47 protein-coding genes, 1 pseudogene and 1 riboswitch are annotated in these 54,085 nt (G+C 38.7%); of the genes and pseudogenes, 27 read left to right on the plus strand and 21 right to left on the minus strand.

Annotated elements, in window-relative coordinates; genetic code table 11:
* From I2484_RS12510 to zwf, 3 genes are all read right to left on the minus strand, one after another.
* Positions 1 to 135: NAD(P)-binding domain-containing protein (locus tag I2484_RS12510; RefSeq protein ID WP_207151415.1), on the minus strand; the 135-nt coding region annotated here is incomplete at its 3' end.
* A gap of 26 nt (positions 136 to 161) precedes the next feature.
* Positions 162 to 1,505 carry a glucose-6-phosphate isomerase gene (locus I2484_RS12515; RefSeq protein WP_207151372.1) on the minus strand — a complete coding sequence of 448 codons (1,344 nt, stop codon included), beginning with the start codon at positions 1,503 to 1,505 and terminating at the stop codon, positions 162 to 164.
* Positions 1,506 to 1,537: 32 nt separating this feature from the next.
* On the minus strand, positions 1,538 to 2,989 hold the full coding sequence (gene zwf / locus I2484_RS12520; protein WP_207151416.1) for a glucose-6-phosphate dehydrogenase: 1,452 nt from the start codon (positions 2,987 to 2,989) through the stop codon (positions 1,538 to 1,540).
* A 525-nt stretch (positions 2,990 to 3,514) separates the two neighbouring features.
* On the opposite strand from zwf, the gene hxlA reads away from it, so the two are divergent.
* The 6 genes from hxlA to I2484_RS12550 all read left to right on the plus strand — a co-directional run bounded on the left by hxlA (position 3,515) and on the right by I2484_RS12550 (position 8,588).
* Entirely contained in the window at positions 3,515 to 4,156 is a 642-nt protein-coding gene (gene hxlA, locus I2484_RS12525) for a 3-hexulose-6-phosphate synthase (RefSeq protein WP_207151375.1), read from the plus strand.
* A 1-nt stretch (position 4,157) separates the two neighbouring features.
* Positions 4,158 to 4,712 (plus strand): 6-phospho-3-hexuloisomerase, encoded by a 555-nt coding sequence (hxlB, locus tag I2484_RS12530; protein WP_207151376.1) that lies wholly within the window; start codon positions 4,158 to 4,160, stop codon positions 4,710 to 4,712.
* A 339-nt stretch (positions 4,713 to 5,051) separates the two neighbouring features.
* On the plus strand, positions 5,052 to 5,351 hold the full coding sequence (locus tag I2484_RS12535) for a hypothetical protein (protein WP_207151377.1): 300 nt from the start codon (positions 5,052 to 5,054) through the stop codon (positions 5,349 to 5,351).
* Positions 5,352 to 5,407: 56 nt separating this feature from the next.
* Positions 5,408 to 6,232 carry a Cof-type HAD-IIB family hydrolase gene (locus I2484_RS12540; RefSeq protein ID WP_255551397.1) on the plus strand — a complete coding sequence of 275 codons (825 nt, stop codon included), beginning with the start codon at positions 5,408 to 5,410 and terminating at the stop codon, positions 6,230 to 6,232.
* A gap of 99 nt (positions 6,233 to 6,331) precedes the next feature.
* Complete coding sequence (locus tag I2484_RS12545; RefSeq protein WP_207151379.1) at positions 6,332 to 6,685, plus strand: winged helix-turn-helix transcriptional regulator; 354 nt, start codon at positions 6,332 to 6,334, stop codon at positions 6,683 to 6,685.
* 118 nt (positions 6,686 to 6,803) lie between these two features.
* Positions 6,804 to 8,588 carry a sulfatase family protein gene (locus I2484_RS12550; protein WP_207151380.1) on the plus strand — a complete coding sequence of 595 codons (1,785 nt, stop codon included), beginning with the start codon at positions 6,804 to 6,806 and terminating at the stop codon, positions 8,586 to 8,588.
* Between the two features lie 552 nt (positions 8,589 to 9,140).
* Here the strand turns inward: I2484_RS12550 and I2484_RS12555 are convergent.
* Positions 9,141 to 9,758: a YesL family protein gene (locus tag I2484_RS12555; protein WP_207151381.1), complete on the minus strand. Its 618-nt coding sequence runs from the start codon at positions 9,756 to 9,758 to the stop codon at positions 9,141 to 9,143.
* Between the two features lie 430 nt (positions 9,759 to 10,188).
* Between I2484_RS12555 and I2484_RS12560 the strand changes: the two genes are divergently transcribed.
* The 3 genes from I2484_RS12560 (at position 10,189) to I2484_RS12570 (ending at position 13,336) form a co-directional block, all read left to right on the plus strand.
* Positions 10,189 to 11,487 carry a sugar ABC transporter substrate-binding protein gene (locus I2484_RS12560; RefSeq protein ID WP_207151382.1) on the plus strand — a complete coding sequence of 433 codons (1,299 nt, stop codon included), beginning with the start codon at positions 10,189 to 10,191 and terminating at the stop codon, positions 11,485 to 11,487.
* A gap of 79 nt (positions 11,488 to 11,566) precedes the next feature.
* The gene (locus I2484_RS12565; RefSeq protein WP_207151417.1) at positions 11,567 to 12,496 is read left to right on the plus strand and encodes a carbohydrate ABC transporter permease; all 930 of its coding nucleotides are present in this window, start codon (positions 11,567 to 11,569) and stop codon (positions 12,494 to 12,496) included.
* Positions 12,497 to 12,529: 33 nt separating this feature from the next.
* Complete coding sequence (locus I2484_RS12570; protein ID WP_207151383.1) at positions 12,530 to 13,336, plus strand: carbohydrate ABC transporter permease; 807 nt, start codon at positions 12,530 to 12,532, stop codon at positions 13,334 to 13,336.
* Positions 13,337 to 13,548: 212 nt separating this feature from the next.
* On the opposite strand, the gene I2484_RS12575 is transcribed toward I2484_RS12570, so the two are convergent.
* A complete protein-coding gene (locus tag I2484_RS12575; protein ID WP_207151384.1) occupies positions 13,549 to 14,907 on the minus strand; it encodes a GGDEF domain-containing protein in 1,359 nt (452 codons plus the stop codon).
* Positions 14,908 to 15,169: 262 nt separating this feature from the next.
* On the opposite strand from I2484_RS12575, the gene I2484_RS12580 reads away from it, so the two are divergent.
* The 11 genes from I2484_RS12580 to I2484_RS12630 all read left to right on the plus strand — a co-directional run bounded on the left by I2484_RS12580 (position 15,170) and on the right by I2484_RS12630 (position 28,252).
* Entirely contained in the window at positions 15,170 to 16,186 is a 1,017-nt protein-coding gene (locus I2484_RS12580) for an NAD-dependent epimerase/dehydratase family protein (RefSeq protein WP_207151385.1), read from the plus strand.
* The gene (locus I2484_RS12585; protein ID WP_207151386.1) at positions 16,187 to 17,242 is read left to right on the plus strand and encodes a dihydrodipicolinate synthase family protein; all 1,056 of its coding nucleotides are present in this window, start codon (positions 16,187 to 16,189) and stop codon (positions 17,240 to 17,242) included.
* A 12-nt stretch (positions 17,243 to 17,254) separates the two neighbouring features.
* Entirely contained in the window at positions 17,255 to 18,253 is a 999-nt protein-coding gene (locus I2484_RS12590; protein WP_207151387.1) for a zinc-binding dehydrogenase, read from the plus strand.
* A 67-nt stretch (positions 18,254 to 18,320) separates the two neighbouring features.
* Positions 18,321 to 19,373 carry a Gfo/Idh/MocA family protein gene (locus I2484_RS12595; RefSeq protein ID WP_207151388.1) on the plus strand — a complete coding sequence of 351 codons (1,053 nt, stop codon included), beginning with the start codon at positions 18,321 to 18,323 and terminating at the stop codon, positions 19,371 to 19,373.
* On the plus strand, positions 19,374 to 20,936 hold the full coding sequence (locus tag I2484_RS12600) for an FAD-dependent oxidoreductase (protein WP_207151389.1): 1,563 nt from the start codon (positions 19,374 to 19,376) through the stop codon (positions 20,934 to 20,936).
* Positions 20,937 to 20,974: 38 nt separating this feature from the next.
* Entirely contained in the window at positions 20,975 to 21,808 is an 834-nt protein-coding gene (locus tag I2484_RS12605; RefSeq protein WP_207151390.1) for a sugar phosphate isomerase/epimerase family protein, read from the plus strand.
* A gap of 10 nt (positions 21,809 to 21,818) precedes the next feature.
* On the plus strand, positions 21,819 to 22,544 hold the full coding sequence (locus I2484_RS12610; RefSeq protein WP_207151391.1) for a hypothetical protein: 726 nt from the start codon (positions 21,819 to 21,821) through the stop codon (positions 22,542 to 22,544).
* Entirely contained in the window at positions 22,541 to 23,515 is a 975-nt protein-coding gene (locus I2484_RS12615; protein ID WP_207151392.1) for a Gfo/Idh/MocA family protein, read from the plus strand. Before I2484_RS12610 ends, I2484_RS12615 begins: the two co-directional genes overlap by 4 nt.
* A 431-nt stretch (positions 23,516 to 23,946) precedes the next feature.
* Positions 23,947 to 25,650 (plus strand): alpha-glucuronidase family glycosyl hydrolase, encoded by a 1,704-nt coding sequence (locus I2484_RS12620; RefSeq protein WP_207151393.1) that lies wholly within the window; start codon positions 23,947 to 23,949, stop codon positions 25,648 to 25,650.
* A 30-nt stretch (positions 25,651 to 25,680) separates the two neighbouring features.
* A complete protein-coding gene (locus I2484_RS12625; protein WP_207151394.1) occupies positions 25,681 to 27,273 on the plus strand; it encodes an FAD-dependent oxidoreductase in 1,593 nt (530 codons plus the stop codon).
* 28 nt (positions 27,274 to 27,301) lie between these two features.
* Entirely contained in the window at positions 27,302 to 28,252 is a 951-nt protein-coding gene (locus tag I2484_RS12630) for a GNAT family N-acetyltransferase (RefSeq protein WP_207151395.1), read from the plus strand.
* Positions 28,253 to 28,484: 232 nt separating this feature from the next.
* Here I2484_RS12630 and I2484_RS12635 read toward each other — a convergent pair.
* A pseudogene (locus tag I2484_RS12635) lies at positions 28,485 to 28,789 on the minus strand (transposase); the annotation flags it as partial.
* Between the two features lie 385 nt (positions 28,790 to 29,174).
* On the opposite strand from I2484_RS12635, the gene I2484_RS12640 reads away from it, so the two are divergent.
* Positions 29,175 to 30,548: an MATE family efflux transporter gene (locus I2484_RS12640; RefSeq protein WP_481886408.1), complete on the plus strand. Its 1,374-nt coding sequence runs from the start codon at positions 29,175 to 29,177 to the stop codon at positions 30,546 to 30,548.
* A gap of 90 nt (positions 30,549 to 30,638) precedes the next feature.
* Here the strand turns inward: I2484_RS12640 and I2484_RS12645 are convergent, their stop codons facing one another.
* Genes I2484_RS12645 through I2484_RS12665 form a run of 5 tightly spaced genes read right to left on the minus strand, consistent with a single transcriptional unit; the run spans position 30,639 to position 35,554 of the window.
* Positions 30,639 to 31,361, minus strand: a complete 723-nt coding sequence (locus I2484_RS12645; RefSeq protein ID WP_207151397.1) for an ATP-binding cassette domain-containing protein — start codon at positions 31,359 to 31,361, stop codon at positions 30,639 to 30,641.
* Entirely contained in the window at positions 31,354 to 32,013 is a 660-nt protein-coding gene (locus I2484_RS12650) for an amino acid ABC transporter permease (protein ID WP_207151398.1), read from the minus strand. Before I2484_RS12650 ends, I2484_RS12645 begins: the two co-directional genes overlap by 8 nt.
* Positions 32,014 to 32,040: 27 nt before the next feature.
* Entirely contained in the window at positions 32,041 to 32,835 is a 795-nt protein-coding gene (locus I2484_RS12655; protein WP_207151399.1) for a transporter substrate-binding domain-containing protein, read from the minus strand.
* 17 nt (positions 32,836 to 32,852) lie between these two features.
* Positions 32,853 to 34,178 carry an aspartate aminotransferase family protein gene (locus I2484_RS12660; protein ID WP_346014190.1) on the minus strand — a complete coding sequence of 442 codons (1,326 nt, stop codon included), beginning with the start codon at positions 34,176 to 34,178 and terminating at the stop codon, positions 32,853 to 32,855.
* A gap of 11 nt (positions 34,179 to 34,189) precedes the next feature.
* Positions 34,190 to 35,554, minus strand: a complete 1,365-nt coding sequence (locus tag I2484_RS12665; RefSeq protein WP_207151400.1) for a sigma 54-interacting transcriptional regulator — start codon at positions 35,552 to 35,554, stop codon at positions 34,190 to 34,192.
* 298 nt (positions 35,555 to 35,852) lie between these two features.
* Between I2484_RS12665 and I2484_RS12670 the strand changes: the two genes are divergently transcribed.
* Entirely contained in the window at positions 35,853 to 37,028 is a 1,176-nt protein-coding gene (locus I2484_RS12670; RefSeq protein WP_255551393.1) for a M20 metallopeptidase family protein, read from the plus strand.
* A gap of 88 nt (positions 37,029 to 37,116) precedes the next feature.
* Here I2484_RS12670 and I2484_RS12675 read toward each other — a convergent pair whose 3' ends face one another.
* The 7 genes from I2484_RS12675 to queC form a co-directional block, all read right to left on the minus strand.
* Positions 37,117 to 38,376, minus strand: a complete 1,260-nt coding sequence (locus tag I2484_RS12675) for an MFS transporter (RefSeq protein WP_207151401.1) — start codon at positions 38,374 to 38,376, stop codon at positions 37,117 to 37,119.
* A gap of 342 nt (positions 38,377 to 38,718) precedes the next feature.
* Complete coding sequence (locus tag I2484_RS12680) at positions 38,719 to 39,270, minus strand: GDYXXLXY domain-containing protein (protein ID WP_207151402.1); 552 nt, start codon at positions 39,268 to 39,270, stop codon at positions 38,719 to 38,721.
* A complete protein-coding gene (locus I2484_RS12685) occupies positions 39,251 to 40,342 on the minus strand; it encodes a DUF2157 domain-containing protein (RefSeq protein WP_207151403.1) in 1,092 nt (363 codons plus the stop codon). Before I2484_RS12685 ends, I2484_RS12680 begins: the two co-directional genes overlap by 20 nt.
* 204 nt (positions 40,343 to 40,546) lie before the next feature.
* Positions 40,547 to 41,185, minus strand: coding sequence for a 2OG-Fe(II) oxygenase (locus tag I2484_RS12690; RefSeq protein WP_207151404.1), 639 nt, complete (start codon positions 41,183 to 41,185; stop codon positions 40,547 to 40,549).
* 681 nt (positions 41,186 to 41,866) lie between these two features.
* Positions 41,867 to 42,574, minus strand: coding sequence for a 7-carboxy-7-deazaguanine synthase QueE (queE, locus tag I2484_RS12695; RefSeq protein WP_207151405.1), 708 nt, complete (start codon positions 42,572 to 42,574; stop codon positions 41,867 to 41,869).
* On the minus strand, positions 42,571 to 42,996 hold the full coding sequence (gene queD, locus I2484_RS12700; RefSeq protein WP_207151406.1) for a 6-carboxytetrahydropterin synthase QueD: 426 nt from the start codon (positions 42,994 to 42,996) through the stop codon (positions 42,571 to 42,573). Before queD ends, queE begins: the two co-directional genes overlap by 4 nt.
* Positions 42,993 to 43,658 (minus strand): 7-cyano-7-deazaguanine synthase QueC, encoded by a 666-nt coding sequence (gene queC / locus I2484_RS12705; protein WP_207151407.1) that lies wholly within the window; start codon positions 43,656 to 43,658, stop codon positions 42,993 to 42,995. The genes queD and queC overlap by 4 nt, the downstream gene beginning before the upstream one ends.
* 7 nt (positions 43,659 to 43,665) lie before the next feature.
* Positions 43,666 to 43,709: riboswitch (PreQ1 riboswitch) on the minus strand.
* A 376-nt stretch (positions 43,710 to 44,085) separates the two neighbouring features.
* Between queC and I2484_RS12710 the strand changes: the two genes are divergently transcribed.
* Positions 44,086 to 44,472 carry a DUF378 domain-containing protein gene (locus tag I2484_RS12710; RefSeq protein WP_207151408.1) on the plus strand — a complete coding sequence of 129 codons (387 nt, stop codon included), beginning with the start codon at positions 44,086 to 44,088 and terminating at the stop codon, positions 44,470 to 44,472.
* Between the two features lie 663 nt (positions 44,473 to 45,135).
* On the opposite strand, the gene I2484_RS12715 is transcribed toward I2484_RS12710, so the two are convergent.
* The gene (locus tag I2484_RS12715; protein WP_218628013.1) at positions 45,136 to 45,963 is read right to left on the minus strand and encodes a C40 family peptidase; all 828 of its coding nucleotides are present in this window, start codon (positions 45,961 to 45,963) and stop codon (positions 45,136 to 45,138) included.
* A gap of 468 nt (positions 45,964 to 46,431) precedes the next feature.
* Between I2484_RS12715 and I2484_RS12720 the strand changes: the two genes are divergently transcribed.
* Positions 46,432 to 47,070 (plus strand): TetR/AcrR family transcriptional regulator, encoded by a 639-nt coding sequence (locus I2484_RS12720; RefSeq protein ID WP_207151409.1) that lies wholly within the window; start codon positions 46,432 to 46,434, stop codon positions 47,068 to 47,070.
* Positions 47,071 to 47,114: 44 nt separating this feature from the next.
* On the opposite strand, the gene I2484_RS12725 is transcribed toward I2484_RS12720, so the two are convergent.
* Positions 47,115 to 47,570, minus strand: a complete 456-nt coding sequence (locus I2484_RS12725) for an SRPBCC family protein (protein WP_207151410.1) — start codon at positions 47,568 to 47,570, stop codon at positions 47,115 to 47,117.
* 71 nt (positions 47,571 to 47,641) lie between these two features.
* Positions 47,642 to 49,288 carry an FAD-binding protein gene (locus I2484_RS12730; RefSeq protein ID WP_207151411.1) on the minus strand — a complete coding sequence of 549 codons (1,647 nt, stop codon included), beginning with the start codon at positions 49,286 to 49,288 and terminating at the stop codon, positions 47,642 to 47,644.
* A gap of 486 nt (positions 49,289 to 49,774) precedes the next feature.
* Between I2484_RS12730 and I2484_RS12735 the strand changes: the two genes are divergently transcribed.
* From I2484_RS12735 to I2484_RS12745, 3 genes are all read left to right on the plus strand, one after another.
* Positions 49,775 to 50,056: a transposase gene (locus I2484_RS12735; protein ID WP_207151412.1), complete on the plus strand. Its 282-nt coding sequence runs from the start codon at positions 49,775 to 49,777 to the stop codon at positions 50,054 to 50,056.
* Positions 50,057 to 51,210: 1,154 nt separating this feature from the next.
* Positions 51,211 to 52,299, plus strand: coding sequence for a metallophosphoesterase (locus I2484_RS12740; protein ID WP_207151413.1), 1,089 nt, complete (start codon positions 51,211 to 51,213; stop codon positions 52,297 to 52,299).
* A 433-nt stretch (positions 52,300 to 52,732) separates the two neighbouring features.
* The gene (locus I2484_RS12745; RefSeq protein WP_207151414.1) at positions 52,733 to 53,920 is read left to right on the plus strand and encodes a branched-chain amino acid ABC transporter substrate-binding protein; all 1,188 of its coding nucleotides are present in this window, start codon (positions 52,733 to 52,735) and stop codon (positions 53,918 to 53,920) included.
* Positions 53,921 to 54,085 lie beyond the last annotated feature (165 nt).

Consider the following 54,085-nt stretch of genomic DNA (forward strand, 5'->3'; position numbering starts at 1 on the left):
ATTGTTCGAGAATGCATCTGTTCGATCTGTCCAATAATCATAGACAGCTACCGAATAGCCCTTGCTTTCGATGTTTAGCGCTAGGTTCATCCCCATCACACCTAAACCAATAACGCCCATTTGCTGTTTGATCATATTCTAAACTCATTCCTTCGTATAAGTTATTTGATGTTATCTATACGACTTTCCAAATCTTGTTTTTCTGCTTCAAAACCAGACTTGCCAAGTAACGCAAACATATTCTGTTTATAAGCTTCTACCCCTGGTTGATCAAATGGATTTACTCCGAGTAAAGTTCCACTTATAGCGCAAGCCTTTTCGAAGAAATATACCATTTCCCCAAAGGTAAATTCATTAAGTTCGTCTAACTCGATGAGCAAATTTGGAACACCTCCATCAATGTGAGCAAGGGCAGTTCCCTGGGCGGCTTTCTTATTCACCTCATCCATTGTTTTTCCCGTTAGGAAATTCAATCCGTCAATATTGTCGATATCATCTTGAATCGTTCGTTCGATTTGGGGCTTTTTTATCTGTAGGACTGTTTCAATGAAAAGACGACGCCCTTCTTGTATATACTGACCCATCGAATGTAAATCCGTTGTAAAATTAACTGATGCAGGGAAGAGTCCTTTTTCATCTTTACCTTCACTTTCTCCAAAGAGCTGCTTCCACCATTCGGCTACATAATGCAGGCCAGGTTCATAGTTCACAAGTAATTCAATTGATTTCCCTTTAGTATAGAAAATATTTCTTACAGCTGCATACTGGTAACTTTCATTCGTTGCCAGATCGGGATCATTGTATTTGAAATACGCGACTTTTGCTCCTTCTATCATTTTGTCAATATCGAGACCGGCTACTGCGATAGGAAGTAAGCCAACAGGCGTCAGAACAGAGTACCGCCCACCTATGTTATCCGGAATAACAAATGTTTCGTAACCTTCTTCGTACGCAAGGTTCCGAAGGGCGCCTTTAGTATGATTAGTGGTCACATAAATACGATTCCTTGCTTCTTCTTTGCCATACTTATTTTCCATGTACGCACGGAGAATACGGAATGCTAAAGCAGGTTCTGTTGTTGTACCTGATTTGGAAATAACATTAATAGAAACGTCTTTCCCTTCTAATACTTCAAGTAAATGTTCGATGTAAGTAGAGCTGATATTTTGTCCAGCAAAGTATACTTCGGTATTACCTTTGACCTGGTTATGAAACGTATGTGATAAAGCCTCAATTGCTGCTTTAGACCCCAGATAAGATCCACCAATACCAATAACAACGAGCACGTCTGACTGTTGTTGAATTCGCTTAGCCGCTATTTTCACTCTTTTAAACTCTTCTTTATCATAGGTAACTGGCCAATCGACCCATCCTAAGAAATCAGAACCCGGACCAGTTTGTTGATGGATTTGGTTATGAGCCTGTTTTACAAATGCGTTTAAATTTTCAAGTTCACTATTTTTCATGAACGATAAAACATTGCTGTAATCAAATGAAACTGTCATTTTTTATAGCTCCTTTGGATTTTAACTTTTAGTTACCACCAAGTAAATTGATTGGACAGTAATAACTGATTTGCCGCTTCTGGACCTGTAGAGCCAGCAGGGTAAGGATGTAAAGGCAACATATCCTCCTGAAATGCCTCCAAAATTGGTTGGATCCACTTCCATGATAATTCGACTTCTTTCCAATGTGCAAAGAATGCTGTATTACCGAGCATTGCATCAAATAGAAGTAGTTCATATGCTTCTGGATGGTCATCAGAGTTGTTCGAGAAGTTAATGTAAACAGGATCAAAACGGTTACTAGAAGGATCTTTCATATTCAGTTTTAATGAAACACTTTCGTTCGGACTAATTTCGAGCATCAATAAATTCGGGCCAATCCCTTCAGTCGGAAGTGCATTTGATTTTTTTACATTATCCTTAAACTCCAAGACAATCCGTGAAGACTTCTTTTCCATCCGTTTCCCCGTACGTATATAAAACGGAACGCCACTCCAAGACGTATTATCAATATATAAACGCGCAGCGAAAAAAGTATCATTCATTGAGGTGGTATTAACCCCAGGCTCCTCTGTATAGCCAGCAACAGGTGTATTAAGAACCACTCCAGATTCATACTGACCACGAACAACATTCACATAGACCTCTTCTTTTAGAATTGGTCGAAGAGATTCTATGATATCTATTTTCTTAACTCCAATATCTTTGGTCGTAACTTCCCCTGGAAGATGCAGTGCCGTCATCATCACTAACTGAAGAAGGTGGTTCTGAACCATATCACGAATCGCTCCAGCCTGATCATAATAATCAGCTCGTGTTTCTACCCCAACCGTTTCACTTGCTGTGATTTGAACATTAGCAATTTGTTTATGATCTAATAAAGAATTCAAAACCGGGTTGGCAAGGACTAAGGATTCAAGATTTTGGACCATAGGTTTTCCAAGATAGTGATCGATTCTATAGATTTCTTTTTCGCAGAATGCTTTGCTCAAAGTATCATTCAATTGCTGTGCCGATTGCAGATCACTTCCAAACGGTTTTTCAACAATAATTCGGTTCCAACCTTGAGTTTGACTTATACCACTTGCATAAAGATTTGACGTAATAACATCAACCAACTTCGGTGCGACAGACAAATAGAAAAGTCGGTTTTCTGGTATACCTAACTCGTTTTCTCTGTTTTTGATGAGTTCGAACAAATTTAGATAGGATCCACGGTCTGTTGCATTAAATGAAAAGTAGCGAAACTTAGTTAGGAAATCTTGCAAACCTGAAGTTTGAACAGCTCTTCTGGAATATAGCCGGAGTGCTTTTTCCACTTTAGATTGAAAAAAATCGTTTGAACAATAGTATCTACCTAAACCAACTATTGAGATAGAATCTGGCATTTTTCCATCGAGAAATAAATTATATAAAGCAGGAAATAACTTTCGTTGAGCTAAATCTCCCGTTGCTCCAAATAAAATAAAAGTCATGTCTTGCATGATCCATTCCTCTTGGGACTCCGTTAAACAATGTTTAACATCAGATCCTTCCGAGGTTTTTTGTGTATCCATAGTCGATTCCCCCTGCTTTTACAATCAATTTTCCGTTTAAGCTATGAATGATAATCGCAACAGTTCCTACTATACTAATCGGGGTGGGTTAATGTAAGTACGCACTTTATTATCATATAGTGACTAAAAGTATACTGTCGTTCGTTATTCTGGATGGAAATGATAATGAGTGCTCAAATGAAACCGTTGCATTATATAGAAGATAGTAATTTCAAAAGATTATCATCTAGTTTTTATTAAGAAAACTTAACTTTTTTGTAACCAAGCTATTGACTAAGGAGTAGTAATGAAATGATGAAATAAATTTAATTTCTTGTAACCCCCATCGCTTTATAGGATATTCACGGTATACTATTTGTCTGTATGTGTTTTTAAAGTGCGTACTTCACAAAAATGATTTTAAGATATACACTAGGTTTGTACTTAAAAAACGAATAAAAGGAGAATGAAAAAATGAAATTACAATTAGCATTAGATCTTGTTAACATTCCAGGGGCCATCGAAATTATTAAAGAAGTAGGGGAGCATATCGATATTGTTGAAATCGGAACCCCCGTTATCAACAAAGAAGGACTTAAAGCTGTTACAGAAATTAAAGCAGCATTCCCTAACCTAGTAGTTCTTGCAGATGTTAAAATCATGGATGCAGCAGGTTATGAGGTATCTCAAGCTTCTGCAGCAGGTGCTGACATAATTACTATTCTTGCGCAAGCTGAAGATTCATCTATCAAAGGTGCTGTTGAAGAAGCGAAAAAACAGGGTAAACAAATATTGATAGATATGATTGCTGTAAAAGACATCAAAAAACGTGCAGCAGAGCTTGATAAGCTTGGTGCTGATTACATCTGTGTTCACACAGGCTATGATTTGCAAGCGGAAGGTAAGGATTCATTAGAAGACCTACGCACAATCAAAAGCGTTGTGAAAAATGCTAAAACAGCAATTGCAGGTGGGATTAAGCTTGAAACATTGGCTGAAGTGATTAAAGTACAACCAGATCTAATTATTGTTGGTGGTGGAATCACAAGTAAAGACGACAAAAAAGCTGAAGCTGCACAAATTCAAAAGCTAATCAAAGAAGGCGTGATGGTGTAACATGAACACCACAGGTTACGCAGATGAAATTTTGGCCGAGCTTAAGCGAACCATTAATCTAATTGATAGTGAAGAAGCCGAAAAATTAGTAGAAGGAATTTCACGCGCGAAAAAAGTGTTTGTTGCAGGTGGGGGACGCTCTGGCTTCATGGCTAAGGCATTTGTAATGCGCATGATGCACGTAGGTCTTGATTCGTATATTGTAGGCGAAACGGTAACGCCGAATCTAGAACCGGATGATATTTTCATTGTCGGTTCTGGATCCGGAGAGACCCAAAGTTTGGCCGCGATGACTAAAAAAGCGAAGAGCATTGGTGCAACAGTTGTAGCTGTTACCATTAATCCTGATTCTACAATTGGTAAGTTGGCAGATATTAAAATTGAAATACCTGCCCAAGCAAAAGGGGAAGGCAACAGCGGGAAGTCAATACAACCGATGGGCTCACTGTTCGAGCAATCGCTTCTCCTATTTTATGATGCAGTTATTTTGAAATTTATGGAGAAAAAAGGATTGAATTCTGAAGTGATGTATGGACGACATGCTAATTTGGAATGAAATCGCTTTCCTATTTACAAAGATTTAAGGGTTTTCTGAACATCATAAAAGCACATATTCGGTTTGGTGTGTGTGCAAAATTCATGAGAGCTAATCGTACAACCAAATCTGCTTTGGTTAAAGAATAAACAAAAGAACTGATTTCCCTTATCGAAAAGGAAATCAGTTTCTTCTGTTCGTTCACACTATCAATGTCTTATTTAGTGCATCTATCGTGCAAGCAAAGTAGCTTTACTAGACAGCTTGCTAAACAACGTGCGAGGATAGCTTTATAGCTAGATACAAAAAGTAAAGGGCAAGTTGTTACAATGAAAAAGTATGATGTAACAGAAGCCAATTATGAAGGTTTCGCTGATTTTAAAAATACTAAAAAACAAACAAAGTGAATCGGCTATAGAACGGCTATGTACCAAAACTCTTTCCAGAATTGGTGTTGGAGTAGATGCACTTGGAATTGAAAGAGGTCAAGAAGGGCTTCCAAAGCATGAAATGATGTTTGCAACTGATATCATTATAATAGAAGGAATTTGTGTAAAGAGAATTGGGCGAGGGAAATATTTTATGGTTGCTGCATCCCTAAAGCTAACAAGCACAGATGGTTCATCTCCAAGAGTATTGTTAGTTGAAGGGCAAATATAAGTGCTGTTTCTCAAATCATTATAAAACGAATTTAAGGGAGAGATTCTTTGTATAAAATGATTGCCATCGACCTCGATGGTACGTTACTCACAGACGAATTATTGATTTCACCAAACACAGTCAAGGCAATACAAAAAGCGGTAGAAATAGGAACGATTGTAACGATTGCTACCGGTAGGATGTTCCCTTCGGCAAAACAGTTTGCGCAGCAGTTAGGCATAAATGTACCGCTTATTACTTATCAGGGGGCAATTATCAAGGATGTCAATGAGAATGAAGTGCTGTATGAGCGCCTTATTTCCCCTGATATTGCACAAATATTAGTTGGCATTGCTCGCAAGAAAAAAATACACTTACAAGTGTATCAAGACGATATTCTCTATGGAGAGTCAGAAAATGACAAGCTAATTTCCTATGCTGAAGAAGTAATGGTCCCGTATACGATAGAACCGGATCTTGGCAAGATTGCCAAACATGGATTTACGAAAGCACTCTATATTGCAGAACCTGATTGTCTTGAAACCTTACAAGGAGAATTGAGAACATTGTTCGGAGAGCGGGCTCATATCGCGAAATCAAAAGAAACCTATCTTGAGGTTACACACCCTGAAGCAAACAAAGGGAGTGCATTGCTTCATCTAGCGAAACAACTCGGCATTGAACGATCGGAAATCATCGGAATAGGAGACAACCACAATGATTTCGAACTGATTACGACTGCAGGTTTAGGTATTGCAATGGGAAATGCGGTTAAGGAATTAAAAGATAGCGCGGATTACATCTCACTTACAAACAATGAAGAGGGAGTACTACATGCTATAGAAAAGTTCATTTTAGAGCCTATGAGCGTGATTATCGAAAAGGAAGTAGTTAAAGGTTAAGATTTTAATATAGCCTGTATATATGTGATTTTAAAGTACGTACTTAATTCATTTATAGTGACGAAAAGTATACTATTAGAGAGAATGGAGGTGTAGTAAATGCCGAGTTTAGGGGAGAAAACGTTTAATTGTGAAAAAGAATTGACGCTTGCTATTATTGGTGGCAAGTGGAAGATGCTTGTGTTATGGCATCTCGGTAAGGAAGGAACCAAACGCTTCGGTGAATTAAAGACACTTATACCTGGTATCACTCAACGAATGCTCGTAAATCAATTGCGCGAACTTGAAGACCATTTGATTGTCCATCGCGAAGTATATCCTGTTGTTCCTCCAAAAGTTGAGTATTCGCTTACTGAACATGGAAGAAGTCTTATGCCGATTCTGGAAACTATGTATGAATGGGGTAAAGAATATATGGAGAATGTCTTGGGAGAGCCAGCTGACGACCTATAAACAGGTGCGTCAGTTTTTTTTTGAAGCACGGTAGGCTTGTGCAAATCACTCATACAATACTCCACCTTTTCACATATAGTATATAAGTACTTATGATTTTGAAAGGGTGGTAATAACAATGGATTACTACAAGAGAAAATACCCCGAAAAGAAGAAGCAACCAAATATTCTCTTCTTAATGGTTGATCAAGAACGCTTTCCGACTGTTTATGAAACAAAAGAATTGCAGGAATGGCGAAAAGAAAATTTAGTTGCGCAAGAATTTTTACGGAATAACGGTATGGAGTTTTTTAATCACTATGCCGGAAGTACCGCCTGTTCACCAAGTCGGGCAACATTATATACAGGTCAATATCCATCGCTTCACGGAGTAACTCAAACGCCAGGAGCTGCTAAGCAATCATTTGACCCTGATGTATTTTGGCTTGATCCAAACACTGTTCCAACCATGGGTGATTACTTTCGAACTGCAGGCTATGATACCTTTTGGAAAGGGAAATGGCATGCATCGGATGAAGATATCTTAATCCCGGGAACGCATAATGCATTACCTAGCTATAATCCAGTTACAGGTGTACCTAATACAGAGCAAGAAACATTATATGAAAAAGCAAACCGTCTCGAATCTTTCGGATATTCCGATTGGATTGGTCCGGAACCTCACGGGGCGAATCCGCGAAATTCCGGTTCATCTGCGGGAATAGGCACAAGTGGTCGGGACGAAGTATACGCAGCTGAAACAGTAGAGCTTATCGAATCACTACATGAAATTGCAAAGTGTACAAATAACATGACTCCTTGGTTTATCAAGTGCTCTTTCATAAATCCCCATGATATTGCGTTATATGGTGTACTATCCGCAATTTCCCCGAATTTCAACTTTGAAGTCGACCCAACTCTCCCATACATTCCACCAGCCCCAACAATAGGGGAGTCATTGCTCACTAAACCATCTGCACAGGAAAGCTACCGTGTTACGTATCCAAAAGCATTGCAACCGATAAACGACAATAACTTTTATCGTCAATTGTATTACAGCTTACAAAAAAAAGCCGATGATGAAATGCTTAAGGTCCTACTGGCACTTCAAAACTCATGTTTCTATGACAACACAATCATTGTATTCACATCTGATCACGGTGAACAGTTGGGAGCGCATGGCGGCCTCTATCAAAAATGGTATAACATGTACGAAGAATCGATCCATGTTCCATTGATCATTTATAGCCCAGCTCTATTGAAAGGAGTTAAACGCACGAATATGCTAACAAGCCATGTCGACGTACTACCAACATTGTTGGGGTTAACGGGAATAAACGCTGATCTAATCCGGGGAAAGCTTTCTAAAGATCACACGGAAGCACTTCCGTTAGTCGGTCGAAATTTGACACCGTTATTTTACGGGCATGAAAAGTTTTTTGGTGCAAATGAACCAATCTATTTTATGACAGACGACAATGTCTTCAAAGGTTTGCATCAAACGAATCCAATTACAGGAAAACCTTATAAATCAGTAGTCGAACCGAGTGATATCGAGGCGGTAATTGCCACGATTGAAACCGGAAAAGACAAGAGTGAAGAGATATGGAAATTCGCCCGTTATTTTGACAACCCGAAATTTTGGACGAATCCAGGCTCTAGTGATACAGTCGTAATCGAACAGGATGGTTGCTATGTGCCGGTGACGAAAACAGAACCAGTTCCGGAGCAATTTGAGCTCTACAATCTCACCAAGGATCCATTAGAAAAAACAAACCTTGCTGATCCAGCATTTGCAACAATCGAATCGACCATTATCCAACGCGTGTTAACGAAGGTCCTTGAAGAACAATGCCGACAAAAGAGACTGATACCAACGAGTGGGAAAGTTCCTGGTATGCCGGATTGTAGTAAGGGTGAATAATAAGTAGGTGTGAATGCACGACTATTGATAAGGAAATGATTACTATTTGTTTCGCCATCTGGTGCTATTTATTGATAGTTATACGCGTAAATAGTTCGAAATAAGCCAGTGATTTAGTCGATTAATCCGACTGAGTCGCTGGCTTGTTTATTATTAATTCGTTCCACGTCTGTTAATTAATCATTTATTCTCATAAAAACTGGTGAGAAGGGCTTGATACCTTCATTTTCAGCACTACGTGTACGTATGCATTTTGAGCAGGGCGGATGAAGGACCACCCTACGATTACCGAAAAAAGAGTGTAAGGATGCGAAAAAGTCACATCCTTACACATCCAGACATCCGTGTAACGGTAAAGTAGTCGTTCGATCCAAAGTAATCCAAATGCAGCTATACACGTAGCGCTGTGTGTAATTAACTTACCTTCTGGTTAATATTGGTTAATCAGCAGACGTAAATACGTTAATAAAATTACTTCTGAAAAGTCTTGTCTACGTTTACTTTTTGGGAAGAGGAGTGCCATGGGACCATGTGGAAATCCAGGGAAAAGTATTAAGTTAGTGCACCTATTTTCTTCTCTATTCGCGCAAAGGATCTGAAACTTATTAGAGTAGCTACATATGCAAATACGCTTCCGGTGAATAACGGGATAACTCCAGGGAATAGTGTAGCGGTAAAGTAGATACCACCTGCTAAAGCACCAATAGCTATGACTTCAATTGGAGATGTAATTGCGATTAAGAAAGACTGTTTGATGTATTGGAAGAACGTTAACTTGAAATGTACATAGACTTGAAAGAAAAATAATAATGTAATGATGCTTGAAATAAGAATGAAAATTAATACAGGGAATATAAATTGCAATTCACCACTATTTAACTGTAAGAAATGAAAATTGAAATAAAAGAAGTAGCTAATGACTAGGAAAATTAGACCGAAACCATTTGTCTTTAAAAATTCAGTCCTAAATAAAGTCCAAAATGTAGGAAGTATTTTGAATTTCTCTTCATCTCGAATTAATTTACGGACAACTGCAAACATTGCAGCTGTAGCTGGAAAGAAACCGAAAGCTATTAATCCTACTAGTGTGAAAAAAATCCAGAGCAAATTAATATAAGCTAATTCAATCATTCTGTAAGAAATGCTATTAAATTTCTCCCATCCAACCAAATGTATCACCTCTCGATAATTAACTATATATTAAAAACATTGAAAGTACCAACCATAATTATGCATAAATAAGGATTGATATTAAAAATTAATAATCGCATGTCTACAATTAAAGACACTTTAGAGACTTGTCTCTTGATGAGAAATAATGTAATCTGATAAAAATGGACGCGCAATTCAATCACTTCAGTCTATTTAATTGTGTTGAACAGGTAATTAAAAAGTGGACAAAAGAATATTTGTTTATTGCAATAGAGAAAGTTTGAAGAAGTACTCAAAATATTCATACCCAATCGGTTGAAACGCCGAGAAAAGTATAATGTGAAGTGGTAGGGGTTGTCTAATAGTAAAGGGGGTGTAAATCAAATAGTAGTTTGATAGACCTATATTAACTAATTAAAATCAATAAAATTTGAGAGGGGTCATTTAGATGAGAAGAATTGGGTTTTTTCTATTACTACTTTTACTTGGGGCTTTAGTTGTGGGATGTAGTGCAAGTGACACTGACACTGGCACAAAAAAAGAAGAAACTGGTGGTGAAAAACCAGAAGTGGTAGGGGAAACAGAAAAAGAAGCGGGACTCTCTGGTGAAATAACAGTTTGGGCACATCCATTTACGGGTGATCAAGAAACTGAAGGCGCAATGTGGGATGAAGTCATCGCTTCTTATGAAGAGCAAACAGGTGTGAAAGTAAATTTCGAACAAATTCCATGGGCGAATCGTGACCAAAAAGTACTTACAGCTTTAGCTGCAAACAATGGTCCCGATGTGTTTTACGTAATACCAGACCAGATGCCACAATATGCTGATGCAGGTATGTTACTAGCACTAGATCCCTATTTGGAAGGCTTTGATATTGATGATTTTGTAGATACAGCGTTAGTTTCTACAACTTGGAAGGATGAGTTATATGGACTACCAATCTTACAAGAAGCTTACACGTATTTATATAATGTCGATGTAATCAAAGCGATTGGTGAAGATCCTGCAAATTTACCCGCAACATGGGAAGAGTTTGAAAAATGGGCTGAAAAAGCAAAAGACAAGGGCTTTTATGCAACGAGTTTCCAGGGTGGAGGATCAATGAATGGAACGTTATATCCATTCTTATGGCAAGCAGGCGGAGATGTTATTACAGCAGATAATGAAGTATTAATTAATAACGAAGCAGGCGTAGAAGCATTTGAATTTATCAATAAAATGTATAAAGAAGGCTGGATCCCGAAAGATTCAATTACTGCATTAGAACATGATGCGCTATGGGAGGGCGGAAAAATGTTGGCAGTTCAAGGTTCGGGTATTTCAGTAAGTCGTATGTTAAGCCAAGATCTTTTTGAATTCGTTATTGCTCCACCAATGAAAAATAAGGAACAATTAACATATGGAACGACAGGGATGTTTGTAGCCCCAATTAACACGGATAATCCAGCAGCCGCAGCAGAATTTATCAAAGTAGTGACGAATTCGGATAATCAGAAGAAATTTAATACAGTTACACAGTATATACCTACTAGGGAATCTGCAAAAGACATCTTTGGTGAACAAAAATATCTTGCACAGCTAGCGGATTACACTCAATTTGCATTACCTGGAGTTATCCATCCAGAAGGGCGTACAATCATGCCGTTAATTCAAGCTGAACTTCAAACAATGATGGAAGGAAAGAAAACGCCAAAAGAAGCAGCAGATGCCGCTGCAAAAGCGATCGAAGGTAAAATCGGCAAATAAAATGTTAGCAAAACAGAGAGCTTGATCAATACACGATCAAGCTCTCTGTTACTAACTTACATATGAAAGGGTGATTACACTGAGTAAAGCAGTAACTTCTAAAAAGAATAAGTTGCCACTCGGAGAAAGAGTGAAGCGTGAGTGGAACCGTAATGCTATCGTATATATCTTTCTAATCCCTGTACTAGTTCACTTTCTTATTTTCCAAATATACCCTTTTGTGCTAAGCTTTTATTTAACATTTATGGATTGGAAAGTAATTGGTGACCCGGAATTTGTAGGACTAAAACATTGGAAGTATTTCCTAACCGATAGATTGGCTTGGAAAGCTATTTGGAATACAGTGAAGTTTTCAGCTTATTATATTGTGCCTACGATGGGCTTAGGATTGATTTTAGCGTTAATCATTAATTCTGGTGTTAAAACAGCAGGATTATTTAAAGGGATCTTTTTCTTGCCAGTGGTCACATCATTTGTAATCATTGCGGGGATCTGGGGTTGGTTATTTAGAGGGACAGAGGCAGGGATGATTAACTACTTGCTTAGTTTTATTGGCATCGAACCGCAATTATTTTTATCTAATTCTAGCCAAGCCCTAGCGGTTTTAGCGGGTTTAAGTATATTTAAAGTTGCTGGAAGTACCATGATTTATTATTTTGCAGGACTCCAGTCAATTGATCGACAATTATATGAGGCGGCACGAATTGATGGGGCTTCATCATTTAAAATATTTTGGACGATAACATTTCCGTTATTAAGGCCCATTCACTTTTTTGTCGCGATTACGACAACTATTGGTTCTTTTCAAATATTTGATTCGGCCTATTTACTAACGGGTGGGGGTCCGAATTATGCTACGACAACTATTGTATATTATTTGTATGAACAAGGATTTACGAGTCTTAACTTAAGCTATGCTGCTGTACTTTCTTATGTATTATTTTTTATTATCCTAGTTATCTCGCTAATACAGCGGAAATACCTGGGACAGGAATCTAATAATTACTAATCGCTAGATGCCCATAGAAAGGAGATTGAAAAAATGCTTAAAAAAACGATCTCGTATATAGCGTTAATCGTTTTGGGGGTTTGTTTCCTATTGCCCTTTCTTATTATGATTTTAGGATCTTTTAAGGATGTTCAATATGCACAATTAGATCCGTTATTTTGGATTCCAGATCACCCTACAATGAAAAACTATTTATATATAATGAGAGACGGAATATTCATCAGATGGATATTCAACTCGGTTATCATTACCGTCATTCCAGTAGCAAGTCAGATGATATTTTGTGCGGTTCTAGGCTATATCTTTGCGAAGAAACAATTCCCAGGGCGAGAAATCATATTTTGGGTTTTCATGGCGGTCATCATGATTCCACAGCAGCTATTAATCATCCCTAAGTTCATTATGTTTTCCGATTTCGGTTGGATAAATACATACTGGGCATTGATCATCCCAGAGTTATGGGGGATTATGGGTGTGTTTTTAGTTAGACAATTTCTACAGAATATACCCAATGATTTGGAGGAAGCTGCATATATTGACGGTGCGAATGATATACAAATATTTTTCAAAGTCATTTTGCCGCTTTCGATACCGGTTGTTGCGACAGTTGGAACATTTTCATTTATTTCAAACTGGAATGATTTATTCCAACCGTTAATTTACTTAACGCAAGAGAAAATGTTCCCAGTAACTCTCGGTTTAGCTTCAATGCTTGGGAAAGAAGGGAACTTTGGTATTGAAATGGCTGGTTCGACAGTGTCATTTATACCGACTTTCCTCATATTTTTATTCTTCCAGCGTTACTTTACGGAAGGAATTCAAATGTCAGGGTTGAAATAATAGCGGCCGAAACTAGTTTATAGAGGGAGTTGAAATAAGGTATCCCACTCTAAATACGCTACGGCGCTCAGGGATGCCTCCCTCTCTAAGTCAGGCAGCTTTGCCGCTAGTCTTAGGGGTCAGGCTTACCCCCGACTGATTGGAGCTATGCTTTAGTAGTGGAGTGAAAGCTGATGAGCACTACTACGCATTTTCCATCGGCGTACAAAATGTTAATTTTCTTTGCCATCCTCAATAAAGCTTAGTCGATAAATACGGCGGGGTCTCCCTTTGTGTGCTAATTTCTCTTCGCCTACGATTTCAACCAGTTCAGCATCCATCCATTTTAAAAGGATTCGGTTGGCGCTTCTAACGGTTACATTTAGCGTTGAAGCTAATTCCTGGGCAGTATATTCCATTTTTTTATGCCTAGAAACACGTGCCATTAATTTTGTCATATAGGAAGCTGACATCCCGGCTTTTTCAGCTTTATCCAACAGAAGTGGGTCAGTAATAGCCAAATTATATCTTTCATATTGTTTATGGCTCGTTATATCGACAGGCCCCAGGACACTGCGATCTTCACGAACAATATAGCAAACGTTTCCGCCTAAATCTTTTGATTGTCGAAGTGCTAATCGTGCGTGATTGCCTGCTTCTGCAGCGGTACGGCCAAATCCAACACCAAGACTTATCGTAATGCCAAGTTCGTTTTTGACATCTTGGAGTAATGGAATGAATTTATACCCTCTTGTTTCACGTTCGAAAATACCACGAGTAGTTATGAATGAATATTCTTCACCACCTAAATTAATAAGATGTCCATCAAGCAATTTAATATAATCAAGCAGCATTTGTTGGATAGTTAATTTTAATAATTGAACATCATGCTCAGAAGAATATTTCTCTGTGACGCCTTTAAAATTATCGATATTAATTAAGCCGAAGACAATTTGCGATTCTTTATTTCTTCGTGTATTCGTAGCTAAGAGCGCTCGTTCCAAAGAAACAATCATATCCTGTTGAGTCGGTGTTACCCATTCATGGGGAATATGGCGAGCAGATAATTGAATAGCTACGTCCTGAATCCCCGTAAGTGCAATTGCATTATGGTTTTGAAAATTGTCTACATGGAATTGTACTATTTCCTCAATGACTGTACTTTGTAAAGGGTTTTTATAGACAAGGAGTTCATAATTAACTTCTTCAAGATCTGATAAAATTTGTTCAACATATTTTTCTTCAACTGTATCAATCGACAGGCATTTTAAGCTGTACCTACTCTTGATAATAAATAATGATCTATAAAGTCCAGTGCCCATTAATGGCATATGATGCACCGGGATTATAAAATCTACAACTTGTTTGACGATGTTGTAACAGTGATATTCTGTAAACATTAATACTTCGACATCATTCATTAATTCACTTGTTATTTCTGCGATGAGACTAGTAGGTTCAATGATTCGAAAAACAGGTTTAAAGTTTGGAAACGTTTTCAGTGTTTCTCGTGTTTGATCGACAAGTGCTTTTGGTCCGATGATTCCGATATTAATATCGGAATTGTCATGTACAGTGTTTTTTCTAAGCATAAATATTTCCCTCCTTATCATCGTGTATAAGTAAGATAGCGGACTAGTGTCTCTTAATCTAATGTTTTGTTTATAATACTTTCTTCTATTAATTCTGTCAAAAATGAGAAATGGTAGTGTTGATACATGATGAAAGTAATGCGACATAAAAGGACACAATTAAGACTTGTCTTTTAATGAAAGTCTACATACAATACTATTGAATGACAATTTAGACATAACTGATAACTAGTTCACGCTAATATAAATAGGGAGTGATGAAATGAAGACAATTGCAGAGCTTGAAGATTTTATGACGAAACCATCAACTGAACTAATCAATGATATCAGATTAGTAGATGGTGATATTCTAATTTTAGGTGTTGGTGGAAAAATGGGACCAACATTGGCGAAGATGACGAAACGAGCGATTGATGAAGCAGGTTTGGATAAGAAGGTGATTGGTGTTTCTCGGTTTTCAACTGGCAATTTACAAGAAGAGTTAGAGGATTTTGGAATTGAAACAATTGCTGTTGATTTATTAATAGATGAGCAACTTCAATCACTCCCGGATGTTAAAAATATTATTTTTATGGCAGGTAATAAATTTGGAACTGCCGGCAATGAACATTTTACATGGGCAATGAATGCTTATTTACCAGGTAGAATTGCAGATAAATTTAAAAACTCCCGAATCGTTGCATTTTCATCGGGTAATATTTATCCATTAACGAATGTGGTGAGTGGTAATTGTTCTGAGGAGACAGCCGCGAGTCCAATTGGTGAGTATGCACAATCTTGTTTAGGAAGAGAGCGTGTCCTTACAAACTTTTCGCGTAATAATGAAACACCAATGCTACTATTTCGATTGAACTATGCAATTGACATGAGATACGGGGTGTTACTAGAAATTGCTCGACATGTTTTTGAAGGTAAAGGCGTTGATCTTACAATGGGAAGTGTAAATGTTATCTGGCAAGGAGATGCGAACGAATACGCTGTACGATCTTTATTGCACTGCGAGACGCCACCGAGAATAGTAAATGTGACTGGACCAGAGACGATTTCAGTTCGTTGGTTGGCAGAAGAATTTGGGGCGCGATTTGATAAGAAACCGCTTTTTGTCAATGAAGAGCAACCGACAGCGTTATTAAATAATGCTTCCAAAGCGCATCAACTATTCGGCTATCCAAAAATATCACTTCAACAAATGATTGATATGACGGCGGAGTGGCTGGTGAATAGTGGGGAAACGTATAATAAACCAACCCATTTTCAAGAACGAAAAGGAGCTTTTTAAATGTTGAATCCTGCTGTGAAAAAACAATTACACGAGGGAACTGTCATTCCAGCGCATCCATTAGCTCTAACAGAAGATCGGCAACTTGATGAAGCGGGTCAACGCGCACTAACTCGCTATTATATTGATGCAGGTGTCGGGGGGGTTGCAGTTGGTGTCCATACAACTCAGTTTGAAATTCGCGATCCGCAGTTTAATTTATTTGAGAAAGTATTAGCCCTTGCGATTGAAGAGATGCGGAAGGCACAAGTTCCTGATTCATTCATAAAAATTGGTGGAATTAGTGGACCGATAGAACAGGCGATAGAAGAGGCAAAATTTATTAAAGTGATTGGTTATGACCTTGGGTTGTTAAGCATGGGGGGATTACACAATGAATCTGAGGAAGCACTGCTTAAGCGGACTGAAAAAATCGCTGAGATTATACCGATTATTGGATTTTACTTGCAGCCGGCAGTAGGGGGGCGCATTCTATCCTATGAATTTTGGAGAAAACTTGCGAATATACCTAATGTTCATGGCATAAAGATTGCACCTTTTAATCGCTATCAAACGCTCGATGTGATTCGGGCAGTTTGCCATTCAAAAAGAAATGAAGAAATCGCTATTTATACGGGGAATGATGACAATATAGTTAATGACTTGTTAACAACCTATCGAATTACTGTAAATGGAGAAAAAATTGACAAGCAGATTGTTGGCGGACTACTGGGGCATTGGTCAGTATGGACGAAAACAGCAGTAGCTATTTTTAACGAGATAAAAAGCGTTCGATCAATAGGTGAGATTCCAAGTGAACTATTAACCTTAGGGCAAGAAATAACGGATGCAAACGCTGCTTTCTTCGACTCGAATAATCAATTTACAGGGAGCATTGCAGGTATTAATGAAGTGTTGGCAAGACAAGGACTTTTAAAAGGCCGATGGTGTTTACTTGAACAAGAAAAATTAAGCCCAAATCAACTGGCAGAAATAGATCGTGTGTATTCCGATTATCCGTATTTACATGATGATGTATTTGTGAAAGAGAACTTAGCCAAATGGTTCAGAGAGTAAGGGGTGAATGTAATGAAATCAATTGTTGCAAGAATTAAAAAAGTCCATATTATTGAGCGCACGAGGCCGACGATTATACCTTCTTATCTATTAATTAAAACACTGCACTCAGTCATTTCACCTGGGACTGAACTAAGCTTGATTGGAATTAGCGAGGAGAGTGAAATCACATTAGGCTATAGTGCGGTTGGGTTTGTTACTGAGTGTGGTGAAGGTGTAGATGATTATCTAAAAGGGGATATTGTTGCCTGTTATGGGGCCCCCTATGTCGGTCATTCTGACTATCTACTAGTTCCAACCACATTATGTGCGAAGGTTCCGCCCTGCGTGGAGCCGAAGGAAGCAGCTTTAGCAGGAATTGGTGCGATTGCGATACATGCACTAAGGATTGCAAAACTAGAATTTGGGGAAACGGTTGTTATTATTGGCCTAGGATTACTTGGTCAAATGATTGCTAAAATAGCCAATGCCGCTGCATATAATGTGGTTGCCTTTGATATTCAAACAGAACGGGCAGCAATGCTTCAAGAAGAATCCAGTATTCGTTCTTTTTCTACTATCACAGAGATGGAAAGCGAAATAGAGAAATGTACGAAAAAACACGGGGCGGATGCGGTTCTTTTATGTGCAGGTGGTAAACGGTCATCACTGACAAATCAAAGTTTAGAGTGGATTCGACATCAAGGGAAAGTTGTAATTGTTGGTGACATAGAGCCAGATTTTTCTCGAAGTCTACTGTTTGCGAAGGAAGCACAAATTCTAATTTCACGAGCTGGTGGTCCAGGACGATATGATCAAGTATATGAGAAACAGGCAATCGATTATCCATACGGTTATGTACGCTGGACAGAAGGAAGAAATGTAGCCGAGTACTTACGTTTAGTAAATGACAAGCGGATTAATGTCCAACCATTTTTAATGGATGAAGTTGATTTTCAGGATGCGCCAGCTGCTTATGAAAAGTTGATCAATAAAAAGTCAACGACATTGACGAAGATTATTAACTATTAATACGTACATTGAAAAATTTCACTAGAGCTTCGTGTACTATTTCTATCAATAGAAGGGAGTTATGTCTATGTTGAAAGTTGGCGTTATTGGAGGAGGTTCTATTTCTGAGTTTCATATTAAACCATATATGAAAAACGAAGGTGTAGAGTTAGTTGCGTTTTGTGATAGCAATAAACAGCGTCTAGCCAAAACTGGTGAGCGGTACAGTGTCACTGAATTGTATAGCAACTATGAAGAGTTATTGCAAAACCGAGAAATCGATGCAGTTAGTATTTGTACGTGGAATAATACTCATGCAGAGATCGCAATTGCAGCATTGGAAGCAGGAAAGCATGTTTTGGTTGAGAAGCCGTTATCTATTACTGTCGAACAAGCACTAGCTGTCGAAGCGGCGGTTGAGAAATCGGATAAAGTATTACAAGTTGGTTTTGTCAGACGTCATGGAGACAATACAAAGCTACTCAAGCAATTTATTGACCAAGATGATCTCGGTGAAATTTATTACGCAAAGGCTTCCTGTTTAAGAAGGCTTGGTAATCCCGGTGGCTGGTTTAGTGATCAGTCGAAATCAGGTGGGGGGCCGCTTATTGATTTAGGTGTCCATATGATTGACATCTGTTGGTATCTCATGGGGAAACCACGACCTGTCTCGGTTAGTGGCAATACATATTCAAAGTTAGGCAATCGGAGCCATATAACAAACCTATCTTTCTACCAGGCAGCTGACTATGATCCGGCATTAAATGATGTGGAAGATTTAGCAAATGCTCTTATCCGATTTGACAATGGAGCCTCTTTGTTCTTAGATGTTAGCTTTACACTTCATGCAAAAGAGGATGAGTTATATGTTAAATTGTTTGGTGAAAAAGGTGGAGCCGAAATTGAACCGAAATTAGTGATGGTAACAGAGAAAAACAATACGATTTTAAATGTCACACCACAAATTGATAACCTAAGCTTTGATTTTGAAAGAGCGTTTGGCAATGAAATCAATCATTTTGTAGAATGTTGTTTGGAGGGAAAAGAAACGATTGCACCCGTTGCCGATGGTGTGCTGGTCATGAAAATGTTGAACGCCGTCTATGAGTCGGCGAAAAGTGGGAAAGAAGTTTATTTGTAAATGGAAACGTTGAATAGAGATGTTGTCATTATTGGCGGTGGACTAGGTGGTTGTGCAGCAGCGTTATCGGCATGTGCCAATGGCTTACACGTCTTGTTAACTGAAGAAAACGATTGGATTGGTGGTCAAGTCACTTCACAAGGAGTGCCACCTGATGAACATCAGTGGATCGAAGAATTCGGTTCAACACGGATGTACCAAGCGTATCGTAGAAAGATACGAGAAACTTATTTACGAACAATGGATGTGAATGTTACTAAAATACCGTTTAATCCGGGGAATGGTTTGGTTAGCAGTATTTGCCACGATCCAAGAGTTAGTCTGCACGTATTGAATGAAATGCTCCTGCCATTTGTCTTAACAAACCAGCTTACGATTATAGTTAACACGGTAGTTACCTTGGTTAAGAGAAATGGCAGAACATTAACTAACGTTACCTACAAAAATACTGTGACAGGACAAGAAGCAATGGCCGCGGCACCCTATTTCATCGATGCTACAGAAGCTGGGGATCTATTACCGTTAGCTGGTGTCGATTATGTAACTGGCGCGGAAGCAAAAGCTGACACACATGAACCGCATGCATTAGAAGTCGCCGATCCTAAAGATATTCAAGCTTTCACATATGTACTTGGGATGGAATACCGACAAGGAGAAAATCATATTATACCGAAGCCAGAGATGTACGAATTTTGGAAAGAATTTCATCCAGCTATATGGCCCGATAACTATTTAAGCTTTTTTGCCCCACATCCGATTACGAAAAAGAAAAGAGAATATACGCTTTTTCGTGAGGAGACAGGTTTTCCACTATGGGAATACCGACGTAGCTATGATAAGCAACAGTTTAATACGCCCGTCGATGCGGGGGATGTCAGTTTAATGAATTGGCCCCAAAGTGATTATTTCTTAGGGAATATTTATGATGTGCCCGATGTAGAAAAAGAGAAACATATCTATCAAGCAAAACAGTTAAGCTTGTCCCTTTTGTATTGGTTACAAACCGAAGCACCATGGCCTAATGGCGGTAAAGGATATCCGGGATTGAAACTTCGTAAAGATCTATTTGCAACGGAAGATGGCTTAGCAAAGGCTGCCTATATTAGGGAGTCGAGACGGATCAAGGCGGAGTACACCATCGTAGAGCAGGATGTTTCACCAGATTTTAATGATGGGAAGACAGGGAAGTTATATATTGATCGGATAGGGATTGGATCATATAGTATCGATTTACATCCAAGTATGACAGGAAGAACCTATCTGGATATAAAAGCGTTACCATTCCATATCCCATTAGGTGCGCTGATTCCGAAAGATACAGATAACTTGTTAGCGGGCAGTAAAAATATTGGAACAACACATATAACAAACGGTTGCTATCGCCTTCATCCGACAGAGTGGACTATTGGTGAAGCATGTGGCGCATTAGTTGCATTTTGTATAAAAAACAAAACAGATCCAAAAGCAGTTCGTGAAAATAACCAGTTGTTAACAGCGTTCCAAGATAAGCTAAGAGCAGACGGTTTTGAATTAGAGTGGCCTGCAGATTTTTATAATGAGTGATAGGTACAAATTAAACAACAATCGAATTGGGAGATAGCATGAATATAAGTGTAAGTATGTATAGCTTGGCATCAACTATCAGAAAAGAAAACTGGTCGATTGTTGATTTTATTGACTATGCAAGCAGCATTTCAATAGATGGGGTGGAATTGCTCGATATTTATTGGACGAATAAAGACGAAGAAATCGTTGAAGTACTTACCGCATTGAAAAGCCATAATCTACAAGTGTCTGCATATGATATCACGAATAACTTTGTAAAAGAATCAGTTGAAGAACGCGCCAAAGAAGTTGAAACGGTTTTGAACGGTATTCAGGTTGCGAAAAAACTTGGAACGAATATTGTGCGCGTATTTTGTGGTGATGTCCAAGCTGACACAACATATGAAAATAGATCGGCGTGGATTATAGAAGGTTTGAAGAATTGTGCAGAAACAGCCGAAAAAGAGCAAGTCTATTTAGCTATTGAAAATCACGGCTTATTAGCCGGTAAGAGTAAGCAAGTAAGCGAGATAATAAAGGCGGTGAATAGTCCTTTTGTAAAAGCAACGTTTGATACTGGGAACTTTTTGCTTGTCCATGAAAAGCCGACAAAAGCATTTGAGCAGTTGAAAAATGAAATCGTTCATGTTCATTTTAAAGATTTTCGTGAAAAAGCAAAAAATGAGTCACTCCGTGGGTTTCGTTCCACAGAAGGGGTGGAATTAATAGGGGTTGTTCCTGGTGATGGTGAAGTTGATCTCGCTTCTATTCTAAATGGATTAAAAAGTATACATTACGATGGTTGGTTATCTATTGAATATGAAGGACATGACGATGCGAAAATGGCTAATGAAGAAGCGGTTAATCGTTTAAGGAACCTATTGAGATAGGGAGGTGGAAATGATCCTGAAAATTGTATTTGCTAGCATAGAGAAACTCGACTTTCGAAATGCTTTTGAAAATTTAACCTTAGTAGAGTCGATTGAACAACTAGGGAATTCTGCTAATGAAGATACTACATATGTGTTGGCTGCCGTGGAGGACCAGTTGAAAGCGGTGGAAGATAGTGGACATGAAATTTATATTCCATCCACCGGGTTAACAGCTGACAATCAAAGTCTAGGCTGGCATGTTTATTTTGATTTAGAAAACTATCCATTTTATCAAAAGGTAAAAGAGGTGATCGGTAAAGAGGATAAGCCTAAAGGCGTTTTCCGTTTTAGACGCATTGTGAATCAATATGCAAACAATTTGTTACTCACGGGTGATTTATATGTATTATCGTCATTGCTCGGGGAGCTACAAGGCATTCAAGTAAAACAAACGAACCAAATTATGATACCAGAACATACTATTGTTTTGATGGATTTTGGTGGAGGAACAATGGCACATATTGAATATACGGTGGCTGAGCAGGAGCGAATCGAGCTTGAATGGAGCGGGATAAAAACGATTATAGAATTTGATAGTGATCAGATGAGACCGATTCAGCAAGGAAGTAGGACGTCTTCGCAAATATCCTATTCCGTGGATGCCATTTTAGCATCAGCACAGAAAGTAGATCAGGAGCTCGTCACTCGATTGAAATATTTTAGTAACCTAATCAATGGGGGTGCTCATTCATGAAGGTTGGCATGATGAGTTTTGCACATATGCACGCATACAGTTATGCGGATGGCATAAAGAGATTACCAAACGTTGAGTTAGTAGGGATTTTTGATGAAAATGTTGAAAGAGGCCAAGAAGCTGCCAAAACGTATAATACGGTCCACTTCAGTGATCAAGCAGAATTTCTAGAATTGGAAATGGATGCTGTCATTATTTGCAGTGAAAACAATCGCCACAAAGAAATGGTTGTAAATGCTGCGAAAGCAAAGAAACATATCCTATGTGAAAAACCAATTGCAACGAATCTTTCGGACGCTAATGAAATGATTCAAGTATGTAAAGACAATGCTGTAATTTTGCAAATTGCTTACCCTGTTCGATTCAGTTCACCGATTCAGCAAGTAAAACAAATGATTGATAAAGGAGAACTAGGTGATATTATAGCTTTTCGGACGACTAATCGGGGACAAAATCCTGGCGGCTGGTTTATTGATGAAGAACAATCAGGTGGTGGTGCTGTATTAGATCACACCGTACATATGGTTGATATCATGCGATGGTATTTAAATGAAGAAGTCACAGAAGTCATGGCGATTATTGATTCCTATTTTCATGATATAGCTATAGATGATGCTGGACTACTCACATTAGAATTCGAAAATGGCGTGATTGCTTCTCATGATGCAAGCTGGTCCCGTTTTACAGAATACCCAACATGGGGCGACGTGACGATTGAGGTAATTGGGACAAAGCAAACGGTGAAAGTTGATGCATTTAAAGAGCATATTAGGACGTTTAGTAGTGGGGAAAAATCATTGGAACATGTTTTTTATGGAAATGACATGGACTTTGGATTAATTCATGATTTTATTAACTGTGTGAAAGAAGGAAGAGAACCGTCTGTCACGGGTTATGACGGACTAAAATCATTAGAAGTTTCATTGGCAGCGTATGAATCAAGTAAATTAAAAAAGCCGATTAGGTTATAAATACTAATAAGGGCACTAGTTTTCATCAATTATGATAGAAAGCTGTAGTGTCCTTTTACCCTTATAATTTAAAAAGTTCCAGCTCTCTCTATATATAGTCGGCACTTAACAAATAGAGTATTCTTCCAACACCGCTTAGTCGCTTGGTGATGGCCTTACGCAATAAGCCTGTCAGAAGATCACTGTCAGTCTTATTGCTTTGGCTCACACTTGTCGCTCCTTCGCTAGATTTGTTGGTTATACTGGTGAGGTATACCACCTAGTTCATTCTAAATAAGTAGTGCCGAATATATAGTTAGAATGATTAAATAACTATATAAACTGAGTGAATACGCCTTACAAGGGAGAGCCGAAGCCCTAAGACTGGCGGCATCCCCTAGCGCCGCAGCGAATTCAATGGATTATTTGTTTCTACATATATATTTAGAAAGGTGCTGTTCATCATTAACAAAATCATTTACTGGAACAATCACGAAACCGTATTATTCGCTGTTGAAGAGTTGAGAAGGTTAATGAGAAAAGCAGGATGTGAAAGTACAATCGATGACCAAGCAGCATTCACTGCGCTTCATGAAAACACTAATCGGGTTATCCTACTCACAACAAACGACTATCATTCTTTGAGGGATATAAAAATAAATATCACAATAAATGCTGATGGTTTTGCATTGGTTAAATCAGAAAATGATATGTGGATTATTGGGAATGAGCCTCGTTCTATTCTCTATGGTGTTTATATGTATTGTAAAAAGCAGTATGGCTACCAGTGGATTGATTTGGACAAAGAAACAATCCTTAACCATCATTCAGCAACAATAGAAGAACTATATATCCATGAGCCGATGTTTGCTAGACGCGGAAATATTATTGAAACCATTAATGATCCTGGCTATATCAATGCCCTAATTGATTGGGGAGTTAAAAATGGTCAGAATGAATACTTTTTCACGTTTTTCTTATGGGATGAAATTAAGTCATACGTAATCCCTGCATTACGAAAAAGAGATGTTCAAGTAACCTTAGGCGGTCATAGTTTAAGTTACTTGCTTAATGAGATACAAAAGGAAAAAAATGAGAACATGCTCAAGCAAGATGAGAAATTAAAGTTCTTTGCTGAAAATACATATCTTCAGGATAAAGTCATTCATAAAATAGTCGCTATCTGTTTGGAAAATAAAGTGATTACTAGAATCTCATTGTGGCCTGAAGATATAGGAATTGACGAGAAAAATGCGAGTGGATTTTTACCCACATATATTCGATTTACTGAAAAACTAAAAGAAGCGCTTGATAAGGAAGGGGTACACGTAGAGGTAGAATATATTGTGTACAATGCTGGGTTGTCTTGGAACATGTTGGAAAGGGAAAATCAAACCGAAGCGTCTACGCAAGTCGATGCATTATATGCTTATTGGGGAAGGGATTATTCATCAGCCATTGATTCAAGTGATACTAGGCAAGTTAGGGCCTATCAAACATTACAAGACTGGAACGAGCAAACAAAAAAAGGTGGAAAATCGTTAACAGTTCTCGAGTACTATAGTGATCATTTTATGTTATCGGAGTTATTCCCACCACTAATGATGCGGATTCAGCAGGATTTACATGATTATAAACAAATGAATATAGACGGTGTTTTAAATTTAATTGTACCGACACATCAAAAACAACACTATCCAGAGTTAGAGGTCAACTATCCTTGGAAATGGATCCACCATTTTAATAATTACATATACTCGAGGATTGCTTGGGGTGAAAAATATGAAGTGATTGTCGAAGAATATTTCACTGTTTTTAATGAGGATAAAGAATCATTTTACGAGATGCTTATCGAATTAGAAGAACTTGTATCACAGCATACGAAATGGAATGCGCCACTATTTCCTGCTAGAGTAGTTGATCCAGAAAAAGTCCATGAGCCGATGACTCAATTAAAGATTTCTTCCTATTTACGTGATGTATATGAGCGTTTATCGAAATGGGACTTGAAGGAGACCGAATCATTGCTAGTAATTCAGGCAAAGGATAACTTTAAGTCGTTTACAACAAAAGAAATGATGTTGATCTATTTTTATTATCTAAAAAAAGGAACCGAAATTTATTCAGATGCATGGGCATTAAAAGGTGATCAATAAACCCTAACAGGATATACGGAGGTTTTACTTATGGATTTTAGTAATCTGCATTATTATGTACCAACAGAAAAAGTCGACAAGCCAATGATAATTGAAAAAAATCTAATTATATACGGAGGGACACCAGCCGGTATAACGGCGGCTATTCAAGCAACAAGAATGGGTCTTACTGTTGCAATTATTGAGTTTAGCCGAACTATTGGTGGGATGACTGCAAGCGGTTTAGGGGCAACAGATCTTGGCGCAGAAGATGCGGTTGGTGGTCTTTCGAGAGAGTTCTATCAAGAAATTGCGAAGTATTATGGAAAACAGAAGCAATGGAAATTTGAACCTAAGGCGGCTCAGTATGTGTTTGATAAATGGATGAAAGACTATGAAATTCCGGTTTATTTGAACCAGCATTTAGCAGAGGTTAGTAAAGTTAATGGGGCAATCATCGAAATTGTAATGGAAGATGGGACTCGTTATAAAGGGAAAGTCTTTATGGATTGTAGTTATGAAGGTGATTTATTAGCTAAATCAGGTGTTAGTTATTTTGTTGGACGAGAATCGAATGCAACGTATCAAGAAATTTATAATGGGATTCAGTTTGGTGCACCGCATCATAAATTTGAAAAGTGGATTGATCCATATGTTGTTGAGGGGGAGCCTGAGAGTGGATTATTGCCAGGAGTTGCAGAGGAAGATCCTGAACAATTAGGTTTTCAAGGGCAAGGAGATCATCGGATTCAAGCGTATAATTTCCGAATTTGCTTGACGAGGGAACAAGAGAATAGCATTCCATTTCCAAAGCCACTACATTATGAAGCAGATCGATACCGGCTTCTCCTACGTTATATTCAAGCGGGTGTTTGGGATGCGATGAAACTTCATACGATGTTACCAAACGGGAAATCGGATTTAAATAATTACGGTGCAATATCGACGGATAATCTTGGAACGAATTACGACTGGCCAGAAGGTAGTTATCAAAGACGTGAGGAGATTTTTCAAGATCATTTTAATTATGATCTGGGAATGTTGTACTTTTTAGCTAATGATTTACGTTTACCAGCGGTTATACGTGAGGAAGTAGCTGCCTGGGGCTTACCGAAAGATGAATTTGAACAAACGGGGAACTGGCCTCATCAGTTGTATATCCGTGAAGGGAGAAGAATGATTTCTGATTATGTCATGACTGATCATAATTGTCTAAAGCAGACATTTGTTGATGATACAATCGGTTTGGCATCATTCCATATGGATTCACATAACTGCCGACGTGTCGTGATTGATGGCAGATGTGTGAATGAGGGAGATGTACAGGTACCAATTGCTCCTTATGAGATTTCGTATCGTTCCATTCGGCCAAAATCTGAGGAATGTACAAATTTACTTGTCCCCGTTTGCTTATCAAGTTCACATATTGCTTATGGTTCGATTCGAATGGAGCCGATATTTATGATTCTAGGCCAGTCAGCAGGAACGGCGGCAGCGCTTGCCTATAAATATGAAATAGCTGTCCAAGATGTAAATTACGAAGAATTAAAACAGGAACTTCTAAAGGTGGGTCAAGTTGTCGAATGGGGTGACGGTATGGTGGATGATCCGATTAACCGAATGGAAGAAACGTTCGGAAAGTAATAACCATTATAGTAGTGGAGGGGTTTAGATGAAAATCATTGCTTGGAAGCGCGATAGATTAGAAGAACTAGTAGATTTATGGAATAAAGAATTAGCCGTTGATTTCCCGATGCGTGAAGAGTTGTTTATGCAGAATAGTTTTGATGACTTGAACGTTAGCTATGACAGTTCTTATATTGCGGTAGATGATCAAGACCATGTAATCGGATTTGTAGTAACTAAACGATGGCAAGAACAAATCGATGTGAAAATGGACCCTAAAAGGGGCTGGATCCAAGTGCTTTTAGTAGATAGTGCTCGCCGTGGAAAAGGTACGGGAACAATGCTACTTGAACGTGCAGAAGCAGGTTTAAAGGAATATGGTGTTGAGGAGATGCAATTGGGTGGCGACCCCTTTCACTATTTCTCAGGCATACCAGATCAGTATAAGGAAGCACAAAAATGGGCAGAAAAACATGGTTACACTAAAAGAGTAGACACATATGATTTGATTAATCACCTTGATAAAAAATATGACTTACCTGCTGAAAATTCAGTTGTATTTTCAATCCTGAAAAAGGAGGAAGAAGGTGACCTAATTTCATTTCTAGAAAGTTGTTTTCCAGGAAGATGGGTCTATGAAACGATGAAGTACTTTGAAATGAGTGGGGATGGGCGAGAATTTGTTGTCGTCAAAAAGAAAGGTCAAATCATAGGGTTTTGTAGAATAAATGATAGCCACTCGCCATTCATTGCACAAAACGTTTATTGGAGTCCCCTTTTTGAACAAGAAGTCGGAGGGATAGGTCCATTAGGAATTGATGCGAATGAACAAAAGCAAGGGTATGGATTAGCAATTGTTCAAGCAGCAATGGCTTATTTACAACAACGAAATATCGAGAAAATTATTATTGATTGGACAATTTTAGTGGACTTTTATAAAAAACTAGACTTTAATCCATGGAAAATATATGGCGTTTATTTAAAGGATTTAAAGTGAGGATTGAGAAGCAGCTGCAGGGAGTAATGGAGGACCGGCAATCATACTGAGAGCGAACAAAGTCTTATCGGTGGTCCTTTTACAGCGACGAACGCTAAAACCTCACACTCAATGAAGATGCCACTGAAGAACTTACGTTTTTAAAATATCTAAATGTATGTAAATCCGAATAGACGTAAGCGTAAAATAACGGCCACCCATATGACAGGTGGCCGTTATTTTACGCTTACGAATCAATGACCGAGGCTTCTGGTGTCATATCAAGAAAGTATTTAAACGACATATCGTATTTCGAACGTTCTACGACATCCCAATCGGATAGGTCGAAGATTGATATATGTAATAAATAGTTGAACATCCGAATCGGTGGCACTGCATTGCGATCGTTATCGAGACAATATTTAGTTTTCAATTCTTCGTTCACAAAAGACAAATAGACAAGGTCATTGATTTGACGGAGCTGATTATCTTTTGACACAATTGTATCATAAACGCTATAAATGCGCTGAGGTTTAACGTTTCTTGATTTGAAATCATCGGGACACCGCTTAGAATTAGTCTCTTCATTATACAACAATAAAACGAGACATTCCCCAAATTCATCAGGGAAAACATCGTTTTATTTCACTAATTATTTTGCGTGACTCAGTGAAATAATTAGGTAGAACCAGCGGAGGCATCCACGAAGCGCCGAAGCGTTTTTAATGGAAATATTCGGATTCAGTTTTAATAGTTGACTTTTTCAGTGGCCCCTCAATGAAGTGAGATGCTTTTAGATATGCCCTTTTCTATTACGGTGACATTGCAGAAGTCTGTACATGAAAAATAAAAGTGTTATTCAAATAAATTGTATAGTTTGAATTTAAAATGTATGGTAAGATTTGTATTGTTTAAAGTTAGATATAGAAAAGAAGGCGTTATAATGGTAGCAACTGAAGCTGTAAAAGGTCCAGTCAAAAAACTGAATTTATTTCACCTAACATGGCCTATTTTTTTAGAAGTTTTTCTCTTTATGTTGATGGGTATTGCAGATACATTCATGTTGAGTGCATTGTCAGATGATGCCGTTTCAGGTGTAGGAGCGGCAAATCAATACGTTCATATTGCTATTCTCATCCTTGAAGTAGTCGGGAACGGGGCAGCGATTGTTGTATCACAATATCTAGGTTCGAAAAGATATCTAGAAGCATCCAAAATTTCAGCACTAGCGGTTACATTAAATTTAATTGTCGGCCTTCTTATGAGTGTTATTTTCGTTATATTTTCAAAAAATATGATGATCGCTATGAATTTACAGGGTGATGTATTGGACCATGCTTCAAAATATTTAATCATTGTAGGCGGAGCGATATTCTTACAAGCGATTATTAATTCGTTGTCAGCGATTATTCGTGTGCATGGCTTTACAAAACAAACGATGTTTGTTTCATTAGGTATGAATATTGTTCACGTAGTCGGTAACTATGCGTTGATCTTTGGGAAGTTCGGTTTTCCAGAGTTAGGGGTACAAGGTGCAGCAATTTCTTCAGTTGTCAGCCGTTTGCTTGCATTGATTGTCTTCTTTTTGATACTTTATCGAGTGATGGAATACCGTGTGGAGTTCCGCTACTATATTACATTGTCAAAAGAATATATTCGTAAGATATTACAGATAGGTATTCCATCTGCATTTGAACAGGTGATGTATCAAGGATGCCAAATTGTCTTCTTATACTTTGTGACGTATTTAGGGACGGAATCATTAGCCGCAAGACAATATGCTGTAAACATATCAATGTTTACATATTTATTCGCTATTGCCATTGGTATGGGGACGGCGATCATTGTCGGCCGTTTTGTTGGTGGAAATGAACAAGACGAAGCATATACGAGTGTTTGGACAAGTGTTAAATGGGCATTTCTGTTTACGTTGTGTATGGTGACGTTGGTTATCATATTCCGCTATCCATTAATGGGGTTGTTTACGGATAACACTGCTATCATTGAAATAGGGGCATCCGTTTTACTTCTAAGTATTTTACTTGAAACCGGACGAACTTTGAACATTGTCATTATCTCCTCATTACGTGCAGCTGGAGATGCAAAATATCCGGTCATCATTGGTTCTTTTTCAATGGTAGCCATGAGTTTGCCACTAGGTTATTTTTTAGTGTTCGAAATAAATCTCGGTCTCGTCGGCGTATGGCTAGCGATTACTGTAGATGAATGGACACGTGCTATTATTATGTATTTCCGATGGAAGAGTAGGAAATGGGAAAGATATGCTCTGGTGTCACCTAAAAAGAATCATCAGTGACGTTAACAAGAACGCAAATAACTCGAAAAAACCAGCAACTCAGGCGAATTCAATCGGCCGGATTGCTGGTTTTTAACACAATTAAACTAATTACAAAATCTTTTCTAAAAAGTCTTGTGCACGTTTACTTTTTGGTGAAGAAAAGAACTCGGTAGGGGAGGCGTCTTCAACTAATTGCCCATCGTCCAAAAACAACACGCGATCTGCGACTTCTCTGGCAAATCCCATTTCATGAGTTACGATCGCCATCGTCATACCTGTAAGCGCTAACGATTTAATAACTTCTAGTACTTCCTTAACCATTTCAGGGTCAAGGGCAGAAGTTGGTTCATCGAAAAGCATCATTTCAGGCGACATTGCCAACGCTCTTGCAATGGCTACACGCTGTTTTTGTCCACCCGATAAACGAACTGGATGCTCACTTTCTTTTTCGGAAAGCCCCACTTTTTTTAACAACTCACGTCCTCGTAATTCAGCGTCTTTCTTGGAAGTTCCTTTTACCATTATCGGGGCATAGGTAATATTCTCAAGAACCGTCATATGAGGAAAGAGATTAAATTGTTGAAATACCATCCCAACTTGCTCTCTCACCTTCATAATGTTGACTTTTGGGTTTGTTACTTCAGCTTCATTCACCCATATATGTCCACTTGTTGGTGTTTCAAGTAGATTGATGCAACGAAGAAATGTCGATTTCCCAGAACCAGAAGGTCCGATAATCGCAATGATTTCACCTTTTTGAATAGTGGTTGAAATCCCTTTTAACACTTCAACTTTCCCGTAACTTTTACGAAGATCTTGGATTTTAATCACTTCGCCTCATCCTCCTTTCAACCGCTTTACCAATCAGTGTTAAGATAATTACCATCAGATAATAGATAACACCCGCGAAGATTAGGGATTCAAAATAGCGATATGTATTACCACCCACGATATACGCTCTTCTCATAATATCCGTTACGCCAATGACAGTTACAATAGCCGATTCCTTTGTTAAGGTGATAAATTCATTCATTAACGCAGGCAAAATATTTTTCAAAGCCTGGGGCAATACAATGTCCTTCATCATTTTCTTATAGGGGATACCAAGAGCCATTGAAGCTTCTAGCTGCCCTTTATCTACAGCTAAAATACCAGCTCTAATAATTTCTGAGATATATGCACCCGAATTAAAACCAAATGCTAAGACAGCTGCAGAATACGCCGTGACTTTAATATCGAATAATTGAGGGGTACCGTAGTAAATTAACAGCAATTGGAGAATTAAAGGAGTGCCACGGAAAATGGACGTATAGATATCGGCAAACCATTTCAATCCTTTAAATCGTCCGATTTTACAGAGTGCTAACAAAATTCCGATAGTAAAACCAATAAGTGCTGCAACGCCAACAATTTTAAGGGTGACCCCGATACCTTGTAAAATATAAGGTATCGAGGTGACAATTTGGGTAAAGTCTAAATTCATGGTTCTACATCCTCTCTCTCGAATGAATTAGTTACTGAACCATTTCAAAACTAATTTCTCTACCTCACCATTATCTTGTAATTCTTTGAGAACACGATCAAATTCAGCTGTCAACGCACTGCCTTTTTGGAAAGCCATTGATAAACCTAATTTATGCTCTTCAGGAAGTTCAAAACTTGCTAAATCTTCATTCGACTCGATATAGCCATTTGCCACTACATCTGCAATGACAATCGCATCAAGATGCCCAGATTTGATTTCTTGGAAAAGATCTGGAACGCGGTCTCGGCTTTCAACAGAGTACCCATATTGTTCTTCAAGTGATTTCGCACCTTTTTCTTGAACAGATGCCGTTTGAGCACCAATTTTTTTGCCTTTAAGATCTTCTGCGCTATTAATGTTGCTATCTTTCATCGTAATAACTAGATTTGTAGCTGTAAAATAAGCAGCCGAAAAATCAATTACTTTTTTACGTTCTTCGTTGTTGCCGTCCATACCTGCAACGACCAAATCAATGCTTTTTGCCTGTAGTGCGGGAATTAAGCCGTTGAAATCCATGTCTTCAATTTCTAGGGTGTAACCTAGTTCCTTGGCAACCATTTTTGCTAAATCAATATCAAAACCGATAATTTCATCACTTACTGCTGTGTCGACATATTCGAATGGTGGGTAATCCGCAGAAGTTCCCATTTTAAGTATCTTTGTATCTGAAGTCCCCGATGAACCTGCTTTCTCGCCATCTGCTTCGTCCTTTGTTCCACATGCACCGAGTACACTCATAACCAGAACAAGTAGAAGTGCAATCCCTGACCACTTTTTCATAATAAATCACTCCATTTCTAATTTGTTTTATTTTCAAATTCTGTTAAAGCTTCATCCAATACAGTCAACCCATCATCAATCTGCTCTTTTGTTATCGTTAGCGGAGGAATCATCCGGATAACTTCACCGGAGTTGCCGCATAAGTAGAACAGCACACCTTTATGAAGGCAACCATCAAGGACAGCCATTACTGCTTCGCCGTCAGGTTCACCCGTTTCGGGATTGCCAAGCTCAATACCAATCATCAAACCAACACCTCTAATGTCTTTAATGACTGGATGGTGTAGTTTCATTTCAAATAAGCGCTCCATTGCATATGCGCCCATTGCGGTTGCGTTATCCAATAACTTTTCCTCTTTCATCACTTCAAGTGAAGCCAGGGCAGCAGAACAAGCGATAGGATTGCCGCCGAAGGTTGTTCCGTGTGTACCGAGCGGCCATTGGTCCATTAGTTCTTTGGAAGCAACAGTGGCGCTTAAGGGAAGTCCTGCAGCAATCCCTTTAGCGATAGCCATGATGTCTGGTTTGACATCGAATGACTGTGCAGCAAACCAATTGCCTGTGCGACCGAATCCTGTTTGGACTTCATCGAAAATTAGTAGAATGCCATGGCGGTCGCAAATTTCACGCACTTTTTTCAGCCAAGATTTTGGTGGGATGATGTATCCACCTTCACCGAGAACAGGTTCGATAATCATACAAGCGACTTCTTCCGGATCTACTTGGTGGTTGAATAATTTTTTTACGTCTTGCTCCAGTTTTTCGGGGAAGAAGACGTCTGGATCTGCTCCTTCAGGAAGGTACTCAGGCAGTGCATATGGCAACTGATAGGAAAGCCAAGTGGGCTGCAAATGTTTCCGGTATTTACTTTTCGATGTCGTGACACTTAATGCGCCCATCGAACGCCCGTGGAAACAGCCAGTGAAAGAAACGATATAAGGTCTTCTTGACGTATATTTTGCCAGTTTTAATGCGCCTTCAATTGCTTCAGTGCCACTGTTCGCGAAAAAGAAGTTATCGAGTTTTGGCGGTAAAATCGTTTGTAATTCAGCAGCCAATCTTAAAATAGATTCGTAGATGATAACGCCTGATGGGCCATGGATAAGGTGATCTGCACTATCTTTGATTGCCTGAACGACTTTAGGGTGCCGATGTCCTACGTTCTCTACGGCGATACCAGAAGTGAAATCCAAGTATCTCTTGCCATCAGCGCCGTAATAATAACATCCTTCTGCTTTTACAACAGGTAAGTTCGGATGATCTTTTGCCATACTTGGTGCGAGAAAATTCCCAATGTTGTCAACCATATGAAGCCAGTCTTGTTGTTCTAATTTTTGCTGCACAGTAAATCCTCCTACTCGATATCGGTATATTTTTTCAGTTTGCGAACGACAGAAGGTTGGCTTATTCCAAGGAACTTAGCAATTTCAGTAGTTGTACGATAACGCTCCTGCGCATCCCTTAACACTTTCATTTCCACATCATCCAAAATGCTTGGAAGTGTTCGGCCTTCAAGATGGATGATAGATAGATCATCATCTGTATTTTTACGATATTCTGGTGGTAAGTCTTTTGCCGTAATAATAGGGGATGTACTTTGTACAACCAACCGTTCCATAACATTTTTGAGTTCGCTATGGTTCCCGTTCCACTCAAGGAGCAACAGCTGATTAAACACATCATCTGAAAGCTTCTTAGTAGTCGTATGGGTAGTTGAAAACTGATTTAAATAAATTGAAATCAAAGCAATCAAATCTTCTTTTCGATCACGAAGTGGTTTTAAATGAATTGGAACGATATGGAGCATATAATACAAATCTTGATGGAATGTTTTATCAGCAACTGCTTCTGTCAATGCATTCTCGGAGGAGCTAATCAGCCTCACATCAAGTGGGAATACTGTAGTTGCATGAATAGGTGTATATCTACGTTCTTTCAATACATTTGCAATTTTTCCTTGAAGATGTACCGAAAGCTTATCAATCCCCTTTAAATAGAGGGTACCTTCATGGGCTAACGTTAATAGGCCCGTTTCCTTTTGCTCGAACTCTCCACCGAATAATTCACGTTCAAACATCGCTTCCGGCATTGTTTCGCAGTCAACTTCAATGAAAGGTCCATTTTTTCGCTTACTTTCGTTATGAATGAACTTTGCCATTGTCGTTTTCCCGGTTCCTTGTTCTCCGTAAAGGATGACAGAAACATCGAGTGGCGCAGCATTCCTAGCGGTTTCATAAGCAATTCGTGTCGTCCTGTTTTCAATCGTCAATCCATCGATTGTAAGATTTTCTTTTCGCAGTAGCGTAAGCTCCTCTTTTGCCAGGGACATCTCGTTTTCAAGTTCTTTCATATATTCCTGGATGACGAGAAGTTCGGCTACTTCATAGGAATAGCTAAGGACAAATTCAACTTCACCTGACTCATTAAAGAATGGCATACCTGTAATAAGTGCTTTTCGTCCGGAAGGGGTCGCTTGTATAACAACTACCTTCTTTTTCTGTAGAAGGACGAGAGGAGTAATAGCGGGAGAGAAAATACCCCTTTTTTCTAGATCATATACAGATTTCCCAAGAAGGTCCTCGGCACGTATCCCGTAGTAGCGTCCACTAATTTGTGAGGCTTTTACGATAATACCTGCGTGATTGGTAACGATGATATCTTCATCATAAGAATCAATAATTTCTTCTTTTGAATTTGGATGTAAGAAAAATCCTGTCATACGACCACCTTTCCTAAAAGTAACGGTATTCATTAGTGAATAATTATTTGTTTGTAAATAAAATATACGATACTTTTGGAAAATTGGCAATATAAATTTAATTCTTTAGCAAATATAACGGTACTGATCTTCGCGATGTCGAAAATTATAACATGCATTCAAATGCAATTACAAGCATGATTATTCAAATAGCGATATAGTTACTGAGAATTTCCTTTTTTCGCTTATATATGATTAAATACAGGTCAAGTAACTCGTTTATTATTCAGAAATGAATTGAAGGAAAGGTGATTAGTCGATGTTGAAAGAAATGCTATTCAATAAAATAGAGGATGCTATGGAAGAAATGATTTACGTGCGTCGTCATTTGCATATGCACCCGGAATTGTCACACGAGGAAATTGAAACACCCGCCTTTATCGCCAACTACTTGGTTGACTTAGGAATCGAAGTGCGGAGCGGAGTTGGTGGGAGGGGTGTGGTAGGAATAATACGCGGAGGAAAGCCGGGGAAAACAATCGCTTTTCGAGCCGATTTCGATGCATTACCTATTCATGATGCAAAGAATGCTTCATACCAGTCAACTGTTCCAGGAGTTATGCATGCCTGTGGACACGATGGCCATACTGCTGCATTACTAGGTTTTGCAAAAGCGATAAATGCCGTGAAAGATCAAGTTCAAGGAAACATTGTCCTCATCCATCAGTTCGGAGAAGAATTGCCGCCGGGTGGGTCGAGAGCGATGATTGCTGATGATTGTTTAGGTGGTGTCGATGCGATTTACGGTGCACATCTTCAATCCACTATGGATTCAGGCCATGTTTATGTGCGTGACGGTTATTTACAAGCTGGCGAAGATACAATCAAAATTACTGTAAATGGCTCAGGGGCACATGGAGCGGAGCCTCAAAAGGGAGCAGATCCGATTTTAGCAGCAAGCCACATCATGGTTGCACTTCAATCCATTGTGAGTCGTAATACAGATCCATTGAAAGAGCTCGTCATTTCTATTGGGAAGTTTCATGCTGGGGATGCGGATAATGTCATTCCAGAAAAAGCGGTAATGGAAGGAACGATTCGTGTCTTTGATGAAGAGTTACGTACTCTCGCGAGTGTTCGTCTGACGGACCTTGCCTATTCTATAGGTCGCGGACTCGGTTGTGAGGTGGATGTACAGATTGAAAGAGGATACGATGCACTTTGGAATCATGGCGCGCAAATGGACGTCGTCCGAAAAGTAGCGGCGGATGCATTTGGTAGTGACGCTGTTGTGGAAACGCAACCAATAATGCCAGTCGAGGATTTTTCTTATTACCTGCAACAAGTTCCAGGTGCTTACTTTTTCGTGGGTGCAAAAATGGAGGATCCTAAAAAAGTGTTCCCGCATCACCATGAAAAATTCGATTTTCATGAACCGGCAATGGAAATGATTGTGAAAACATTTGCAGGGATTGTGCTAGATTATCAAAAATAGTGAATTTTGACCATGTCAATTACAAATAAGAGCCTTCCGGAAAATATCCTAGAAGGCTCTATTATTAATTCAAATAGTTTAGATGAGATTAATTCCACAATCCTGCTTTTTGAAGTTTCTTTTTACCTTTAAACGCCAAGATGATAAAGAGAATATTGATAACAAGCATTGCGAGAATTGTATAAAGGACTAATGTATACGATCCCGTTAAATCAAATACAAATCCATATCCAGGTAAAGCTACAATACCCGCAACAGCTAGTCCTATTGCAGCTGTTGCATAAATTTGACTAAATTCTTTATTGCCGAAAAGGGCAGTTGTAAGAATCGGTCCAAGTGTACCTACCGATGCAGACACAATTCCGAAAAACCCGATTGCAATCATGAAAATTGTCGAGTTATCTGCGACTGTAAGCAGAAGCCCGATTGAAATTAAACCAGTAATCATTGAGAAGATAGCCGTATTTCTCGCGCCAATCTTGTCGCTTAAGAAACCGAAAAGGATAGCTCCGACTAACAAACCAAACATCCAAATCCCCAAAGCATTACCCGCGAATTGAACCGTGTAGCCAAGGCCCATTGCAAATGGTGGAATATGTTGGCCAAAGCTGGCAATCGAGGTGATGAAGAAGAAAAAGATGACTAATGCATAAAATGCAGAAGATTTTCTTGCTACAGCAGCTAGCACACCTTTATTAGGCTCAACCGGTGCTTCGTTTGCACCTTCTTTAACTTCATCCATACCAATTGGAAGTAGCCCTATTTGTTGAGGAGCCATTCTAATTAATAAGATTATAATTGGAATAACGATGGCGATTACGACAAGCCCAAGCGTAATGTAAGACGATCTCCAACCATTATTGGCAATCAGGTTACCAACGATTGGTGAGATCACAGCACCGCCTATTCCGACAAATGCCATCATGACGCCCATTGCTAATCCGTTATGTTTTTTAAACCAGTTATTGATCAATACAGGGCCAGCCATTGTAGCAACGAAAACTGAACCCATTGCCATTGGAATAGCGAATAAATACCATCCCCACACTGAAGTCATGAGGCCAAACATGGCGAAAGAGCCAGCTTGTAAAATTACACCGGCAATGAGTAGTAACCTAATATCATATTTCGCCATCATCTTACCGGCAATCGGTAAAAATAGCATTGTTACAATTGAAGAAACACTGAAGTATAATGTCAAACTACCCATTCCAATATCTAAGTCCTCAGAAACTGGAGTTAAAAATAATGCACCTGAACTATTAATACCACCTCGTGTAAATGCCAGCATGAGGGAAATGCCGATGAGTACCCACCAGCCGAAGTGAATTTTCTTCTTGTTAGTCATTTAAATAAACCATCCTTTTAATTTCTACTTTGATTGTTTCGTATATTGAAATGTCATTACCTTTTTCCACGATAATTCTTACAACTATATTAATTTAACATCAAACTATATTATGTGTCAATAAGGTGAATTTTATTATCGCGTTTATTTCCAAACGCTAATAATTCTAACTGTTTACGGGGGTGGGGACAGTCGCCACTATAAATTGGCCACAATTCAGGGCAAAGTTCAAAAAGAAATAGCCCGCTCTATGTCAGTTTGACACGGAGAGGGCTATTTTGAGGAACTAAATGGATTCGTGGGCTGTTTCTTTTAGTGTTGATTTCTAGGAGATGCATATCATTATTTAACCGCGGTTATCTTCTTCAAAATCCCATAGCCATTTTTCACTTTCAAATGAGCAACTATTTGTCCTTTCGCTGATAAATCTTCAAGTTCTTTTCCAGTGTTTTCCGGCACAAAGTAGCGTTCCAAGCCGAAATTGATGGAATGGACGTAAACACCATCAACATCCTGGTAATCATAACTGCTTAGTTTTCCGGTTAAATAGACACTACCTCTAGGTTTTTTATCAGATAAACTGTCCAACACATAGATATCGCCTTGCTGAACAAGTTTTCCATAAACAGTTAGCCAATTGGAATTCGCCAACTTGTCGATTTTTTTCAAAATAGCAGGCGAAACTTCATTTTTCGGTACCTCCTCAATCTCATAGCGGAGCGTGACATAATCACCATACAGTAAGTCTCTTGGATCCACTGGCACTGTCAGTAATGCTACATCATCTCCGTAGGTCAATGTCCAAATTGGTTTGATAGTCAGGCCGATTAATAGGAGAAGGGGGAGCGTTAATGCAATGATGAATCCGATACGCCTATTTTTCATCATGTTCATCTGAAATCACCGTTCCTCTCCGAGTTTTCTCGAACCAAAAACCAAAGCCGATTAGAATCAAACCACCAACGATAAAGAATAACGATTTTGGCATGAAATTATATGACAAATCGGCGTAGAAACGGAAAATCAACGTGCACACAATGAGAACCGCTGGCAAACTGCCAATCTTCAAGAAGAACAACAGTTTAACTGCGAAAATGAGTGTGAAAATAATCGCTGCTATTCCTGTATTATCTTCCGAAACGAAATCTATCCATGTACTTGGAAAAGTCAGGTATAGACCCGCGATACCATAAACTGCAGAGCCAAGCCATTCAGATGGCAACTGGTATCGACCAAAAGGATAGAAGGCAAGGAACAAGCCAAGTGCAAAGAAAGTGCATGAAATCAGTACTCCATGGACGTCAAAATATATAAATAAATTGAATAAAAATAGCAAGGTTAAAATGGAATTGGCGATAAATAAACCCCTGGAATGACCCATCCGTTTTTCATTCATCCAAAACAGTAGCGGTATAATTAGCAACAGCAGATAGGGTACTTCAACAGTTCCATTCAACACATTGAAACCGTAAATGATGAAAAATAAGCTGGCAGACGCAAAAATGAGTTTGTCTTTCAAGTAATAGGCAAGTGGTAAAATGCCAAGACCCCACATGAAGAAATCTGCATAAACCCCTTCACCCAAATTAAACATTTGACTAATCAGGAAAATCCCAGCGCCAAATGCAAATACACCAATATAATAGAGACTTCGTGAAGTTCTCGGATAATCATCTTCAATCTTATAACCACTTGCATAAAAGCTGGCTGTCCCGAAGAATAATAGTAAGAACTTCGCAAGTTTCGGGATTTGGTGCCAATTTCCTGCGATGAAGCTCAGTATGCCAACACCAATCAAAACAGCTCCAATGATTAGCAAGACCCGTACAAAACTAAGTCGTTCAGTAGGCACGTACTCCGCCAGCAGTTTGCGTGCCTGGTTCGTTTGCAATTGTCCTGTATGTTCCAAAAAGATGAATTCCTTCTCAAGGACACGGTATTCTGAGTTACTGATTTTCCTCTTCATCTCATTGACCTCATTTTCTTTTAGACTCTCTTATGCTAAGTATATCCCCAATTATTGAGATGGAACATCGTAAATTGTAGTTATAGAATTAGACGGGTGAACTAGTCTATTCCTTTCTATTTCAACAATTTTGATGGAATTTCACAAAATAAAAAACACTCATATTGAGCGTTTTTCATGTTATGTTACAAATTCAAATCAATTTCATCTTAATTTTTGTTTTCTCATCCATTGGGTTGCCACCCACTTTTCTCCAGCTATAACGGGTGCTCCACCATGTAATGTTAACTGATTTAAATCTTCGACATTATAGAAATACTCGAAGTAAACTGCCATACCTTTTTGTGGCGTTACTGAAAGATTTAGCTTAGGGAAAAAAGTTTCCCCACCCTGTTCTACATCATTTAAGTACATAATTAGCGTACTAATCCTATTATTTTTTGCTACTTTACTTGTTGATGAAAAAAAATCATAATGAGCTTTATATTCTTGACCTGGGGTATATTTAAGGATTTGAAGGCCTTCTCCGTGTTCAATAGGTATACTCATAATAGATGAGATTCTTTTTTCAACCCTAGCAACAATTTCGTTTTCACTTTCTTGAAAAAACATACTACTACTTGTTCTCAGTTCATCTACATTGCGTGTTGTCCCAATTTTTGAACGTTGCATTTTGTCCTTCGACAATCTGATTAGTTCATCGCATTCTTCGTTACTTAAAACATTTCCTAAAATCACTATCAATGGTTCTTCTAATTTAGTGATTATATCTATCTCTCTATCGGTTTTGATTGTATTTCCAACGTGACCAAATATTGTTTGTTCTTTATTCTCTGTTATCATCTTCAAACGCCCCCTAAACTAGTGGATATTCAGAACGAGTACGGTTTTTTTGTAATGTTTATACGTGTTAACAGTCTTCTATGATTAATTCAATTTTATCATATAATTTTAACATATCGCAAATTTGTAAAGCTTTTTAATAGAAGCCATTTTCGGAAACATCGTTTCTATAAAATTGGCACTTAACAAATAGAGGGTACATCCAACACCGCTTTGTCGCTTGGCGATGACCTCACGCAATATGCCCGCCAGAAGATCACTGGGGAGGGATCGAACTGCTTCCGTCCTTGGTATTTTTGGGCCGCCTTTCAATAGTGCCGCTTCTTTGCTAGACTTTTTCATTATGTGGATGAGATATACAACCTAGTTAATTCTTATTATGAAGTACCGAATATATTTATAGGGATTGAGTTAATGGTTCCACTCGATATCACTTCGTCGCTTAGGGGACAAAAAGGTCACCACTACAAAATGGGGAAAAATCAAATGAAAAGAGATCAAGATTCATATAGAAATAGCCCACTCTATGTCAGTTTGACACGGAGGGGGCTATATAGTTGGATCATATCTGCTACTTTAAGGTAGTTATTTTATCCCGCATTAACGGGCAGTAAAAGCCCGAATGGTTTAACTAACAATCAGTGGGGAATGAAGAAAACCCCCTCTGATTGAAGATTAACTTTATACGCCCCGCTTATTCCCCCATATAAGTGTATGTAACTGCGGCAACACTTTAACATCATTCATGATAGGGGAGTCAACAGTCAAATCGATTAGCCATTCATATCGTTTTAGTAATGTCGAAACGAGTTGTGCATCATCAGTTGTCGTCGTATCATCGTTTCCTGTCTGTAAAAAGAAAGGAAATGCTGGATAACGAAGATGAACCTCTTTTGCAAACTTGAAATCCTTTTCATCGAAAATGACGACTTTCAAACTAGCAGTCGTATCACTTAGTTTCTCCATAAACGTATCCAGTTTACTGAAATCCGTAATCATCCCTGAACTCGGTGGTTTTGGAGAAAGAGTAATGTCGTCGATATTCAATAACCAATCCTGCCAAAATGAAGCTTGTGTTTCAACTGCGACCTTCCAACCTTGCTCATGGCATAGGTCAACAAGTTCCCCGATTCCTTTATGAAGAGCAGGGTTTCCACCTGAAATCGTAACATGTGAAAATGATTGTCCACCTATTTTTTTAAGTTCATCTATAATTTCTACCGGCCGTTTCGACGTGCTCTTTCCTGAACCATCCCATGTAAAACTGGAATCGCACCAAGAACAAGAATAATCACATCCAGCTGTCCGGACAAACATCGTCTTTAACCCCATAACCATTCCTTCGCCTTGAATCGTCGGACCGAAAACTTCCATAACAGGAATCTTCATAGGACTACCTCCTGTTCAGGACGATAGATGACGTAGCTTGTCGGCGTTTCTCGGACAATGACTTGGAGACAGACCGGTTTATTACTTCTCGTTAGCAGAACTTGCTGGATTGATTTGCAAATCTGTTCAGCTAGTTTTTCCGTCGTCGGGAAATTGCTGTTAAATTCAGGATGATCATTCAGCACAGAATGATCGTATTTATCATGAATGAGGTTTTTGAGCTCTTTGAAATCAATCAGAAAACCGATTGAATCCAGTTCATTTCCTCCAATTGTTATATTTACGTAATACGTATGTCCATGCATTACTTGGCATTTTCCAGCATCTTCGCTTGGAATGAAATGTGCCGCAGAAAAATGCATGTCTTTGTTTAATTCAAAACGAAACGAATGTTGAACTTGCGGATAAAATTGCTGCATCATTCAGAAACACCTGCAGACTTTTGGGATAAATAAGTTGCGAGTCCATCATTCCGTAGTACACAGGCAGGGCATTCCCCACAACCTGTACTCGGAATTCCGTTGTAGCAAGTTAGTGTCTTGTTCTGCACAAAGTCGAATGCACCAAGTTCATCAGACAATGCCCAAACTTCGGACTTATCAAGCCACATCAATGGCGTGTGGATGACGAACCGTCCGTCCATCGCTAAATTCAGTGTCACATTCAACGATTTTATAAAATTGTCACGACAATCAGGATACCCACTGAAATCCGTTTCACTCACACCTGTGATTAAGTGACGAGCACCAATCGCATCGGCATAAACCGCCGCAAAAGATAGGAACAAATGATTTCTACCAGGAACGAAAGTCGACGGCAATTCACCTTCTACTTCCTTCACTTCGATATCATCCCGGGTCAAGGCATTCGCTGACAATTGGTTGATCAACTTCATATCCAGCACTTTAAAAGATACCCCGAGCTCGTCTGCAATTTGCCGAGCACACTCGATTTCCTCTGAGTGTCGCTGACCATAGTCAAACGTCACTGTAGCTACTTCACGAAAATTCTTCAATGCCCAAAACAGGCATGTCGTACTGTCTTGACCGCCGCTAAAGACGACAACCGCTTTTTCATTTTTCAATATAAACATCTCCTTAGTTTTTTAGAGAGGGAGTTTGCGAACCTCTTTTTTTGAACCCTATTAATGATAGCATAAGTGGAGAGAGTTTTTAAGGTGGAATTTACTTTTCTAAATCTCTATTTCGATGAAATCCTACTGAATTTCAAGTCACTGAGATGGTAATCCCTGCAAAAACGTATGTACGTTCATCATAATTAAAATTGTTCATGTATTAAATTACTTTTTTTGCAGAAGATAAAAAGGAGTCGCGGAATTTTGCAGCAGATGTGTTTTTATGTTGATCATTTGCTAAGGATCAATCCCCACAGCACTCGGAAATCCATTAAAACCCAAGGGTAGGTATTGTGGAACAGAAGAAGCATATCGCTGGTGAATTCTGATTCATTTATTGATTTAAATTACTAATAAACGAAGGAGGTATTTATTCATGAGAGGAATACAACGGATTGCCCTGGCTCTAGTAATTGTAGGTGCCATTAACTGGGGCTTAATTGGCGTATTTAAATTTGATTTAGTTGCATCGATATTTGGCGGACAAGGGGCATTTTTGTCAAGGGTTATTTATGTCCTTGTTGCATTAGGCGGACTGGCTTGTTTAGGGATTCTGTTTAGTCCAGTGGATGTTGTAGCGGAAGAGGCGGAACATCATCGTCGAAGTTTTAGAAAACTCGATTATGAAACTGAGTTTGGTGATGAACCAGACTTCTCAAAGATCAGTGAGACTACTGATAAAACTGTCGTCGAAAAGAAAACGGTTGGAAATAAAAATCGTTATCCTAAAAAGAATAATAATCATAAGAAGAAGAGGAAGTAGAAGTAAAACAAGTCACACGTGTTCAGTGACAAAAAGAAGCCAGCAAATTACTGCTTACTTTTGTGATGAATTACTTGGCCCTCTATGTACAGATACTGTTGGATCGCTTAGACTGACCGGCTACTACACCATTATCCGGATTTCTTGCTGTGTATTGCTGCAAAATTGTCGCATCAATACACAGTTTTTCATTAGTCGTAAGGTCAAAAAAGTGTCTGGAGCTAAAATGGATTTCAGAATTGTAATCACAACCTGGCGCCTGAAATTACAAACTAATTATAAAAACACAAGTGCTTTTGGATACCATAAGTTACCTTCAAAAGGAATTGAGACGATGATTGAATTTCTAAAGAACTCAAAAATTCGCAATTCCGATGTAAGGGGGAAGTAGGCGATATAGCACCGTCTGAAACGACTTACTACCACCGTGATACAAAGTTTATTTTAAAGTTCGCAACAAGGTGGGTCTATCATTTTTGAAAAAATCCTACCTTAAGTGAAAGGCGATTACGTAAAATTTCCGGAACTAGCCATTAGGGAAATAGTATATTACTATAAATGCAAAAAGGAGCTACATGAAAAGGAATTCCTTTTCATGTAGCTCCTTTGGTAGTGGTTATTAGATTTCAAAATCACAGTCCTTTAAATGAGGAAGGATCCTGCTTACAGCCGTTTAAAACTATGTAATTTTGATTTCCAATAGCTATTGTTTAAGCTTGTAACTTGTGATTGCTTACCTCCAGCATGGACGAACTTATTATTGCCAATGTAAATACCAACGTGCGAAATGCCTTTACGATATGTATTTTGGAAAAAGACCAAATCACCTGGCTTGGGGGAGGCTACTTTCTTCGATTGCGCAAATTGACTAAGCGTGGTGCGCGAGACGTCTTTTCCTGATTGTTTGAAAGCATATTGAACAAAACCACTACAGTCAAAGCCTTTTTTTGTCGTTCCACCAAATATATAGGGTATAAATCTTAGCTTCATTGCCTGTTCAACAACGTTTTGGGAAGCAGTTGAGGTTTTAGAAGTTGATTCGTTTGTACTTGTCAAAAGAGAACTAAGTATCCATCCGGATGTTTTGTTGACCTTTACATGAAACCAGACATCGTTCCCCAACTTTTTTTGCTGTGAAACTGTTAACGTAGCCCCTTTTTTCACCTTAGCAACGATCTTATTAGTTGTACCAGCAGCGGAACGCACATTGACATTGGATTTTGCCTTAAAAGTACCGATCTTTTTTGTAGCGTTGCTAGACGCTGAATTGGTTTTCTTAGCTGATGTTTGTAAGACTTGATTTGGATAGAGTGAGTCTGATTTTAAGTTATTCCATTTTTTAAGATTGGTAATGGACACCTGGTTTGATTTTGAAATGTCCCATAGCGATTCTCCAGTTTGGACTTTATGTGTGCTTGCTTCTACATTACTAGTAGCCATTGTGAATGCTAAAGAACCTGCTAAAAGTAGTGAACATGCAATTTTTCTCATTATGTATTTCAGCCACCTTTTCTATGAATCATTGAAGTGTCAATGACTATATAGATAATAGTAAAGAACTGAGTATGTAAGTACAACAGCAGTTCGATTACAATTTCATTACATGCGTGTAAAAGTAACGGGATATCTTGGACTGGTATACATTTTGCGTTTTAAATGGATGTCTTTGTATAATTATGTGAGAATCAATAATAATTAAATAGGGGTGACTTAATAGTTATGATATCTGTCCTTAAGAGAGACGAAAAGGTAAATGTATAAACGGAAACCTTTTCTAATTGTATTGTGATGAAGTTCGTTCTTCATGTCCGAAAGTAAGTGTTTAATAATTTGAAGCTACTCATCGTGTTATTTGTTGAATCACTTGATTAGAAATTGAAGCGTTAATCCTGTAACTTATAGAAGTGTGACAGTTAATTTTGCTGAATTTTAATCAATAGTAGTAAGGGGTCTTAAAAAATGACATTTAAAGAGCGACGATCACAACATATTTTACAAGCTGCCTATACGGTTTTTTCGCGTAAAGGATTCGAATGGTCCACAATGCAAGATGTGGCAGATGAAGCGGAGCTTGGCGTAGCAACTGTTTTTCGTTATTTCCCTAAGAAAAATAAGCTTATCATTGCTGTCATGGTGGACATATTAGAAGCCAGACTGCCGATGTTTGAGCGCATATTAGCGAGTGGAGGGAACTGCTTGCAAAAATTTGAAATGCTTCTTGATCATTACCTTAGGATTTCAGAGCCAGAACTATTGGATAGTATGAAGCTATTGGAAGCGTTTGAAATATATGAGGCTTTTTCACAAGAACCTATGGAAGAAATAGCGAATTATCATAAAGCTTATACAAATATCGTAAACGTTATTTCGGAAATTATAAAACAGGGGAAAGAGGATCAATCGATTCGGCAGGATCTTTCCATCGAGGAAACATTAGGGGCAATCTCTAATATATTTGGGTTATTCACAAGAAAGCTATCGTTTTTTGAAAGTGTTAGGAAGGGTGATCTTGTCATTTTACCTATTGAACAGGCAATCATCGTAAGAAATATATTCCTCGACTATTTAAAACCAAAAAAGGCTACACAGGATAATTAATATCTTGTGTAGCCTTTTTATTACGCCTAGAATAGCTGTTTTACTTAAACGTTTACGCTTTCGATTTCATTAATTTTTGCACCGATTGCTTCAGTTAGTTGTTGTGCTGTTTCAGGTACAAAGTTTTTCAGAATGGTGTTAACCATGGCACCCATCATTCCACCTGCTGAAATGTCTAAGTGACCAGTCATGCGTGTTGAGGAATCTGTAATCTTTTCAGCTATAAAGTAACCACCGCCAGTAAAGTTATCCGACAGGCCTTTTAAATCAAAAGTAACTTTTGATGGCTCAATCCATTCTTGGATATCGATTTGCAGTTTAACTGTTTTTTTCATGAAGCCCAAATCACCTTTAAACTTCCAAGTGGATTGTTTTTCACTTGAAATATCATGCTCGATATAGCCGGGTACTAAAGGTGCCCATTTATTCATATCGCTGACAAGACTCCAGATATTTTCAATTGGTACTTGAAGTTCTATTGTATGTGTTCCGTTTGGCATAATAAGTCACACTCACTTTTCCTGTTAGTTAAGATTAAATAATGTAAACGATTATATCTTACAAAGTAAAATTAAATTTCGCGTGCAGTTTTTGCACCGACCTCTTTACCGATGATATAGCCCATTGTCATACCTGGCCCAATTGTACCCCCAGCACTCGGGTAAACCGGCCCTAAGATACTCATTGCTGCGTTACCTGCTGCATAAAGACCGTTAATCGCTTTTCCACGATGACTCATTACTTCGCCTTTTTCATTAATACGTGGACCGCCGTTCGTGCCAAGTGCACCTGCATACACGGGTACAGCGTAGAATGGACCTTTTTCGATTTTCCCTAGGTTGGCTGCAGCATTTCCGCCACCGCCTAAAATGTTTTCAAAGTGAGTAGTACCGCGATGGAAATCAGGATCTTCACCTTTTTCACAATTGTCATTCCAACGCGCAACAGATGCTTCTAGGCCATCAGCATCTACGCCGATTTTTTCAGCTAGCTCACGTAATGAACCTGCTTGGTCTACCCAATCTGGGGCATCTTCACCAGGCATCATAGTAATGATCATAGTTGTATCTTTTAGTTGCTGGTCGAATACCATCCACACAGGTCCTTCGTTCGGATATTCTAGTTTAACTGGATCGAATTCGAAGGTTGCACGAGGCATGTCATTGTATGTTGTGCCTTCGTGTACAAAACGTTTACCATACTTGTTCACGATAATGCTATTCGGGCCAAAACGTCCGCCGCCTGTTTGATTCATAATATGATCCTCATATTCGAACGTTGGATCCTGCATAGTTGGATAGAACCAAGCTTCACTCATATTACCAAGAGCGGCTCCAGCTTCCATAGCCATGATTAGCCCATCCCCATCATTACCTGGAGGTGACATGGGATGAGTGATTGGGCCTTTCAGGAATGTTTTAACTAATTCCTGGTTCCATTCGTAGCCGCCAGATGCGAGCACGACACCTTTTCGAGCGCCAATGTAGATTTTTTCTCCGTCTTCATTTTCTGCAACAACACCAATGACATTGCCTTCGTCATCTAGTACAAGTTCTTTACCTGGGGTCTTAAGTTTGATATCGATCTTACGGTCGAGTGCACCTTTTAAAAGTGCCCCGATTAGTGATCGACCCATTGTTACAATATTATTTTCCATACGCTCAGCAAGTTTGCCGAAGTCGATTCCACCAACCGCGCCGCCTTCAGCTAATGTTAGTGGAGGGAAAACCGGATTTTGACGGATAAGCGGACCCCATTCGCCAACAGTATTTAAATCAAATGGCACTGGATCCATAGAACGTGTACCTTTGTGCAAGGCTTCTGGAAGATGAGCATAATATTCCGAATAGCCTTTAGGCATTTCAAAGCGTAATGGTGTATTTTTATGTAAGTAATCAATCATTACATGTCCATTATCAACAAAAACGTCAATTAGTTTTGAATCTGGTTCTCTACCTAGTGTTAAGCGTTTAATAAACGTAATAGCTGCTTCACGACTATCTTCGATACCTGCTTCTTTCATGTAACGATTCATAGGAATCCATGGTATTCCACCGGAGAAAGCAGTCGTACCCCCAACCTGATGTGTTTTCTCTAGCATTATCACTTTTGCGCCTTGATCAGCAGCTAAAATAGCTGATACAAATGCAGCGCCACCTGTTCCTAAAACAACAACATCAACTTCTTCGTTCCATTGTGCAGGTTTTTTTGCTGGCATAGCTAATCCCCCCGTAATAAAGTAATAAATCCTTTTTTAAAATGATAGCGTGACTATCATTAATTCTATGATACTGTATATGGGAGTTTGAAATCAATATCAAAGTCTTAAATAATGAAAAATACTTCATGTTGAAATAATTCTGAATATAAAAATATGTGTTAGTGCTGAATATTTTTACTGTTACGCTATGCTATATCCCGAAATTTATGCGGTGACGTAAGAGGAGCTAGACGAGCATCGAACAGGTGGTGGAGTTTACTTTGGCGAAATGTATGCCATTTAAAGGGGCGGTAAAACTATGGGACATACAACAGGCGTTGCGGCTATCGTGCATTTGCAAGATCCGACGTCATAACTTCCAAGCGAACCTATACGAGGTTGTCGATGGACGGTATAAAAATCGTGCGTAGGGTGAAGGGGTTAAGGGGAATATTGTTCGATAAGAGTCAATAAAGATAAAAAACAGATTAATTACTCGGCACGTTGGATTACGAAACAGGAGAGGTATATTGTGTACAAGAAGAGCAATATATGGCTATAGAATTTCTGTCTATTCTCGAAAAAGTGATGGCCACCTATAAAGGCAAACGCATTGCCATGATTTTAGATAGCGCAAGAATTCGTCAGGCGAAACTCATTCAGCCATTTTTGGATGAACATAAGTCGTTTTTAACACTGGTGTTTCTATCACCATACAGCCCAACCCACAATATGATTGAGGAAATTTTTGGTTGGTTAAAATTAGCCATGTATGTAAAGAGCTGATTATTTATTGTTTGTCTGTCCAACAAATTATTATCTGGGAACTTTATGGAGGCACCCAAGTCTTTGTTTTATTACTTACTATAGAACAGCATAACGCTTGATTATATTTCAACTGCTTGTCTATTGCGTCTTTATACTCTTCCAACTACTAAGTAAACTCTGATTCGATCGAGAATGAAAGAGTCAAAATTCGCTGCGCTACACCAGGGGGATGGATAGAAGGACAACTCTTGTTATAGGGGCACTTATTCTTGCGAATGACATGTTATAGAAGTTGACGATGAAGCCTGTTCGGAAATTAAGTCTTATTCTCGATTTGAGTGTGTTTACTTTCACTATGGGATTAAGTTTGAGGAAATTGAATTTTAAATCACATTTTTCTTTAACCGGTGAAACGGAACATTATTTCATATAAGCATTCCTTTACAAATGTATTTCACTCCAGCGGGATTGAGCAATTCTTATAAGTTAAGTCGACCAGGTCATAATAATAAAATGAAGAAAGTCGTTATGATAGAATGGAACTATAAAAAGGTTTGGGTTGGTAATTCGAATTGGCATTGGCATTGTCAAAAATGAAAGTGAAAACTCCACTTTTGGAAACAGAGTGAACATTTACTGAAACTCGCTTCACTTGATTCTGATAATTATCCTTTTCAGTAATCAAAGTTTCGTTTAGATAAACAACTACGATAAAAATCATAGTCTCGGAACCACTTTAGAGTACCAAAAATCTCTACATTGACCATCATCTACAAAACTGTATAATTCAGGCCGATGTTGATTTACTTGAACAAGTATGGCGAAACATCATTCGTTACGCGATTAAATATTCACATGACATGAATGAGGTCGAATCTAAATAGCCTGAAAACGATCAATCAAGCCGTCCATGTGCAGACTAGTCTTGTGTCACAACAATTCCAGGAAGTGAACTTCCTTTTATATTTGATCGTTTTTATATGGTTGATATAGCACGTAGTTCCTCAGGCGGTGGAAGCGGACTTGGCTTATCTCTCGTAAAAAAGTCATTGATCTGCATGGCTAAAAAATAACTGTGCAAAGTGAGACGGGGAAATGGAACAAGTTTGACGGTTACCATTCCGCTCTTACTTTGTTCGATAAATGATGTAATAAAGTGGGGGAAACAACAGATGCCATTCACAACTATTTTACTAATATTACTCGCATTAGTGATCTATTTACTTTTATGTTTTTATATCGGATACAATGGCTGGGTATGGCTGAAAACGACGCAATTCGCTGCCTTTAAGAAAACTTATATTATGCTAATTGTTCTACTTAGTATGTCCTTTTTCATCGGACGGTTTTGGTCATGGTTACCTATCCAATTCATCGGCGGATTTTGGCTCGTTCTATTTGGCTATAGTTTATTAGTATTACCCTTAATCAATCTCGCTGTCTATCTATTGAAAAAGAAATGGATTTTTCAATTCGGATTAGGGACGATCTTATTCTTTGTTGTTGTGCTCATCTATGGTTCGTATAATGCTTTGAGTCCCGTTGTCACAACGTATGAGGTGGCCATTGATAAGCCTGCAACTGAAAAAGAGTTAAAAATTGTCGTAGTGTCCGATCTTCATCTCGGGAAAATTGTCGGTGAAAAGCATCTTGAACGTTTAGTTGCAGAGGTTGAGGCATTGCGCCCTGATCTAATCTTAATTCCCGGTGATATTATCGATGACTACATTGCTCCGTACCTGGATAAAGAGATGGGGAAAATAGTAGGAAAACTTCATGCACCACTTGGCGTTTATGCGGTACCAGGGAATCATGATTATTATGGCAATGATGTTGATCAATTAGTCATCGAAATGGATAAAATCGGAATACATGTACTAGCAGACGAAACAGCACTCGTTGCCAATGACTTTTACATCATTGGTCGAAAAGACCTGGCGGCAATGAGTAGGATGACAACAACAGCATTAGTTGCCGATTTAGACCAGAACAAACCACTGATTATGATGGACCATCAGCCCGTTGAATTTGACGAGGCAAGCGACGGTGGCATCGATTTGCTGTTATCGGGACATACGCATAGAGGTCAACTATTCCCCGCTAATTTAATTACTCGATTGATTTTTGAAAATCATTATGGCTATTTAAAAAAAGATCAACTTCACTCAATCGTAACTTCTGGTTTTGGTACATGGGGACCCCCTCTTAGAATCGGTAGCCGTGCTGAAATCGTAGAAATCAATCTCAAATTCCAAAAATGAAAAGCAGAATAACAGGAAACATTGAGACAAAGTGTTGCTGGTAGTTAGGGTTCTTTTCAGAAGGAGAAAACAGTAAATGATTGATCCAATTAGAAATGATAAATAGAAAAGTTGAAATCGGTTGTGTAAGATAAACACTGCGTTAATACTAACTGAATGTCGCACAAGTCCCAGATTATAAAAGCAAAACAGCTGAAAGAAAAGGATTTCCTTTTCTTTCAGCTGTTTTGCTTTTCCTTATTTATTTTCAAAATCACAGACTTACATTGGAATCAATCTGAAACAAACATTCATTTGTGTATTTCTCACTTGTTTGCTTGACTGGAACGAAATTCCTAGAAAATAAAAATGAATAATCTGTCCTAATTCTTGTTTCTGATTAATATATATATACAGGGGCTTGTACTTCAATTAAGAAGAATGGGGGGACAACATGAAGTTTAAAAAATCTTTAGCTTTATTGTTAGCAGGAGGTTTGGTGGCAGGCATGTTAGCGGGCTGCGGTGGTAAGGCCAAAACGGGTGGAGAAAAAGATTTACCGATTATTAAAATCGCTACTCAGACACCGTTATCAGGAGGTAGTGCTGCAATTGGAGAAGTAATTAAGCTAGGTGCACAGCTTGCATTAGACGACCAAAAGGACAAGTTTAAAGAATTGGGATTTGAGTTACAGCTTGTACCTTATGATGACCAAGCTGATCCCAAAAAAGGAGTGGCCAATGCTCAATTAATAGGTGCAGATAAATCTATATTCGCAGTTGTCGGTCACTTCAACTCAGGCGTTGCTATCCCATCTTCAGAGGTATATGAAAAATACAGTATTGCAATGGTTTCACCAGCCAACTCAGCAACAGAAGTTACGGATAGAGGATTAAAAACAGTAAATCGTATCGTTGCTCGAGATGATTCTCAAGGTCCAGCAGGAGCTGATTATGCGGTTAACACATTAAAAGCAAAGAAAATATTTATCGTTCAAGATAAAACAGCATACGGTACCGGGCTTGCGAAAGCCTTTGAAAAAGGTGCTGAAGAAGCAGGAGCTGAAATTCTTGGGTTTGAAGGGATTACGCTTGGAGAGAAAGATTTTAATGGAGTTCTAAACCAAATCCTTTCCAAGAAACCAGATCTAGTATACTTTGGGGGAATCTACGCAGAAGGCGGGCTATTAATAAAACAAGCTCGCGAAAAAGGTATTAATATCCCTATTATGGGTGGAGATGGATTAGATTCTTCTACACTCGTTGAAATTGCTGGAGATGCAATTAAAAATACGTACATTACTACGCTAGCAGGAGATCCTAATAAATCAGAAGCTGGCAAAGAATTTATGGAGAGGTACAAAGAAAAAAATAATCGAGATGCAGAAGCATACTCAGTTTACGGCTATGACACAATGGGTGTGGTATTAAAAGGTGTCGAGAATGCAATTAAAGTGAATAATAATAAATTGCCGACACGCGAACAAGTAAGAGATGCTGTTCGTGGTATAAAAGATTATCAAGGTGTGTTGACACAAGTAAGCTTTGACGACATTGGTGACAATGAGTATGCAAAAGTGTTTATATTTAATTACAAAGAAGCTAGTTATCCACCGCAATTAGAAGGTGAAGTCGAAAATTAAGTAGGTTGATGGTTATGTTTCATTTTGACTGTCTAGCTCCAGGCGCCAACTCCTCTGGTCATAAGTCAGACCGGCTACGTGGCAAAGAACGCCACTTCGCCGCCCCGTCTTATGCCTGTCGGAGCTGTGCGGCGCCTTGCGCTTTTCATGATGTCTAGTTCCAGG

The organism is Sporosarcina sp. E16_8, assembly GCF_017347095.1.
Classification (GTDB): Bacteria; Bacillota; Bacilli; order Bacillales_A; family Planococcaceae; genus Sporosarcina.

What these genes read in the sequence shown, in the direction of transcription:
- I2484_RS12570 (WP_207151383.1), top strand. Translation starts at nt 12,530, where the DNA reads ATGCTTAAAAAAACGATCTCGTATATAGCGTTAATCGTTTTGGGGGTT.
- I2484_RS12515 (WP_207151372.1), bottom strand. Translation starts at nt 1,505, where the DNA reads ATGACAGTTTCATTTGATTACAGCAATGTTTTATCGTTCATGAAAAAT.
- I2484_RS12720 (WP_207151409.1), top strand. Translation starts at nt 46,432, where the DNA reads ATGACATTTAAAGAGCGACGATCACAACATATTTTACAAGCTGCCTAT.
- I2484_RS12545 (WP_207151379.1), top strand. Translation starts at nt 6,332, where the DNA reads ATGCCGAGTTTAGGGGAGAAAACGTTTAATTGTGAAAAAGAATTGACG.
- I2484_RS12680 (WP_207151402.1), bottom strand. Translation starts at nt 39,270, where the DNA reads ATGAACATGATGAAAAATAGGCGTATCGGATTCATCATTGCATTAACG.
- queE (WP_207151405.1), bottom strand. Translation starts at nt 42,574, where the DNA reads ATGAAGATTCCTGTTATGGAAGTTTTCGGTCCGACGATTCAAGGCGAA.
- I2484_RS12710 (WP_207151408.1), top strand. Translation starts at nt 44,086, where the DNA reads ATGAGAGGAATACAACGGATTGCCCTGGCTCTAGTAATTGTAGGTGCC.
- I2484_RS12575 (WP_207151384.1), bottom strand. Translation starts at nt 14,907, where the DNA reads ATGCTTAGAAAAAACACTGTACATGACAATTCCGATATTAATATCGGA.
- I2484_RS12610 (WP_207151391.1), top strand. Translation starts at nt 21,819, where the DNA reads ATGATCCTGAAAATTGTATTTGCTAGCATAGAGAAACTCGACTTTCGA.
- I2484_RS12655 (WP_207151399.1), bottom strand. Translation starts at nt 32,835, where the DNA reads ATGAAAAAGTGGTCAGGGATTGCACTTCTACTTGTTCTGGTTATGAGT.
- I2484_RS12730 (WP_207151411.1), bottom strand. Translation starts at nt 49,288, where the DNA reads ATGCCAGCAAAAAAACCTGCACAATGGAACGAAGAAGTTGATGTTGTT.
- I2484_RS12740 (WP_207151413.1), top strand. Translation starts at nt 51,211, where the DNA reads ATGCCATTCACAACTATTTTACTAATATTACTCGCATTAGTGATCTAT.
- I2484_RS12685 (WP_207151403.1), bottom strand. Translation starts at nt 40,342, where the DNA reads ATGAAGAGGAAAATCAGTAACTCAGAATACCGTGTCCTTGAGAAGGAA.
- I2484_RS12590 (WP_207151387.1), top strand. Translation starts at nt 17,255, where the DNA reads ATGAAATCAATTGTTGCAAGAATTAAAAAAGTCCATATTATTGAGCGC.
- I2484_RS12625 (WP_207151394.1), top strand. Translation starts at nt 25,681, where the DNA reads ATGGATTTTAGTAATCTGCATTATTATGTACCAACAGAAAAAGTCGAC.
- I2484_RS12580 (WP_207151385.1), top strand. Translation starts at nt 15,170, where the DNA reads ATGAAGACAATTGCAGAGCTTGAAGATTTTATGACGAAACCATCAACT.
- hxlA (WP_207151375.1), top strand. Translation starts at nt 3,515, where the DNA reads ATGAAATTACAATTAGCATTAGATCTTGTTAACATTCCAGGGGCCATC.
- I2484_RS12550 (WP_207151380.1), top strand. Translation starts at nt 6,804, where the DNA reads ATGGATTACTACAAGAGAAAATACCCCGAAAAGAAGAAGCAACCAAAT.
- hxlB (WP_207151376.1), top strand. Translation starts at nt 4,158, where the DNA reads ATGAACACCACAGGTTACGCAGATGAAATTTTGGCCGAGCTTAAGCGA.
- I2484_RS12690 (WP_207151404.1), bottom strand. Translation starts at nt 41,185, where the DNA reads ATGATAACAGAGAATAAAGAACAAACAATATTTGGTCACGTTGGAAAT.
- zwf (WP_207151416.1), bottom strand. Translation starts at nt 2,989, where the DNA reads ATGCAAGACATGACTTTTATTTTATTTGGAGCAACGGGAGATTTAGCT.
- I2484_RS12560 (WP_207151382.1), top strand. Translation starts at nt 10,189, where the DNA reads ATGAGAAGAATTGGGTTTTTTCTATTACTACTTTTACTTGGGGCTTTA.
- I2484_RS12595 (WP_207151388.1), top strand. Translation starts at nt 18,321, where the DNA reads ATGTTGAAAGTTGGCGTTATTGGAGGAGGTTCTATTTCTGAGTTTCAT.
- I2484_RS12670 (WP_255551393.1), top strand. Translation starts at nt 35,853, where the DNA reads ATGTTGAAAGAAATGCTATTCAATAAAATAGAGGATGCTATGGAAGAA.
- I2484_RS12535 (WP_207151377.1), top strand. Translation starts at nt 5,052, where the DNA reads ATGAAGGTTTCGCTGATTTTAAAAATACTAAAAAACAAACAAAGTGAA.
- I2484_RS12715 (WP_218628013.1), bottom strand. Translation starts at nt 45,963, where the DNA reads ATGAGAAAAATTGCATGTTCACTACTTTTAGCAGGTTCTTTAGCATTC.
- I2484_RS12605 (WP_207151390.1), top strand. Translation starts at nt 20,975, where the DNA reads ATGAATATAAGTGTAAGTATGTATAGCTTGGCATCAACTATCAGAAAA.
- I2484_RS12600 (WP_207151389.1), top strand. Translation starts at nt 19,374, where the DNA reads ATGGAAACGTTGAATAGAGATGTTGTCATTATTGGCGGTGGACTAGGT.
- I2484_RS12650 (WP_207151398.1), bottom strand. Translation starts at nt 32,013, where the DNA reads ATGAATTTAGACTTTACCCAAATTGTCACCTCGATACCTTATATTTTA.
- I2484_RS12615 (WP_207151392.1), top strand. Translation starts at nt 22,541, where the DNA reads ATGAAGGTTGGCATGATGAGTTTTGCACATATGCACGCATACAGTTAT.
- I2484_RS12540 (WP_255551397.1), top strand. Translation starts at nt 5,408, where the DNA reads ATGATTGCCATCGACCTCGATGGTACGTTACTCACAGACGAATTATTG.
- I2484_RS12630 (WP_207151395.1), top strand. Translation starts at nt 27,302, where the DNA reads ATGAAAATCATTGCTTGGAAGCGCGATAGATTAGAAGAACTAGTAGAT.
- I2484_RS12585 (WP_207151386.1), top strand. Translation starts at nt 16,187, where the DNA reads ATGTTGAATCCTGCTGTGAAAAAACAATTACACGAGGGAACTGTCATT.
- I2484_RS12675 (WP_207151401.1), bottom strand. Translation starts at nt 38,376, where the DNA reads ATGACTAACAAGAAGAAAATTCACTTCGGCTGGTGGGTACTCATCGGC.
- I2484_RS12745 (WP_207151414.1), top strand. Translation starts at nt 52,733, where the DNA reads ATGAAGTTTAAAAAATCTTTAGCTTTATTGTTAGCAGGAGGTTTGGTG.
- I2484_RS12640 (WP_481886408.1), top strand. Translation starts at nt 29,175, where the DNA reads ATGGTAGCAACTGAAGCTGTAAAAGGTCCAGTCAAAAAACTGAATTTA.
- I2484_RS12725 (WP_207151410.1), bottom strand. Translation starts at nt 47,570, where the DNA reads ATGCCAAACGGAACACATACAATAGAACTTCAAGTACCAATTGAAAAT.
- queD (WP_207151406.1), bottom strand. Translation starts at nt 42,996, where the DNA reads ATGATGCAGCAATTTTATCCGCAAGTTCAACATTCGTTTCGTTTTGAA.
- I2484_RS12665 (WP_207151400.1), bottom strand. Translation starts at nt 35,554, where the DNA reads ATGACAGGATTTTTCTTACATCCAAATTCAAAAGAAGAAATTATTGAT.